Below are 55,162 nucleotides of genomic sequence, written 5' to 3' on the forward strand. Positions count from 1 at the left end.
CGTCCGGCGACGACAGCCGGCGTGCCGCCGACCCGCTGAGTACGCTCGGGCCATGCAGCGCACGGTGGGCGGAGTCGTCATCGAGGTCGTCCACGCGAGGACCGGTGACGCGACCCGGACGCCCGGCGGTCGTATCCAGCTGTGGACGATCACCCTGTCCGGAGCGGGCATCGATCACACCGCGACGGTCGGCGTCGTCGGCACGTCGACGGAGCCGGACGACGACGTGTTCGCCACCGTTCTCGACGTGGCTGTCGTGGAGTACGTCCCCGCGTCCGAGGACCCGCGCGAGACTCCTGCGTTCCGCGCGTGGAAGCGGGACCACGCGGCCGGACTGCAGCAGCTCGTGACGGCGCTCCGAGCGACGGGCAGCTGACTCCTGCCGGCCCCTCCGCCGCCGCCCTGCTCACGGCAGCAGGATCACCTTGCCGTCGAGGGTCCGGGACTCGGCCAGCTCCATCGCCTCGACGATCCCGGTGAGCGGGAAGCGGGCGGCGATGTTGGCCGTGAGCGTGCCGTCGGCGAGGAGTCCGAGCACGCGGCCGAGGTCCTCCTCGAGTTGCGCCCGGAAGCGCGCGGGCCGCAGCGAGTGGCCGGCCCAGAGGTCGTAGAAGACCGCGCGCCGTCCGTTGGGGGCGAGCTGGTAGGCCTGGATCCGCGCGAGCTGGCGGAGGAACGGGGGCCAGATGCTGCCGGTGCTCGCACTGACGATCGCGTAGGCGACGAGGGTGCCGCCGGGCGCGAGCAGCGACCACGCCAGCCGGGTCGTCGCTCCGCCGACGTTGTCGAAGACGGCCTGGACCCCGCCGGGTGCGAGCTCGCGGACGCGGGCAGCAAGGTCCGGATCGGCGTAGTCGACGGGCTCCACTCCGGACGCACGGAGGGCCTCGTGGTGGCGGGGCGAGGCGGCGCCGATCACGCGGATCCCCTCGAGGCGGGCGAGGCGGTGCACGAGGCCGCCGACTCCGCCGTTCGCGCCGAACAGGAGGATCGTGTCGCCGCGGGAGACCCGGGCCGAGCGGTGCAGCATCTGCCACGCCGTCACTCCGTTGACCACGACGGCCTCGGCGTCCTCCGCCGCGACGTCCTCGGGGACGACGACGCAGTCGCGGGCGGCGACGCGGGCGTGGCCGGTCCAGCCGCCGGTCTTGGTGAGGGCGGCGACGCGGCGGCCCTCGAGCGACGCATCGCCGCCGGGGCCGACCGCGAGGACCCGGCCGACGAGGTCGTAACCGGGCGTGAAGGGGAAGGGCGGCTGGGCGAAGTAGCGGCCTCGGCGCATCGATTGCTCGGCGAACGAGATGCCGGTGGCCTCGACGGCGACGAGCAGCTCGCCGGCCGTCGGCGGCTCGACCGGTGCCTGCTCGAGGAGCAGTCCGGACGGCTCGACGATCCCGGGGAGGACGACGCGGGTAGTGATGCGGGGAAGGGTGGTGGACACGAGGGCTCCTGGAGGTGGTGGTGAGTGACTGGACAGTCACATCTGCGGGCATGAAGAGAGGAGGTGGCGAAGAGGAGGAGAGAGGGGAGGACCGCGGACTCAGTCGCGGTGCCGGATGCCCTCGGAGACGATGCGAGCCCACTCGGAGTCGACGCCGCCGAGGTCGGTCTGCACGATCAGGTGGCAGAGCTGCCCGTAGGCGATGAAGCGCTGCACGGCCGGGCCGTCGGCTCCGGACACGACGGTGACGGTCCGGACGACCGAGGAGATCCCGCGACGCACCGCCTCGCGGATCTCGGGGACCTCGCACGCGCTCTGCGCCTGCGACTGCAGCATGATCAGGTCGCGGTCGGCGATCAGGTCGATGTAGGCGACGGTCATCGCCTCGAGCCGGTCGGCCGGGTCCGAGGAGGGCGAGGCCTCCCCCGCCGCCGCGAGCGTCGACGCCACCTGCTCGTAGCAGCGGTCGACCGCGGCGACGAAGACGCCGAGCTTGCCCGGGAACAGGCGGAAGACGTAGGCGGGCGAGACCCCGGCCTCGGCAGCGACGTCGGTGATCGGGGTCGCGGCGTACCCGGTGCGCGCGAAGACGTGGAGCGCGGCCTCGGTGATCCGCTCGCGCTGCGCTTCAGCGGTGGAGCGGGAGGAGGGGGAAGGCATGTGACTGATCGAACACTTACATCACAGTCGTGTCAAGAGGAGCGGCCGGATGACACGAGGCGCGGGTCCGGATAGGAGCGCCTTTCGCGCCGTCAGCAGCACCGACTCATGTCTCCCCCGCCAGGAGGGAGGCGCGCCGATCCGAAGCACGTGCGCGCCTCCTCCCCACTGCCGAGATCGGGTCGACTACGGTCCGTGGCGGGCCGAGATCCTCGGTCCGCCACCCGAGGAGGGATCGCCCATGCACGACTCGACCGAGGCTGCCGTCGTCAAGAGGGTCCTGGAGGACGAGATCCTCGAGAACTACGCCTCCATAGTGGACGTAGTCCGGACCTGGATCGAGAGCCCGAACAGCGTCTGCATCGTCTACCGGCGCCGTCTCGACGGCGACCAGCTGATCGGTCAGCGCTTCCGCTTCCCGCCGCACGCCGCGAACGACGACCCCGTCTCGACGGGAGTCGACGCGGCTCTGAACACGGCCGAGCCCCTCGGCGCGCTCCTGGAGAGCGCGCGGCTCGCTGACGGGGTCCTCTGGGTCGCGATACCGCCGGCCGACGCACTGCCCTTGATCCCGGACAGGCCGTCGGCGCCGAGCCGGGACTGAGCGACGCCGGCGAGGCCGACCGAGCACCCCCTACCCCGCACCCCCACCCCGCCCCTAGGTTGGGGGGACTCGCATCGCCGACCGCGCACCACTGAGTTCCGATGGAGGAACGCCATGGCCACGACACCCGTGCTCCGCAGGATCGCGATCGCGCTGGTCGCGGTCGTCTCGGTGGGAGTGGCGGGTGCCGCACCGGCGTCCGCTCTCGACAGGCCGATCTCCGGGTACCTCAAGGACAAAGGGGTGACACCCGAGAGGATCGTCGACTACCTCGGCGGGCCGATCGTCTCGCCGTCGACCTCGGTCGGCTACGGCGGAGCGGTCTCGTCGGTCGACGCGAACGCGAGCCGGGCGGGCCTGGAAGTGCTGAAGCGCGGCGGCAACGCTGCCGACGCCGCGGTCGCCACGGCCGCCGCCCTCGGCGTGAGCGAGCCCTACAGCGCCGGTGTCGGCGGCGGCGGGTACTTCGTCTACTTCGACAAGGCGTCCGGCGAGGTCAGCACCATCGACGGGCGCGAGACCGCGCCGGCCGGCATCACCTCGGACGCCTTCCTGGACCCCGCGACGGGCGCCCCCTACCCGTTCACGCCCGACCTCGTCTCGTCCGGGGTCGCGGTCGGCGTGCCCGGCACCGTGGCGACCTGGGACACCGCGGTCGACCGCTTCGGAACCCTGCCGCTCCCGGTCGTGCTGGCGCCGTCCATCGCGCTCGCGGCGAAGGGCTTCCGGGTGGACGAGACGTTCCGCAACCAGACTCTCGACAACCTCGAGCGGTTCCAGGCGTTCCCCGACACCGCGAAGCTCTTCCTCCCCGGCGGGGACGCGCCGAAGGTGGGCAGCACGTTCCGCAACCTCGACCTCGCGAAGACTCTGACCTCCATCGCCGTCCACGGGCCGGACGCGTTCTACGAGGGCGCGCTGGCCGCCGAGATCGCCGACACGGTCCAGCACCCGAAGCTCGCGGACGGCGCGGATCTCCCCGCTCCGGCCGGCACGATGACCGCCGCGGACCTCGCGGCCTACTCGGTCGCCGAGCAGGCGCCCACCCGCCTCTCCTACCGCGGACTCGACGTCTACGGCATGGCCCCCTCCTCCTCCGGAGGGATCGCGGTCGGCGAGGCGCTGAACATCCTCGAGAACCACGACCTCGCGGCCGAGGACACCGGCAGCGCCCTGCACCTCTACCTCGAGGCGTCCGCCCGTGCCTTCGCCGACCGCGGCGCCTACGTCGGCGACCCGGCCTTCGTCGACGTGCCCACCGAGACGCTCCTCAACCAGGAGTTCGCGGACTCGCGCGACTGCACGATCGACCCGACGACCGCCTCCTTCCGCCCGGTCGCGCCCGGCGCTCTCGACGGCTCCGGATGCTCGACCGCCCCCGCCGTGGAGGAGTCGGACACCGAGAACATCTCCACGACGCACCTCTCCGTCGTGGACAAGTGGGGCAACGCCGCCTCCTACACGCTGACGATCGAGCAGACCGGCGGCTCGGCGATGACCGTCCCCGGCCGCGGCTTCCTCCTCAACAACGAGATGACCGACTTCTCCCCCACCTTCGTCGACGGGGACCCGAACCGGATCGAGCCGGGCAAGCGCCCGCGCTCGTCGATGTCGCCCACGATCGTGCTCGACGGCGGGGACGTGCGGTTCGTCGTCGGCTCGCCGGGCGGATCGACGATCATCACGACGGTCCTGCAGACCCTGGTCAACCGCATCGACCTCGGCATGACGCTGCCGGAGGCGGTGGCCGCTCCCCGCGCCTCCCAGCGCAACGGGGCGACCACCTCGGCCGAGCCGGAGTTCATCGAGGCGTACGCCGACGACCTCGCGCCCTTCGGCCAGCAGCTGGTCCCCTCCGGCGACACCTTCACGTCGGCCGCGCAGATCGGCGCGGTGGCGGCCATCGAGGTCGAGCCCTCGGGCCGGATGACCGCGGTGGCCGAACCGGTGCGGCGCGGCGGCGGCGTCGGGCTGGTGGTGCGGCCGGAGAAGTGACGCCCCGGAGCCTCCGCGGCCCGCTGAGAGGAGCAGTCGGCCTGCCGCTCCTCTCGGCCGGGAGCGGTCCTCCGCGGGAAGGAGGCGTCTGCGACACTGGGGGCATGACGTCGTCGCGGCCGCTGCGCACCCTCCGGGGTGTCGTCGCGGCGACGGTGGCGACGGTGGTCGCCCTGTTCTCGCATGTCGCCGGCGGCGGCCAGATCCCAGGTCCGCTCGGTGTGGCGATGCCGCTCGTGCTGTCGGTCCTGGTGTGCGTGGCGCTCGCCGGGCGCAGGCTCAACCTGTTCCGCCTGGCGGTGTCCGTGGGAGTCAGCCAGTTCCTGTTCCACACGCTCTTCACGATCGGGACCTTCACGGGGCCGGTCGATGCGCCGACGGTGCACGCGCACCACGGCGCCGTGATCGACGTCAGTGCGGCGATGACGCACAGCGGGATGACCGGCTCCTCGATGTGGGCGGCTCACGTCCTCGCCGCTGTCGTGACGACCGCGGCGCTCCACCGCGGCGAGTCGCTCCTCGTCCGGGTCGCCGCGACGACGAGCCACCTCGTCACCCGCCTGGTGCGAGTCCTGCCGACTCCGGTGGCCGCCCCTCGGCCGGCGCGACGCTCGTCCTTCGAGCTGCGCGATGTGCTCCCCCTCGCGTCAGGCGTCTTCCCCCAGGCGGCGCTGCGGCGCGGGCCCCCTCTGCAGCCCGCTTCCTGATCATCGACGCGAGCCGCGGCGAGGACCTCTCCGGAGGTCCCCGCGGCATCTGACCGACCCGTCTCCTCCCCGCAGGGGTCTCCGAGGGACGTCGGCCGGTCGGCGTCTCGGCGACTCCTCCCGGACGGATCGTCCTGGCCCGGCGCTCGTGCGCGCCGGCGGAGGGGTCTGTGGAGCGTCCCCTCGGGGACGTTCCTGAAGGGAGCCACGCCTGTGGCACAACCATCGACATCGGTCGACGACGACGTCCTCCCGACTCAGCGGCCGCTCACTGGTCCGGTCCGCGCGGCGGAGGCGTCCCTCCTGCTCGCGGTACCGGCGGCGGTCGCCGTCACCCTGCTGGGCCTGTCGTACACCGGGGCGTTCTCGGTGGAGACGCGGCTGATCGACCCCGGCGACCTTGTCACGCGGGGCCTGCCGGTCGCGCGGGTCGTGCACGACTCCGCCGCATCGCTGACCATCGGCCTGCTCACCGCGGCCACCTTCCTGCTGCCCGGGCAGCGCATCGCGCCGGGCGTCGTCTCGTACTCGCAGAACCGCGCCCTGCGCTGGGCGACCTGGTCGGCCGCGGTCTGGGTGGCGTCCGCGATCGCGGTCCTCGTGTTCACGGCGGCGAACACGATCGGGCAGCCGCTGGACGCGCCGGGCTTCCGGATGCAGCTCGTCTTCTACGCCACGCAGATCGAGCTGGGGCAGACGCTCGTGGCATCGACGGCGTGCGCGACGGCCGTCCTCCTCCTCACCCTGTTCTCGCGGCGGCTGGCCTGGGTGGCGGCGGCGACCGCGATCGCGGTGCTGGCGCTGCTCCCCCTCTCGCTCTCCGGGCACGCCGCCGGCGCCGACGAGCACGCGAACGCGGTGAACAGCCTCGCCGTGCACCTGATCGGAGTGACGGCCTGGGCCGGCGGGTTGGCCGCGGTGATCCTGCTCCGGCGGACCGTCGGCGCACAGCTCGGCGTGGTCGTCGCGCGCTACTCCGTCCTGGCCGGCTGGGCGTTCGGGGCGGTCGCCTTCTCCGGTCTGGTGAACGCGTCGCTCCGGATCGAGGACCTCGGCGACCTGGGCACGCCCTACGGGCAGCTGCTGATCGTCAAGGCCGTCGCGCTGCTCGCCCTCGGCGGCGCGGGCCTCCGGCACCGGCTGCGGCTGATCCCGCGGCTGCGCGCCGACCCGGCCGACCGGCGCGCGTTCGTCGCCGTCGCGGTCGGCGAGGTGGTGGTGATGGCACTGACCATCGGCGTCTCGGTGGCACTCTCGAACAGCGCGCCGCCGGTCTCGCAGGACCCGATCAGCGGAGACGTCCGGCGCAGTCTGCTCGGCTTCCGCTACCCGCCCGAGGTCACGCCCGAGCGGATGCTCGACCAGTGGCACCTCGACGCCGTGTGGCTCGGGATCGCGGTCGTCGGCGCCGCCCTCTACGTGTCGGCGGTCCTGAGGCTGCGGCGACGCGGCGACGCCTGGCCGCTCGGGCGCACCGTCGCCTGGGTGGCCGGCTGCGCGGCCCTCGCCTACACGACCAGCGGCGGCCCGGCCGTGTACGGGCAGGTGCACTTCAGCACCCACATGATCCAGCACATGCTGCTGATGATGGTCGTGCCGCCGCTGCTCGTGCTCGGCGGGCCGGTGCTGCTCGCTCTGCGGGTGCTGCCGGTGCGCCGCGACGGCGGGCGCGGACTGCGCGAGTGGATCCTCGCCGTCGTGCACTCGCGCTACCTCGCCGTGCTGTCGAGGGCGCCCGTCGCCGCGGTGCTCTTCGCCGGCAGCCTGGTCGTCTTCTACTACACCGGCTGGTTCGAGTGGGCGATGTTCAGCCACCAGGGCCACGTTGTGATGACCCTGCACTTCCTCGCGACGGGCTACCTCTTCTTCTGGGTCCTGATCGGCGTCGACCCCGGCCCGAACCGGCCGGGCCACGTGCTGAGGCTGCTGGTGATGCTCGCCACGCTGGCGTTTCACGCCTTCTTCGGCCTGGCGATCATGTCGCAGACGACCGTCCTGGCCGCGTCCTGGTGGACGGCGCTCGGGTACACCGACACGGAGGCGCTGCTCGCCGACCAGGGCGTCGGCGGAGGGATCGCCTGGTCGGCGGGCGAGATCCCGATGGTGCTGATCGCCCTGGTCGTGGTCGCGCAGTGGGTGCGCTCGGAGGAGCGGACCGCGAAGCGCTACGACCGGCGCGCCGACCGCGACGGCGAGGCCGAGCTCACCGCCTACAACGACCGCCTGAACCGGCTCGACAGCCGGAGCACTTCCCGTCCGACGACCACGAAGGAGACCGACCGATGACCTCTCGACCCCTGCGACGGCTGCCCGCCGCGCTGGCAGCCCTCGCCCTGGCAGGCGTCCTGATCGGGACGGCCGGGCCCGTCCAGGCGCACGACCAGCTGATCAGCAGCACTCCCGGCTCCGGTGAGCACTTCACGAACTCGCCCGCGGAGGTGACGCTGACGTACTCCGAGGACGTCCTCACGATCGGCGCGCTCGTCCTCGTCACCGACAGGGACGGCGTCGATCACGTCTCCGGCCCGGTCGAGCTGACCGACTCGACGGTCACCGCTCCGCTCGAGCCGGCGCTTCCCGGCGGCTCCTACGACCTCAAGTGGCGGGTGGTCTCCGCCGACGGCCATCCGATCGCGGGCGTCGTCCCCTTCACCGTCGGCGACGGCGCCTCCGCGCAGGCCGCGGCGGTCGCGGAATCCACCCCGACCGTCGAGCCGACCGTCGTCGCAGCCGCCTCCTCCTCCCCGGCCGCGCCGGACGTCCTCCGACCGGTTCTCCTCGGTCTGGCCGGCGCGATCCTCGCCGTCGCGGCCTTCCTCCTGATCACCCGCCGTCGCGGGCGGCCCTCGACCACCACCGAAGACCGGCCGTCGCCGTGACCGCCGACGTCCTCCACCCACCGCACCACCTCACAGGAAGGCGCCACAGCATGCGCACTCGACACGTCCTCACCCTCTCCGCCCTCTCGGCCGCGGCCCTGCTCGCCCTGACCGGCTGCAGCACCGGAGCCTCCGGTACCACCGCCGAGGTCACGCCCGCCGCGACCGAGGTGAGCATCACCGACGGCTGGGTGAAGGCCGCCGACTCCGGCATGTCCGCCGCATTCGGTGAACTGGAGAACTCCGGCACCGAGGACGTCACGGTCGTGTCCGCGACCTCCGCCGCGTCCTCCGAGCTCGAGCTGCACGAGACCGTGGCGAACGAGTCGGGGGAGATGGTGATGCGCGCCAAGGAGAGCGGCTTCACGATCCCCGCGGGCGGCAGCCTCGAGCTCGCCCCCGGCGGGAACCACATCATGCTGATGGACCTCACCGCGCCGATCGTCGCCGGGGACGAGGTCACCATCACCCTCACCTTCTCGGACGACTCCACGACGGAGTTCACCGTCCCCGCGCGCGACTACGCCGGCGCGAACGAGAACTACGAGGGCGGCGACATGGACATGGACATGGGCGGAGAGGGCTGATGGGCGAGGACCGCGAGACCGGCCACGGCGCCGACGAGCGCCCGAGCAGCGCCGTCAGCCGGCGGCGACTGCTCCTCGGCGGAGCAGTCGCCGGCATCGGCGCAGCGGGTGCGATCGGAGCGGACCAGCTGCTCGGCCGCGGCGGTGCTGCGCCGGCAGCGGCCGCGGCGCTGAACGGCGACGAGACGATCGCCTTCCACGGTGCGCACCAGGCGGGGATCGCCGCGACGCCGCAGGCGCACGCGACCTTCGTCGCCCTCGATCTGCGCGAGAGCACCGACCGGGACGGGCTGCGGCGGATGCTGCGCATCCTGTCCGACGACGCCGCGCGCCTCACCCGGGGGCAGCCGGCCCTGGCCGACTCCGAGCCCGAGCTCGGCGTGGTCCCCGCCCGACTCACCGTGACCTTCGGGTTCGGACCGAGGCTCGTGTCTCTGGCGGCCGGCGACGCGGCGAAGCCGGCCTGGCTGGCACCCCTGCCCGCGTTCGGGATCGACCGGCTCGAGGAGCAGTGGAACGACGGGGACCTGCTGCTGCAGTTCCACGCCGACGACGCGTTCACGATCGCGCACTCGCTGCGGATGCTGCTGAAGAACACCCGCACCTTCGCGACCGTCCGCTGGACCCAGACAGGGTTCCGGCGGGCGCACGGCTCCGAGAAGGCCGGCACCACGATGCGGAACCTGTTCGGCCAGGTCGACGGGACCGTCAATCCGCGCCCCGAGGACGTCGACTTCGACGAGCTCGTCTGGGTCCGCGACGGCTGGCTCGCCGGCGGCACCGGGCTGGTGCTGCGGCGCATCCGGATGGACCTCGACAAGTGGGACCGGCTGGATCGCAGCGGCCGAGAGCAGTCCGTCGGCCGGACCCTCGCGAACGGCGCGCCCCTCACCGGGACGGCGGAGACCGACGAGCCCGACTTCGAGGCGACGACGGCCATCGGCTTCCCGGTGATCCCGGAGTTCTCGCACATGAGGCGCGCGCGCTCGGAGAACACGGCCGAGCGCTTCCACCGCCGCGCCTACAACTACGACGACACCCCGACCGGCGAGGAGATCTCGAACTCCGGGCTGATCTTCGCGGCGTACCAGGCCGACGTCACCGCGCAGTTCGTGCCGATCCAGAAGCGCCTGGACGAGCTGGACCTGCTCAACGAGTGGACGACGCCGATCGGCTCCGCCGTGTTCGCGATCCCGCCGGGGTGCGCCGAGGGCGGCTACGTCGGCGACACCCTCCTCTGACCCGCACCGGCACCCGCCACAGCACCGAAGGACCAGAAGCATGACCACCACCGCCTCTCCGCCCCGCGAAACGGCCGACACCCCACCCCCGCCCAGCAGGCGGGGGTGGCTCGGACAGCTGCTGCTCCGCCTGCACTTCTCCGCCGCCCTGTTCGTCGGGCCGTTCATCCTCGTCGCCGCGACCAGCGGAGCGCTCTACGCACTCACCCCGCAGCTCGAGCAGGTCGTCTACGCGCAGGAGCTGCACGCCCCGGAAGCGGACACCTACCTGCCCCTGGCCGACCAGATCGACGCCGCCGACGCGTACACCGGAGGCGGGCAGAGCATCGTCGCCGTCCGCCCCGCCCCGAATCCCGGCGACACCACCCGGGTGATGTACGCGGATCCGTCGCTCGGCGCGAGCGAGACCCGGGCGGTCTTCATCGACCCGGGCACCGCCGACGTCCGCGGCGACCTCACCGCCTACGGCACGAGCGGCGCCCTGCCGCTGCGGACCTGGGTCAGCGACCTGCACCGGACGCTGCACCTCGGGGACGTGGGCCGCTACTACAGCGAGCTCGCCGCCTCCTGGCTGGGGGTCGTCGCCCTCGCCGGCCTGGGCCTCTGGATCATCCGCCTCCGCCGCGCCCGCGTGAAGAAGGACCTGCTGCGCCCCGCGCCGAGGACCACCGGCTACAAGCGCCTGTTCTCCTGGCACGCCTCCACCGGCGTCTGGCTGCTCGTCGGCGCCCTGTTCCTCTCGACCACCGGGATCACCTGGTCGCTCTACGGGGGCGGGAACTTCGAGACCCTCCGCTCCGCTGTCGGCTGGACCACGCCCTCGCTGGGGACGACGCTCGGCGACCGGACCGGCGAGGTGGCCGACGAGCACGCCGGACACGCCGGGCACGGTGCGGCCACCGGTGACGCCGTCGAGTCGACAGTGGGCTACTCGCCGGCCGCCTACGACTCGGTGCTCTCGGTCGCCCGGGAGGTCAACGTGAACACGGGACTGGTCGAGATCCGGCCGCCCGCGGAGGAGGGCTCCGCCTGGGTCGTGCAGGAGATCCAGCGCAGCTTCCCGACCGAGGTCGACGGCGTCGCGATCGACGGGAGCACGATGCAGGTCGTCGACCGGGTCGACTTCGCCGACTTCGGCCTCGTCGCCAAGCTCTCCCGCTGGGGCATCGACACGCACATGGGCTCGATGTTCGGGCTGCCCAACCAGCTGCTGCTGTTCGTCACCGCCGTCGGCATCGCCACGATGGTCGTGCTCGGCTACCTGATGTGGTGGAAGCGCCGCCCCACCCGCGGCCCCCGTCGGCTCGGCGGCGCCCCGCCGGCGCGGGGAGCGCTCCGGTGCGCGCCGTGGTGGGGAGTCGCGTCCGTCCTGGTCGTCGCCGCCGCAGTCGGCCTGTTCCTCCCGCTTCTGGGTGCGAGCCTCGCGGCCTTCGTGATCATCGACACGCTGCTGGGGCTCCGACCCGCGCACCGCTGAGCGCACGGACGCCGGCCCGGTGACGCCCACCGGGCCGGCGTCAGAGCCCCTTCGGGAAGCCGTGGGAGCGCAGCACCGGGGCGAGGCGCTCCCACTGGTGACGCCGCTCCGCGTCCCGATCGGCGTCGCTCCCCCGGAGTCCGACCGCCTTCGCGGCGTACGCGGCGGCGTGCGAGCAGTGGTCCGCCATGTGCGCGACGGCCGCGGCCTGTCCGGCCGCCCGCGCTGCAGCGGTGGCGGCGGGCTCGCCCGCCTGCGTCGCGGCGCGGGCTGCGGCGTGCGTCGCGAAGGCCGCCGTGCGGCACTCCGTCATCGGAGCCTCGCCCCGCTCCCACGCGCGGAGGACGTCGAGCGCCCGCCGGGGTCGGTGATCGTCCGGATCCCACTCCTCGAACGCGGGGAGGGCGCGCTCCGCACACTCCGCCGCCCACCGCGCGAGCGCCCGGTGCACCTCCGGCTCCGGATTCGCCCAGGCCGGCCTCTCCGCCGCGCTCACAGGTCTCCGCTCACCTCCGCCGGCTCAGCTCAGGCGCTCGGACAGGTGGACGGTGACGACGTCGCCGAGGTCCTTGCCGATCGCCCTCCGCAGCGTCGCGCTGATCGACAGCATGTGGCCGCCGGTACCGGTCGGCAGCAGGCCCGCGGTCACCGGCTCACCGTCGACGGTGGCGACCACCTTCACCGTCCTCCCCGTGCCGAGCATCTCGACAGAGCCGGGCACCTCGACGCAGGACCACAGGTCCCCCTTCACGGCGACGCCGATCGGAGCGGTGAAGGTGAGATCGAGGGGGCCGGCGCTCATGCGCTCTCCTCCGGGAACGCCACTCTCTCGCCGGAGGAGACCCGCTCGATGTACCGGTCGAGGATCTCGTCGTACATCGCGTCGTCGAGCAGGCCATCGGACAGGGCCCGGCGGACCTCCTCGAACCCGCCCGGGTCCAGGGTCGTCCAGTCGAAGCCGTCGCTCGGCGACCCGGGCCGATAGCGCCAGCGGCCGAGCTCGTCGACGGCCTGCTCCCGCGTCAGCTCTCCCGCGGCGAAGCGCTGAGCGATCTCGTACGGCGTCCCGCCGGAGAAGCCGGAGCGGACGTCCGGCACCGCGGCGGCCTCCCGGAGGTCGCCCTCGACGACGGTCTGCGCGACGCGGAGCAGACGGGCGAGCTCCGTCGGCGTCCGGTCCTCCGCCGCGCGGCGGAGCTCCCGCTGGTAGGACTGCCTCGCGACGAGCATCCGGCTCCGCAGCCGCCGGAGCTCGATCCCGTCGGTCGCCTCGTCGATCGCCATGCGGACCCCTCCCGTCCGAGGACCCGCCGGCCCTCCCGTCGACCCTACGACGACACCGGGTCGGCGGAACGGGCCGGTCCGCCGGAGAGCTCCGACCCGGAAGGTGGGCCTGGAAGGGCCACGCTTCGGAAGGGGTCCCTCCGCGAGGATCACGGCATGGCCCCTCACACGGATCTCCGCCGATGACTCTGCAGGACCTCGCCGACGAGCTCGCCGAGGCACTCGACCGCCCGGTGAGGATCGAGGACGCCTCGACCCGCGCGCTGGCCGCGACGCGTGCGCGCGCGGAGACGCCCCTGGACGGCGTGTTCCCCGTCCAGGATCCTCGGGGCCGGCTCGCGACCCTCCTCCTCCCCCGGGAGCGGCCCGCGCCGCTCACTCCGGCGCAGTACTCGCTCATCGACGCCGCCGTCGGGGCGATCCGCCGCCTGCTCGGCCCCTCGACGCGAGCGGGCGGCAGCTCCCGGCGCGCGGATGTCCTCGCGGCGCTGCTGGCGGCCGACGGAGGCATCAGGCGCGCCTCCTTCGCCGAGGCGATCGAGCGCCGCTGGCTGCGCCGGGACGCCCAGACCGTGGTCCGCGCGGTGCGCCTCGCCGACCCGACCGGCTCCCTCCAGCGGACGGCGCTGGCGCGGCGGATCGACGCGAGCGCCGCCTCCGGCCTGACGTTCCTCGGAGACCAGGAGGGCTTGCTGTTCTTCGTGAGCGTAGAGGCGCCCGAGGCCGCCGCGGAAGCGGACCACATCCTGCGGGCGGAGGCGCGCGACCGCGGCACGGCCGTCGAGGCGATCGGCTCGGCCCGCTTCGACGTCCGCGACGACGACCTCCTGCCGACCGCCGAGCGGGCCGCCCTCGCGGCGACCATCGTCGGCTCTCTGCCCGACGGCCGCGGCCGGGCCGACATCGCCGAGCTGGGGGCGTGGGTGCTCCTCGCCTCGATCGGGGCGGACAGCTCGCAGCTCGCCCTGCTCTCGCCGGCCGCGGCGACGCTGCTCGAACGGGGCGACGAGGTGCAGCGGCGGACCGTGGAGGCCTACCTCGACGTGCGCGGCAGCGTGCGGGAGGCGTGCGGGCTCCTCCACATCCACCGCACCACGCTCTACTACCGCCTCGACAACCTGCCCGAGGCGGTCCGGGAGGCGCTCGACGACGGCCTCGCCCGCAGCACGCTGCACCTCTGCCTCAAGCTGATGCGCTTCCGCGACGGGCTCGAGCGGCGGCGGGCCTCGTGACCGTGCCCGCCGACGTGCCGCAGGTGCGCCTCTACGGGCGGCGCGAGAGCCGCGACGCGTGGGAGATCCGCGACCTCCTCTCGCGCAGCGTCGTCTCCTTCTCGTGGACGCCGATCGACACGGACGAGGAGTGCCTCGCCGTCGCCGGGCGCCCGCTCGCGACCGCGTCCCTCCCCCTCGTGGTGTTCCCGGACGGCAGCCGCGCCTCCGACCCGACGCTCGCCGAGGTGGCGTCCCGGCTCGGCTGGGTCGGCGCGCCGCGGCTGGCGGAGTACGACCTCTCCATCTACGGAGCCGGTCCGGCCGGGCTCTCGGCCGCCGTCTACGCCGCGTCCGAAGGGCTGAAGGTCGTGGTCCTCGAGCGCTCGGCGATCGGCGGGCAGGCCGGCTCCAGCAGCCTGATCGAGAACTACCTCGGCTTCCCGCACGGGATCGCGGGAGCCGACCTGGCCGAGCGCGCGCGGCAGCAGGCCGTCTCGTTCGGCGCCGAGCTGCTGAGGATGCGCGAGGGGATCCGCGGGCGCTTCGCCGACGACCGGATCCACGCGCTGCTCGCCGACGGGACGACCGTCGTCGCCCGCACCAACATCTGCGCCACGGGCATCCAGTGGCGCCGGCTCGGCCTCGAGCGCGAGGACGAGCTGCTCGGAGTCGGCGTGTACTACGGAGCCGGCACGAGCGAGGCGCCGCTCTGCGAGGGCGAGGACGTCGTGGTCGTCGGAGGCGGCAACTCGGCCGGGCAGGCCGTGATGAACCTCTCGGCGCACGCGCGGCACGTGACCATGCTGGTCCGCGGCCCGGATCTGGCCGACAGCCTCTCCTCCTACCTCGCGGAGCGCGTCGTCCGGCAGCCGAACGTGACGATCCTGCTCGACTCCCGCGTCACCCGCCTGCACGGCGCCGACGCCCTCGAGTCGATCGAGGTCGAGAACTCGGCGACCGGCGCGCACGGGGCGCTGGCCACCTCCCACCTGTTCGTCTGCATCGGCGGCGAGCCCGACACGACCTGGGCGGCGGAGACCGCGATCGTCCGCGACTCCGGCGGCTACCTCGTGACCGGCCCGGACCTCGTGGGCGAGCACGCCGCGCCCGGCTGGCCCCTCGAGCGGGCGCCGTTCTACCTCGAGACCAGCGTCCCCGGCTCCTTCGCCGCGGGGGACGTGCGCCGCAGCTCGGTCAAGCGCGTCGCCTCCGCCGTCGGCGAGGGCGCGATGGCCGTGACCTTCGCCCACCGCCACCTGCAGGAGACCTCGTGAGCCGCCGGCTGCCGACGGTGCGCCACGGCGTCGGCTTCTGGATCGTCGCCGCGACCTTCCTGCTCGTGATGGCGTACTCGACGGTGCCGACTCCGCTCTACCCGCTCTACCAGCAGCTCGACGGCTTCCCGCCGTTCGTGATCACCGTCGTCTTCGCCGCCTACGCGGTCGGAGTGATCGTGAGCCTGTACCTCGCCGGTCACGTCAGCGACTGGCTCGGCCGCCGCCGGGTGCTGCTGATCGCGGTGCTCGTCTCGGCGATCTCGGCCGTGCTCTTCTCGCTGACGACGGAGGTACCGGGGCTGATCGTCGCGCGCTTCGTCAACGGCGTCAGCATCGGGATGCTCACCGCCACCGCGACCGCCCACCTGGGCGAGCTGCGCGCCCGCGCCCGGCCGGACGAGAACACGATCGTCGCCGCGTCGATCTCGGGTGCGGTGAACCTCGGCGGGCTCTCGCTGGGCCCGCTGCTCGGAGGGGTCTTCGCCGAGTTCCTGCCCGATCCGCTCCTCCTGCCGCACCAGGTGTTCCTGGTCGCGTTGCTCGTGGCGGGCCTGGCGCTGCTCCTCGTGCCCGAGACGGTCGACGTGCCGGAGACGGCCCCCGCCTACCGGCCTCAGCGGCTCTCGGTGCCGGCGGACGCGCGCCGGGCGTTCCTGCTCGCGGCGTTCGGTGCGTTCTCGGCCTTCTCCGTCCTCGGCCTCTTCACCTCGCTCGCACCGACGTTCCTGGTGCAGACCTTCCAGGTGCGCGACCACCTGCTGGCCGGGGCGACGTCGTTCGCCGTGTTCGCCTCCGCGGCCCTGGGCCAGCTGCTGCTCGTGAAGGTGGGGGCGCGCCTGCAGCTCTCGATCGCGGTGGCGGGCTGCGCGGTCGGGCTGGCGGCGGTCGCGGCCGGGGCGATCGCTCCGCAGCTGGGGGTGTTCCTCGCCGGGGCCGTCGTCTCGGGCTTCGGGGTGGGGCTGCTCTTCAAGGGGTCGATCGGCACGGCGGTCGCGCTCGCGGATCCGGCCCGCCGGGGCGAGACCCTGGCGGTGGTCTTCCTGGTCGCCTACACGGGGCTCGCGGTGCCCGCGCTGGCGGCGGGAGCCGCGCTGAACCTCGTCGCCGCGACGACCGTTCTCACGGTGTTCGCGGCGCTGGTGCTGGCGGCGACCGCGACGGCCGGCGTGCTGCTGCGCGCCCGCAGCGCGGCGGCCGGGCGGTGAGCAGCGGATCGGGGCGGCGCTGCGCGGGGCTCGGGCGGCGGGGCGGCGGCCGTCCGGATGCCGGCCGTGTGCACCCCGGACGGCCGCCCGCCGCGTCAGAAGTCCTCGCGGCGCTCCTGCTCGGCCTCGGCGGCGGGCTCGAGCGCGGCGAGATCCCCGAGCGCGAGGCGGAGCTGGCGGAGGAGCCACTCCTCGGTCAGCGCACCCGCGTCGAGCGCGTCCAGACGGCGGAGGCGCTCCGCGGCCGACCCGGTGAGGTCGGCGGGCGTCCCGGCGCTCATGCGCCGTACCCCGCTCCGCGGAGCAGGCGGCGCAGGTCGACGAGCTGCTGCTCGTCCACGTCCTTGTGGTGCGGGCGGCGGAGGGTCTCGGTGGTCGAGCCGACCGTCACCGAGAAGGCGCCGTCGTGCTTCTCGTGGACGGTGCCGACGGCCTCGAGCAGCGTCAGCACGTCCGCCCAGAGGACGTTGTGGCTGGGCGAGTCCTCGAGCAGCCGCTCGAGCGTGTCGCGCTGGTTCGAGTGGAGGTGGCGGGTGTCGGTCATGAACGGCCCTTCGGTGTCTGCGCACGCGCCCCGGTGGCGGTGCTCGGCGTCGCGTCCGACGGTAGGCGTGCGGGTGGAGCCGGTGCGCGAGTCGGATGACTCGAAGAGCGGACCTCCCGGGGCGTCCCCGCGAGAGGTGCGGTCGTGAATCCGGAGCCGGGCGACCGCCTCGACGAGGAGGAGCCTCCCCGCACGCCCGCGCTGCCCGAGGCCGCCGTCTCCGCCGCGTCGCTCCCCGACCGGCCGGCGGCGTTCCTCAACGCCCTGCTGACCGAGCACTTCGTCCTGGAGTCGGCGCGCGGCATCACCGTGACGGAGTCGAGCAGCCGCGCCTCGCTCTACCTGACGATGCTCTCCAGCTCGCTCGTGGCCTTCGGCTTCCTCGCCCCGACCCGGTACGCGATGGGGTTCCTCGCGGTGATCATCCCGGTCGTCGTGCTGCTGGGGGTCTTCACCTACGAGCGGCTGGTGCAGACCTCGATGGAGGACATCGCCGCACTGACGGCCATCCAGCGCATCCGCCGCTACTACGGCACGCTGCTGCCGGGCGCGGGCGCCTACTTCGCGGTGCCGCGCGGCCGCCACGCGCCGAACGAGCTGCTCGAGATCGGCCGGCGGCAGAGCTGGCGGGGCATCTTCTTCACGATGTCCTCCGCGATCGCGGTGGTCAACTCGATCGTGGCGGGGGCCGGTGTCGCGCTCGCGCTGACGCAGAGCGGCGCGGACGAGGTCCCCGCGATCGCGTGCGGCATGGCGGCCGCGGTCGTCCTCGCCGTGCTGCACGGGGTGTACCAGTTCCACCGGTACCGGCAGATGCGGCTGCGGATCGCCGAGGCGGAGGCGCTGGACGGGGTCGACAGGGGCTGACGGTCGGGCGGCCGCGACTGTCCCAGAGTTGTCGCAGTCGGCGCCGAGCGCGACGACTTCTGGACTCTCGCGGCGCTCGCTCCCCGGTGGCACTGCGACTGCTCAAGAGTTGTCGCACTCGACGCCGAGCGCGACGACTCCTGGACTCTCGCGGCGCTCGCTCCTCGGCGGGTCGCCGCGAACATCCAGAAGTCGCCGTAGTCGGTCGCGAGTACGGCGACTTCTGGCTTCTCGCGGTCTGCGGACGTGCGCTGGGCGCCGACGGCTCCGGCGGCCGCGACTGTCCGGGAATTGTCGCAGTGGGCGCCGAGTGCGACAACTCCTGGACTCTCGCTGAAGTCCCGGACTCTCGCTGACGTCCTGGACCGCCGCGGAGGCGCGCGGCTCAGGCCGGCTCAGCCGCGCTCGGCGCGCTCGGCGAGGAGGTACTGCCAGTCGCGCGGCACGCGGTCCGCGGGCCCCGGCGTGGTCTGGCTCGCGGGGTGGCTCTGCGGGTCGGCCAGGGCCGGGCCGTCGGCGTAGTCGTCGGTCCGGTAGTCCCAGAACCAGTCCTCGCCGGGCTCGAAGCTGCGGATGACCGCGTGGCCGGTCGAGTGGTAGTGGGCCGTCGCGTGGCGGTTGAGCGAGTCGTCGCAGCAGCCGATGTGCCCGCAGAGCGCGCAGCGGCGCAGGTGCAGCCACCACGAGCCGGACTGCTCGCACTCGACGCAGCCGGGGCCGCTCGGCGGGACGGAGGGGTCGATCATCTGCTGCGACGTCATGCGCTCAGCATGCGCCTCCCGCGGCGGACGCCACCAGGTCGGATGACTCGATCCCGTGGCTCCGTCACGCGCTCTGCGCGCCCTCGAGGCTGAGGAGCGCGTCGCGGAGCCCGGCGCGCGAGGTCACCCCGAGCTTGGGAAAGATCCGGTACAGATGCCCGCTGACGGTGCGGGGCGAGACGAAGAGCTGCTGGGCGATCTGCTTGTTCGACAAGCCCGCGGCGGCGAGGGAGACCACGCGCCGCTCCTGCTCGCTGAGGTCGGCGGCGACCGGCGCCTCCCCCGCTCCGCCCGCCGCCCGCAGCTCGTGCTGAGCGCGTGCGAGCCAGAGCTCGGCGCCCACCGCGGCGAACCCCGCGGCGGCCTGGCGGAACCGGGTGCGCGCCTCCAGCGGGCGCATCCGGCGGCGCAGCCACTCGCCGTGGCAGAGCTGGACGCGCGCCCGCTCGAACGGCCACTCCTCGGAGCCCGGGTCGAGGGAGCGCTCGAAGAGGGCGCCCGCGCCGCCGGACGGATCGAGGACCGCGGTCGCCGCGAGGGCGAGCATCCGCCCGCGGGGAGCGAGAGGCCGCGCGGCGAGCTCTGCCGCGGCCGCCGCCAGCTCGGCGCAGTGCTCGGGCAGGCGGAGGCGCGAGGCGGCCTCCGCGGCGTCGAGGAGCTCCATCGGGTCGCCGCCGGCGCGGGAGGTGGAGCGGGCGTGCGCCTCCTCGAAGCGGCCGCCGCCGAGGTCGAGCGAGCACAGGGCGTGATCCGCAGCGCGCGCGATCGACGCCGCTCCGTGCCGCAGCGCCCACGCCGTCGCGCGCTCGGCGCACTCGAGGGTGCGGACCCGGTCGCCCCGCACGGCGTGGACGCGGGCTCGGGTCGCGTCGACCAGTGCGCGCACGGCGGGCAGGTCGTCGGCGCGGGCGGATGCGCGGTCGAGGTCGGCCGAGGCGTCGTCGAGGCGACCGCGGTCGAGGGCGGTGGTGCCGCGGCGGAGGAGGGCGAGGGCACCGGGCAGGCCGTCCGCCTCCTCCCCGCCGTCGAGGAGCCCGGCGAGGCGGTCGCGGCGCTCGTCCGAGACCTCGAGCAGCGACCAGGCGAGGTGCAGAGCGACCGCCTTCCACGGGTCGCCCGTGACCGCGGAGTCCTCGGCGAGCAGCAGGCGACGCTCCCACTCCTCGGCCGGGACCGGCCGCACGCAGGCCTCCACGAGGCGTAGGACGGGATCGAGGTGGTGCTCCTCGCCGACGGCGAGCGCCGCCCGCCACCACGCCGGATCGCCTCGGAGCACGCAGGCGGTGTGGAGGACGGTCGCCAGCAGGTCGGCGGTGACGTCGTGCGGGGCGATGCGGTCGGCAGGGGTGCCGCTGCCGTCCTCGCAGGCGGCGTCGGCAGGAGACTCACCGCGTCCGGCCGGAGCGGCGAGCGCCCGGAGTGCCGCGCGGCGGATCCCGGCCACGTCCCCCGCGCGGAGCAGCGCGTCGGCGAGCCGGGCCGCCTCGACGGCGGACCCGGGAACGCGGCCGTCCTCCTGCGAGCGCTCGACCACCCGCTCGAGGGCCGTCGCGTCGCCGGTGAAGGCCGCGACGGCGGCCACGCGCGCCTCGAGCTCCTCCCGCAGAGCAGCATCGCGGGCGCTCGAGCGCGCCTCGGCGAGGAGGAGCAGCGCCTCCTGCGGCCTGCCCGCGCGGAGGCGTTCCTCCGCCGCGTCCCTGAGGAGCCGCGCCCGCTCCTCCGGCCCGGCGGCGTCGTCCGCCGCGAGCAGCAGGCGGAGGTGCGGGGCCGACTCCGGGAGCTCGGCGAGCCGTCTCCGTGCCGCCCGGAGCGCTCGGGGCGACGCCGTCGAGAGCACCACGGCGCGGACCACCGGGTCGCGGAACGCGCGGCCGCCCGCCGTCAGGATCCCCGCCTGCACCAGGGCGCGGTCCCCGTCGCCCGAGGACGACCCGGTCGCCTCCGGGAACTCGGCGCCCGCCACCGCCGCGAGCAGGAGCGCCTCCCGGCACTCCTCCGACAGCGGAGCCAGCAGTTCGAGCACCCTGGTCTCGGCCTGCTCGAGGCGCGGATAGACCGGGAAGGGCGAGGGAGCGTCCTCGTCGGCCCAGGCCCGCCCGAGGACGTCGAGGAGCAGCGGATTCCCCTCCGCGATCCGCAGCAGGCGCGCTTCGACCGCGAGCGGCCGCCGGCCGCCGTGGGCGCGCAGGAAGCCGCGGGCCGCCTCCGCGTCGAGGGGCTCCGTACGCCGGTGGCGGAGGCCCTCCCGGCCCGCGAGGACGCGGCGGTCTCCGGTGGCGAGGAGGCAGGCGGCGCCGACCTCGTCGACCAGCCGGGTCACCAGGGCCTGGAGGGTCTCGCGGGCGGCGACGTCGAACCGCTCCCAGTCGTCGACGACGATCAGGAAGCCGGGGTCGCAGGGCGAGGCGGAGGAGTCGCGCACGCGCTGCAGACGGCCGATCAGCGTGGTGAACAGCGCGAGCGAGGACGCGCCGATCACGGCGTCGCCCCGGTCCGGCCGCACCTCCACGACCTCGCACCCGGCGGCCCGAGCGGTGGCCGCGGCGGAGCGCAGCATGTGCGTCCGGCCCGAGCCGATCCCGCCCTCGACCACCAGCAGCCGCTCCCGCGCGGGCGACGCCGAGCTCAGCATCCGGACCACCACGTCCTCGGGGGCGCTCGGGTGCGCGGGCGGCGAGGAGAGTGCACTGATCGTCATCGCGACTCCTGGAGGACGGGTTCCGAGGACCCCATGCTGTCCGCCGGGCGCGGCCGCGCTCTCCTCCCTCTGTCGGAACCCTCCGGAGCGCCGCGGGGCCCCGATCGGCGTCGGGCAGGAGGGCGGTGCAGGGCAGTGGGCCCGGCGGTCGCCCGACGGTACTCTGTGTCCCACCGGACGACCGGTACGGCCCCACCCCCGCACGACCGCCGCTCCACCCGGCGGCTGACCCGATGGAGTCGCACGATGACCTCACGCAGCCCCCTCGCGGAGTTCCTCCGCGCTCGCCGGGCGGCGCTGCGGCCGGAGCAGGTCGGCGTGTCGACCGCCGGCACCCGGCGGCGGGTCCCGGGCCTGCGCCGCGAGGAGGTCGCCGACCGCGCGCGGATCAGCCGCGACTACTACCTCCGCGTCGAGCAGGGGCACGCCGTCGCTCCGTCCGACCAGGTGCTGAACGCCCTCGCCGAGGCGCTCGCCTTCGACGAGTTCGAGCGCGCGTACCTCTTCCGGCTGGCCCGGCTGCGCCCCGGCCCGCGCGATCCCGACTCCCCTCCGCCCGGCCAGGGCGTGGAGTCGCTGCTCGCCCACTGGCCGAGGACGCCGGCGTACGCGTTCGACCGCAACCTCGACGTCCTCGGCGCGAACGACCTGATGAGCCGTCTCGCCCCCGACAAGGGCGTGCCCGGCGCCAACATGCTGCTCTCCACGTCCCGCGGCTTCGCCCGCGCCGTGGCGAACGGCGACCCGCCGGACCAGCTGCAGGCGTGGGGCCAGGTCTTCCGCGAGCTGATCGCCGCGCTGCGGTTCTACAGCGACCCCGACGATCCGCGGCTGCACGAGATCGTCGGCGAGTGCTCGGTCGAGCATCCGCTGTTCCGGTCGATCTGGGCCGAGTACCAGGTCCGCCCCTTCACGCACCGGTGGATCCGCGTCCACGTCGAGCCGTTCGGCTGGCTCGACCTCGCGATGCAGACCCTGGAGCTCGCGGGCGCTCCGGGCCGGTACGTCGTGACCTACCTCGCCGGAGCGGGGACTCCGGCGGCCGCGGCCGTCGACTACCTCGCCTCGCTGCGGCCCGCTCCGGAGTCGGGCACCGAGCTGGCCGCCGCAGCCGGCGCCTGACGAGCGGCGAGCCGGGCGAGCCCCTCGCGACCCGCCGCGTCGCCCGCCTCGAACAGGAGCAGGAGGCGCGTGCCGTCCCGGACCAGGCGGTAGTCCATCGGCACGGAGCCGACCGCGGTGTCGAGGAACACGACCGAGCCGCGCGCCCCGGCCTCCGCCCCGGCCGCCCACGAGTCCGCGAACCGCGGGCTCCTCGCCGAGAGCTCCCCGACGACCGTCAGGAACTCCCGGTCCCCCCTGTGCCGGTCGAGCGAGTCCCGGAGCATCGCCGCGACCTGGTCGGCGGCGGCTCCCCAGCAGGGCAGGTCCTCGACCTCGGACGAGTCCAGGAAGGTGAAGCGGGCGATGCTCACTCCTGCGGCGAAGGCGGGCGAGAGCGCCCGCGCGAGCGGAGTCGCAGCCAGCACGCGCAGGTGCCGGTCCAGCAGCACCGCCGCCCTCCCCGCCCACGGCGCCGGCGCCGCCTCGTGATCCTCGGCCATGTCCCCCTCCGTCCGACCCGCCCGTTCCCCCGTCAGCGCAGCGGAGTGATCCCCTGCGTCCCGGGCGGGAAGGTCGCCAGCACCTCCTCCGGGATGTTCAGGTGCTGCGCGACCAGCGACGGCGGCAGGTGGCTCAGCCACTGGGCGAGCGACACCTCCTCGTAGCGGGAGCTCTTGAAGGTCTCGATGTAGACGAGGGTGTCGTCGCCGGTGTTCTCGACGTAGTGGCCGAAGTTGCGGCGCACGACTCCCACGTCGCCGGCGTGGAAGTCGGTCGTGTTGGCGTGCGGGCCGGTGTTGAAGACGGTCATCCGGGCGGATCCGCGGAGGTAGTACTGCCACTCGTCGGCGTTGGGGTGCCAGTGCAGCTCGCGCATCGAGCCGGGCTCGACGGTCGTCAGCGCGGCCGAGACCGTGCGCGAGGCCGGGAAGTTCGTGCTGTCGGCGATCTGGATCCGACCGCCGCTGTTCTGGTGCACCGGCTCGGAGCGGGAGAGCCGGAAGATCACCGCCTCGTCGCCGTCCTGCACCCCGGCCGCGGCCCGGTCGGCCTGGAGGTCGCCGGGCACGTCGCCCGGGAAGATCCAGAGGTCGTGCAGCGGGATGTCGCGGAAGACCTCCTGCGCGACGCCGAAGTTCTTCGCCAGCACGTCGGGCGGCGTGTGCGCGAACCAGTCGGTGAGCAGGAGAGTGTTGCTCTCGGACTGCTCGCCGTCGTCGAAGGCGAGCACGAACTCCGCCCCGTCCGGGCCGAGGCCCTGCAGGGAGTGCGGCAGGCCGGGCGGGAAGTACCAGAGGTCCCCCTCCTGCACGTCGTCGACGCTGGGCCGGCCGGTGCGGCTGAGCGTGGTGATGCGGCAGTTCCCCTTCGTCATCAGCGCCCACTCGGCGCTCTGGTGCCAGTGCAGCTCGCGGATCCCGCCGGCCTCGAGGTACATGTTCACGCCGGCGATCTCGTTCGAGATCGCGAAGTCGGCCTGCGTGAGCTCGCGCGCCCAGCCTCCCCGCTGCACCCGCCGCGGCGAGATGTTGAAGGAGGACCAGAAGAACGGCTGCGTGCTGATGTCGGTCGCGGGCGCGGCGATCTGGTTCGGGAACAGCCCCTCCAGCACGCGGTTCTGCGGGCCGGTCATCGTGTTCGCCGAGGGATCGCCCTCGGTGTTCACGATCCCCTCCTGGGGGAGGTCCGGATCTCCGAAACCGGGGGTCTCGTGGTGCGGAGCGGTGCTGTCGGTGGGTTCCACGGCGTTCTCCCTGCTGATCGTCCTGCGCGCCTGCGCTGCTGTCGATCCCACCGCTCCGCCCCCGGCCGCACCACGGTCATCCGACTCGATCCGGCGCTTCCGACGGCCGGCCCGGTTCAGCCGCCCAGGCCCTCGAGCACGTCCCGCGAGGGCACGAAGTAGACCCCGCCGGTCGTCGCGGTCGAGAAGTCGAGGAGGCGGTCGTGCCGACCCGCGGGCACGCCGACGAACATCCGCGTCAGCATCGTCTCGATCACCGAGAGGTCGGCGGCCAGGCCGAGGAAGTACGTGCCGAACTCCCCCCTCCCGGGCCTGCCGAAGGGCATGTTGTCGCGGAGGATGTCGTGCTCCGTCCCGTCGGCGTCGACCACGGTCGCCAAGCCCTTGTGCGAGAGCTGCGCCGGATCGTCCTCGCGCTCGACGTTGTCTGCCCTGCTCCGGCCGATGACCCGCTCCTGCTGCTCGGTGGTGAGCGCATGCCAGGCCGTCAGGTCGTGCAGGTACTTCTGCACGACGAGGTAGCTGCCGCCCGCGAACGCCGCGTCCTCCGCGCCGATCAGCGCGACGCGGGGCAGCGCCTCCCCGGTCGGGTTCTCGGTGCCGTCGACGAAGCCCAGCAGGTCGCGGTTGTCGAAGTAGCGGAAGCCGACCACCTCGTCGCGGACGACGACGTCCTCGCCGAGTGCGTCGAGCAGGAGGCGCTCGAACTCGAAGCAGGCGTCGTCCCGCTCCGCCCGGATGTGGAACAGGAGGTCGGTCTGGGTCGAGACCGCCGTGTGCGTGGCCCCGACCACCTCGCGGAACGGGTGCAGCTGCGCGGGGCGCCCCTCCCCGCCGAAGCGGTCCCAGGCGTCGCTCCCGATGCCGACCAGGCACGAGAGGCGCAGGCCCAGGTCGCGGAAGCCGACCGCTCGGAGGATCCCTCCCACGTCGGCGACGACGTCCCGCACGCGGTCCGCGGCGTCCTGCCCGCCGACGATGTCGAGCGAGAGGAAGACGGCGGACCGGCTGAGCGGAGCGACGACCGCCTGCGGCTCGATCGGGACGCGGTCCTCGACGGTCACCGGAGCACCGCCGGCCGGGGCGTCGTCGACGGGGGCGTCGTCGGCAAAGGCGTCGTCAGGGGCATCGTCGCGGGCATCGCGACCTCCGATCCGCGCGCCGCGGGAGGGCGCGTCCGCCGCGATCCTGCCAGCGCCCGCGGTGCCGGGCACGAGTCATCCGACCCCACTCGGCCGGCCCGTCCGGCGGCCTCGACACCGCCCGGGCGACCAGGTCTGGACGATCGTCGGAACATCTCCCCGCCCTCTTCAGGGAGCGCTCCCACGCGCCTATCGTGGAGCCGCTCCCCACCCTCATCCGGGGAGGCACCACCTTGGACACGACCCGGGCCGGGCTCGGGATCGACGCGAGCACGGAGGTTCGACGATGCCGTTCATCACCACGGACGATGGTGTGGAGATCTACTACAAGGACTGGGGCAGCACCGACGCGCAGCCCATCGTCTTCCACCACGGCTGGCCGCTGTCGTCCGACGACTGGGACGCGCAGATGCTGTTCTTCCACGCGCACGGCTACCGCGTCATCGCGACCGATCGCCGCGGGCACGGACGCTCGACGCAGGTCGGCACCGGACACGACATGGACCACTACGCCAGCGACGTGAACGCGGTCGTCGAGCACCTCGACCTGCAGAACGCCGTCCACATCGGCCACTCCACCGGAGGCGGCCAGGTCGCGCGCTACGTCGCGAAGTACGGCGAGCCCCAGGGCCGCGTGGCCAAGGCCGTCCTCGTCTCGTCGGTCCCGCCGCTGATGGTGCAGACCGAGGCGAACCCCGAGGGCACGCCGATCTCGGTGTTCGACGGCTTCCGCGACGCTCTCGCGGCGAACCGCGCCGAGTTCTACCAGGCCGTCGCGGCGGGTCCGTTCTACGGCTTCAACCGCGAGGGCGTCGAGCTCTCGCAGCCGGTGGTCGACAACTGGTGGCGCCAGGGCATGACCGGATCCGCGCTCGCGCATTACGAGGGCATCAAGGCCTTCTCGGAGACGGACCAGACCGAGGACCTGAAGGCGATCACCGTCCCCGTGCTCGTCACCCAGGGCGACGACGACCAGGTCGTCCCCTACAAGGACGCCGCGCTCAAGCAGCACGAGCTGCTGCAGAACTCGACGCTCAAGATCTACGAGGGCTACCCGCACGGCATGCTGACCGTCCACGCCGACGTCATCAACCCCGACCTGCTGGCCTTCATCCAGGAGTAGCGCGGCCCGCTCGCAGGCGCGTCCCGGCTGGTCCGGGGCGCGTCTGCAACGGGATCAGGCGTCGGCGCCCGCGCCCCTGCCGAGCACCGCGGCGAGCTCTCCCCGCCCGCCGATCCCGAGCTTGCGGTACGCCGAGTACAGGTGCGCGCCGACCGTGCGCGGGGAGAGGAAGAGATTCTGGGCGATCGCGCGGTTCGAGAGCCCCGTGCTCGCGAGAGCGCAGATGCGCAGCTCCTGCGGGGTCAGCGTGGCCGCGGCCGGCGACGGCGCGTCCGCGATCCTCCCTCCCGCGGCCCGGAGCGCGTCGCGGGCCCGGTCGGCCCAGGCGTGGATCGGCAGCTCCTCGAGCATCGCCAGCGACTCGCGGAGGAGGGGCCGCGCCTCCGCCTCCCGACCGGCCCGGTGCAGCCCGGCGCCCACGAGCAGCAGCGCCCGCGCCCGGAAGTACGGGAGCGGCGGAGGAGTCCGGCGGAGCAGACCGGCCGCGGCGTCCTGCGCCCCGTCGGCGAGCGCCACCGCGACCTGCGCGTAGCGGACCGCCGCCTCGATCATCGGCTGGTGCCAGCGCTCGAAGAGCGATTCCAGCCTCCCGGCGTGCAGGCGCACGACTCCGACGTCTCCGGTCGCGAGAGCCGCATCGACGAGGTCGGGCGTGGTCAGGATCGCGAAGCCGGGGTTCAGGGAGTCGTCGTCCGTGTCGAGGAGGGGGAGGAGCTCCGGCACGGCGTCGCCCGGCCGCGACTCGAGGACCGCCACTGCCGCTCTCGATCCGCGGAGCGTCGCCCGCATCGCGCTGGAGCAGAGGACGGCCGCGCCGATCGCGCTCCCCGCGCTGATCGCCTCGGGATCGGGCGCGACGCCCTCCATCGCGTCGAACCAGGCCAGGCAGGCCCGAGACGCGGTCTCGAAGCCGACGTCCCCCAGGTCGCTGCCGAGGACGAGCGCCTCCTCGGCGAAGGAGCGGGCGCGCGAGATGCGGCCGGCGAGCGAGGTGGTCATCGAGGCCGCCAGGAGCGCCTGCGGGAGGATCCGGATGTCGCCGCGGGCCCGGAGCCCGGTGATCGCCTCCTCCAGGAGCTCCCGGGCGACCTCGACCTCGCCCGCCGTGTTCAGCGCGTAGCCGAGCCACCACGCCTCCTCCGGAGCGCTCGCCCCGGATGCCGCCGCGAGCGCCCGGCGGACGACCTCGTCGCCGCGGGCGACCGGCTCGGTGACCGCCGCGAGCAGGACGGCGCGCGGATCGGAGTCGTCGAGGGCGAGCGCGCGCACCGCCTGGATCATCGGCTCCCCCGGCGAGGCCTCGCGGTTGTGGTCCCAGGCGATGGCGGCGAGGTGCAGGAGCGAGGCGGTCGCGGCGTCGACGGCTCCGTGGCTCTGCAGCGCGGTCACGGCGGCGAGCGCGGGCGAGAGGTCGCCCCGCGAGAGGGCCGTCCGCCCGGTCGGCAGCGTCTCGCGCGTCCAGGCGGCGCGGGCGGTGAGCACCGGATCGACGGTCTCGCCCGCCGCGCGGTGCACGAGCAGGGCAGCCTCCGCGGTCCGGCCGGCGAGCCCGGAGTACTCGGCCGCGTCGATCAGGCGCGAGACGCGCAGCGGCCCGGCTGGGGTCAGCTCCGCCGCACGTTCCATCGCCTGAGCCGCGAGGACCACGTCGCCGGTCGCCAGGCCCGACGCCGCGAGACCGGCGAGCTCCTCGCCCACCGGCCCGTCCGAGCCGGTCGCGAGCTCCGACCGCCACCACAGCGTCCGGCTCGGATCGTCGCGGTGCTCCTGCACGAGCGTGCGGAGCACCGCCGCGCGCTCGGAGGGGCGGCTCACGCTCGTCACCGCGGACTGCACGAGGGGGTGCCGGAAGCGGAGGCCGCTCCCCGGCGTCCAGCTGAGCAGCGACGCGGCGACGGCCCTGTCGATCCAGGACGGATCGGGGTGGCGGCCGAGCGCCAGGTTCGCCAGCCGGCTCGCCTCCTCCGCGGTCGCGACGTCGCCCAGCGCCACGGCCAGGACGGCGAGCCGCGAGGGCTGATCGAGCTCCGCGAAGCGCTCGGCGAAAGCCGACTCGAGGCGTCCGGCCACCGCGCGGTCCTCCGCCTCCTCGGCCGACGGGTCGCGCCCGGTCAGCTCCACCAGGGCGAGCGGGTTCCCGCGGGCGAGGTCGAGCAGAGCGCGCCGAGCGGCGCCGCGAGGAGGATGCGGGAGGGTGTCGAGGAGAGCGGCCGAGTCGGTGGCCGACAGCGGCCCGAGGTGCAGGTGCTCGAGACCGGAGTCCTCCTCGGGCCGGTCCCTCGTGGTCATGACGACGACGACCCGGTCCTCGCCGATGCGCCGGGCGAGCATCCGCAGCGCCCACGCCGACTCCGGGTCGATCCGGTGCAGGTCCTCGACGACGACCAGCAGGGGCCGATCGGCGGCGGCGTCGCTGAGGAGCGTCAGGGCCGAGAGGCCGGCCAGGAGCGGCGTCGGCTGCACTCCCTCCGCCAGATGGAAGGCGACGCGGAGCGCGTCCCGCTGCGGCAGGGGCAGGCCGTCGAGGCCGGGGCGGAGCGGGTGCAGGAGGAGCTGCAGCGCCGCGTACTGGTCGCCCGACTCCGCTGCGGAGCCCGCGGTGCGCAGCACCCGCACGTCGCGCGTGCGGGCGTAGGCGACGACCTCCTCGACCAGGGTGGTCTTGCCGACCCCCGCGTCCCCGTCGATCACGAGCGCCGACCCGTGGGCGGCGATGCGGTCGACCATCAGACGGAGCCGCGCGAGCTCCGATCCCCGACCGACGACGAGCGCGTCCCGCTTCACGCGTCGAGTATCGCACCCTCGCGCAGACTCTCCTCGACCCGGTGACGGGCTCGGATGAAGTCGATCGCTGCGGCCGCGGTGCTGCCGGGGGCGCCGAAGAAGGAGGTCAGGAAGTGGTCGCCTCCGTGCACCTCCAGGGTCTGCCAGCGGAAGGCGAGGAAGCCGAAGGGGTCGACGCGCACCGGCGACGAGCCCTCCCGGAGCGGATACGCCTCCTGGCTCTCCCAGACGCGGCGGAAGACCCGCGAGCGGCCCCCGAGCGAGGCGACCAGCACCCGCAGCCGCGGGTCCGCCGGGTCGGAGTGGAAGCGGAGGGCCGCGGTCATCACGGCGATCGTGCGGTCCCAGTCCTCGTGCCGGGCGGCATCGGTCTCGAGCGCCGCGGCGTCGACGACGGCCTCGATCATGTTGGTCCCCTGCTCGCAGGCCAGGGGCAGGAACAGACGGCCGAGCTCGTTCACGGCGACGAGATCCTGGTAGCGGTCCACCACGTAGGCGGGCGTCGTGGTCCAGGACGAGACCATGCTCGTGAGGCTGCCGACCTGCGTCGGCGCCGGCTCGGCCTGCGCCCAGCCCGGCGAGCGGCGCGGGGCGGCGTGCCCGCCGAGCCGGAAGAGGTAGTCGCGCCCGTCCGCGTCGAGGCGGAACGCGCGGGCCAGGGCGTCCAGGACCTGCGCCGAGGGGCGGCGGTCCTTGCCCTGCTCGAGCCGCAGGTAGTAGTCCGGGCTGATCCCCGCGAGCACGGCGACCTCCTGCCGGCGCAGCCCGCTGACGCGGCGTCGTCCGTCGGTCCCCAGGCCGACCTCGTCGGGGCGCAGCCGGTCGCGGTGCTTCCGCAGGTAGGCGCCGAGCTGCGCGGTGTCCGTGTCCACGATCCCGCCCTTCTCTCCCCTCGAGGCTAGGGAGGCGGCGGGCCCGGCTCCACGCGACGCCGACCTAGATCCGCGGCAGGAGTACCTAGATCGGTCCGGGAGCTGCGGAGCACCGCCACCACGGCGCTCCGCAGTGGTCAGGAGAGCTCTGCGGCGGCGTCGGAGACGACCTTCGCGACCTCGGCGGGGTGCGAGCGCATCACCAGGTGCGGCGCATCGAGCTCGATCACCGAGCGCATGCCCGCTCGCTGATAGCCGAACCGCTCGACGTCCGGGTTGATGGTGCGGTCCGCGGCCGAGACGATGCCCCAGCTCGGCCGGGTCCTCCACGCGGCGACCGGGGCCGCCTCGCCGAAGGCCAGAGCGGCGAGCGGGCGCTGACCGACCGCGAGCACCTCCGCCTCGGCCGGATCGATCCCGGCCGCGAACACCTGCGGGAAGGCCGACACGACGACCGACACGTCCGTGCCCGGCTCGGCTCCGTCGATCGGGAAGGGGGTGTAGACGAGGTTCGCGGCGAGGTCGGAGTCGGGGAATCCGCCCTGCAGCTGCCCGAGGCTCTCGCCCTCCTCGAGCGCGTAGGCCGCGATGTAGACGAGGCCGACGACGTTCTCCGCAGCGCCCGCGACGGTGATCACGGCGCCGCCGTAGGAGTGGCCGGCCAGCAGGACCGGTCCGTCGAGCTGCTCGACGTAGGAGCGGAGGTACTCCGCGTCGCCGAGAAGGCTGCGGTTCGGCACGGCCGGGACGCGCACGGTGTGGCCGGCGTCGAGCAGGATCCGCGTGACGGGGGCGAAGCTCGCGGCGTCGGCGAACGCTCCGTGGACGAGGACGATGGTGGGTGCGGTCATGGGGCTGTCCTTCCGGTTCGGATGCGGTCCGGCCGCCGGGTGCACGGTGCTCCCGGTCCGGACTCGGCCCGAACCTAGGACGACCGGCGGCGCGCGTCGTGGCCCCGCGACTCCCCCCGCGAGTCGCGCAGCCGGCCGTCCCGCGTCCGAGGACACCCTCCCGCGCTCCTTCCGCCCTCGCTCAGCGGGGACGGATCGCCGCACGGTCCACGTCCTGGTACCGGCGGGGTCACGGTGAGGGGCCCGATCGGGCCGAGCAGCGCCGCTCAGCCCGCGAACTCCTCCGGCCAGCCCAGCGCGGCCAGCGACCGGCGCACGCGCTCGATGTCCTCCTCCGAGGGCAGCTCCGACGTCACTCCGGCGATCGCGGTGCCGACGTCGGCGCGGGAGGCGGGCGCGTCCGCGGCGAGACCGGCGGCCACCTCGGCGACCTCTTCGTCGCTCAGGCGGCGGCGGAGGAGCGCCAGCAGCGGCACGAAGTCCTGCTCGGGCAGGCCGGCCGGGTATCCGGCACGCAGCCAGCGGACGATGCGCGTGACCAGGCCCTCGCGGGTGTCCGGCTCGGCCAGCGACTCCGGGCCCGCCAAGGGCCAGCCCGCGCTCGCGAGCCGCGAGGAGACGCGGGCGACGTCCTCGGGCATCGCCGGCCCGAGCAGCAGCTGCTCGATCCGCTCGCGCACGACCGCACGCGAGACGACCGTCTCGGCGCGCTCCGACTCCGACAGGAGCCGCGCGACGACCTGCTCGACCTCGTCCGTCGTGAGGCTGCGGCGCAGCAGGCCCAGCAGCGGCAGGTAGTCCTGCTCCGGCACGCCGGACGGGTAGCCCGCGCGCAGCCAGCCGACCACGCGGGCGACGATCCCCTCCCGCGCCGCGATCGGATCGGTCGAGGCCATGCTCAGCCCTTGGGCACGAAGGTCGGGATCACGTGCTCGAAGCTCACCGACTGGCCCAGGCCCGTCGCGATGATGACGCTCAGGCCGATCACGACGGAGCCCACGACGAGCGCGAAGCAGAGCACGCCGATCCCGCGCAGCAGGGGGGCGGGCAGGCCGCTCCGGACCGCGGGGGCGGCGGAGCCCGAGGCGGGGACGGCGGAGCCCGAGGCGGGGACCCCGGCGGCCACGGCGAACGAGCGGACGCCGACGGCGAAGAGCACGGGGAGGCCTGCTCCGAGGAGCACGGCGACGAGGGCCACCTGGCCGGCGGCGGAGAGGAAGAGGGAGAGCACGGTGCGGATCCTTTCGCTCAGACGCCGGCGGTCTCGGGCGCGGGGCGGGCCGCCGCGTCCTGCCACTCGTCGTTGACGTTGTGCGCGCCGATGCTGTCGCGGCGCGAGCGGATGTAGATGAAGGAGGCGACGGCGACGAGGACCGCGGCCATCAGGAGGCCGCCGGCCGCGCCTCCGACGAGGTGGCCGATCCACCACATCACGGCGCCGACGAGGGCGGCGGCCGGGAGCGTGATGACCCACGCGATCACCATGCGCAGCGCCACGCGCCAGCGCACCTGCGCGCCGGGGCGGCCGACTCCGGAGCCGAGGATCGAGCCGGTCGCGACGTGGGTGGTCGAGAGGGCGAAGCCGAGGTGGCTGGAGGCGAGGATCACGGCGGCCGAGGAGCTCTCCGCGGCCATGCCCTGCGGGGTGTCGATCTCGACGAGGCCCTTGCCGACGGTGCGGATGATCCGCCAGCCGCCGATGTAGGTGCCGAGCGAGATGGCCAGCGCGCAGCTCAGCTTGACCCAGAACGGGACCGACTCGGTGTCGCTCCAGCCGCCGGCCGCGATCAGCGCGAGCGTGATCACTCCCATGGTCTTCTGCGCGTCGTTGGTGCCGTGCGCGAGCGAGACGAGGGACGCGCTGCCGATCTGGCCGATGCGGAAGCCGCGGTGCAGGCTCTTCTCGGCGAGGTTCCCGATCACCCGGAAGACGAGCCAGGTGCCGATCGCCGCGACCGCTCCGGCGAGCACGGGCGACATCAGCGCCGGGAGGATCACCTTGCCGACGACGCCGTCGAGCTTCGTGCCGTCGCCGGCCCAGTTCACGCCGTTGAGGCCGAGGCCCGCGAGAGCGGAGCCGATGAGGCCGCCGAAGAGGGCGTGCGACGAGCTCGAGGGCAGGCCGAGCAGCCAGGTCAGCAGGTTCCAGACGATGCCGCCGATGAGGCCGGCCAGCACGATCAGCAGCAGTGCGGATCCGCCGCCCTCGAGCAGCGCCGGATCGGGCGCGCCCGAGGAGTCCTGGATCTTCACGACCGCGTTGGTGACGGTCAGCGCCACCTCGATGCTGAGGAACGCGCCGACGAGGTTCAGCGACGCCGAGAGGGCGACGGCGGTGCGGGGCTTCAGGGCACCGGTCGCGATGGACGTGGCCATCGCGTTCGCCGTGTCATGGAAGCCGTTGGTGAAGTCGAAGGCGAGGGCCGTGACGACGACGAGCGCGAGCAGGATGAAGGGATCCACGCAGACATGATGCTCCCGCGGCGGGAGGCGTTCCGGCGTGGTCGCGAGGCTTCACCTGCTGTTCACCTCGCGGGGTACGCCCGCCCGAGTACCCTGTGCGGATTCTCAGGCGGGCTCCGCGGGGACGGACCGCGTCGGGCGCGCACTCCGGAGGGCGGCTCTCCAGCCGCCGGCTATCCGGCCGATCCGCTCGGGCCTGTATCGCCTCTTCGGCGGGCGGCCCTCCGGCTGGAGCGCTCGGGCCGGCGCAGCGTCGGCGGGCGACGATTCGCCTGAGCGCACGCTGACGGGCGGCGCTCCGGAAGCCGAGCTCAGGAGGCCGAGCGGGGCAGCGGCGGGGTGAGGTCCGGGGTGTGCGCGGGGTCGGAGTCGGGGGTCGGCTCCTGCTGGGCGGCGGACTCGGCCGCGGAGTCCTCGGCGGGCTCCTGCTCCTCGGCGGACTCCTGCGAGCCGGGCAGCGGCGGGGTGAGGTCGAGGGCGCCGATCGCCGGCTCCGCGGCGTGCTTCGGCGCGGACGGGCGGCTCTCGACCGCGGCCGCCTTCTTCGCCGCCTTCTCCTGGGTGCGCTTGAGCTTCTCGGTCTGCTCGGCCAGCTTGCGGGCCTTCTTGCGCAGCTTCTTGCTGGAGTCGCGGACCGCCTCGTGCGCCGCGCGCACCGACTTCTCGGCCTTCTTCAGCGCCTTCTTCGCGCGCTTCTGCGCCGCCTTGTCGCGTGCGTCCTTGTCCTTGCCGGTCCCGGCCATGTCCGCTCCTCCGCTCGTCGACCACTCCGGCCGACGCCCCCACGCTACCGAGCGGCGCCCGCCCCGCGAACCCGCTGGCGAGCGCGCCCGGGTCGCGCTAGGCGCGCAGCCGGCCCCGCGAGATGCCACTCCCCGTGCCGCGAGATGCCACTTGTGCGGGCGACACGCCGAGCCGAGCGGACCCAAGTGGCATCTCGCGTGGAGCCGGGTGGCATCTCGCGGGAAGCCGGGTGGCATCTCGCGGGGAGCCGGGTGGCATCTCGCGGGGAGAAGCGCGCACCGGAGGGGGCAGCGCCGTGGAGGGGGCGGCGCCAATCGCGGCTGGGAGTCGCGGGCGAGTCGGCCCCGAGAGGAGCGCGGGTTCGGCAGGCTGGGCGGATGGTCTTCCAGCACGATCCCGGCGGCTACCAGGGCCGCGCCGGCCTCCGGCGTCCCATGCGCGGACCCAGGCGCGACAAGTGGATGTGGTGGCGCCTGGGCTCCGGAGTCGCGGCGACGGTCGCCGGCGTGATCGCCCTGCTCGTCTTCACCGCCAACCGCTGAGCACGCCTACCGCTGAGCACGCCCACCGCCGATCCCGCTCACTCCCGTCGCCGCTCGTCGAGCGCTCCCGCCTCGCCCGCGCCGAAGCACCGCCGAACGCACCGAGACGCCGGCGAGAGGGCGGCGTCTCGGCGGCCGGCGGCGTCTCGAGCGGCAACCGTTGCGCCTCCCGTGGCCGCTCGCTCCTGACGCGCGGGGTCGAGATCCGATCGTTCGCGCGCACCCGGAAACGGCGACGCCGAAGTACCGCCGAACGCACCGGGACACCTGCGAGTGGGCGGCGTCTCGACACCTCAAGGGCGTCTCGTCGGCAGCCGAAACGTCGCCTCGCGCGACCACCCCGCACCGCACCTGCACCGCCGCGCCGACCCGGCCACTCCGGATCGAGAGCCGATCGATGCGCTCAACCGCTTGACTCCGGAGGTTTCTCTCAGGTCGGATCCGGCGGAACGCGGGTAGTTTAGAGGGTCGCACCGGCTCAGCCGTGCGATCAGCCCCACTGCCCCACCCGGCGCTCACCTCCCCCTCGAGCGTCGGCAGACCTGGAACCTCCTCTGCATGCACCGTTCGTCACGCGCCTCGACTCCCACCCCCGCAGGAGCCGAGACCGGCAGTCCGTCCGCCCTCCCGACCCGTCGCTCGCTCCGTGACCAGGAGTCCCGCAGCCGCCGCTCCACCCGCGGCCCGTCGCGCCCCCGCGTCTCCGCCGTCGCCGCGATGACCCTCGTGGCCGGCATCGCGATCACCTCGACGATGCCCGCGTTCGCCGTGGGCGGCACCGCCGACTCCCAGCTGACCCGCGACACGGCCACCGCCGTCGCCGCGGCCCGCCCGCAGAGCTTCGTGGCGGCCGGAGTCGTGCAGCAGAGCGTCACCCGCGACGCCTTCGCCGCCGAGGCCAAGCCCGAGGTCCTCGTCCCCACCGCGTCCCTCGACGCGATCACGGCGACCTCCGGCGAGTCGACCGCGGCCGCCGCCGGAGCGTCCGGAGCGTGGGTCGTCCCGATCTCCGGTCACATCAGCAGCAGCTACGGCCCCCGCCCCGACGCGCCGGTCGCCGGCGTGAACCTGTTCCACAAGGGCACCGACCTCGCCGGCGCCTGCGGCACGCCCGTCCTCGCCGCCTCCAGCGGAACCGTCGAGGAGGCGTCGTACCAGGGCAGCTACGGCAACTGGATCCTGCTCGACAACGGCGGCGGCATCGAGACCGGCTACGCCCACAACAGCGAGCTGATGGTGTCGGTCGGCGAGACCGTCACCGTCGGCCAGGTCATCGCGCTGCGCGGCTCGACCGGCGCCTCCACCGGCTGCCACCTGCACTTCGAGACGCGGGTCGACGGCGAGGCGGTCGACGCCGTGCCGTTCATGGCCGAGCTCGGCGTCCCGATCGGCTGACGCCCCCGTCGACTCGAGAACGCAGAAGTCGCGGTGATCGCTCTCGACCACCGCGACTTCTGCGTTCTCGTGCGCCCTCCGGCAGGCGTCAGGGCCCGGGGACGGTCCGCGCTCCGGTGGAGACGGCGGCCGACCAGTGGGCGTCGTCCGGCACCGTGGTCACCCTGATCTCGGCGTCCTGCTCGACGGCGATCTGCATGGTGCCCGTGTTGCCGCCCCCGGTGCCGGAGCGGGTCGTGCCCGGGCTGTAGACGCACGACGATCCGCTGGTCATCAGGCCGACGACCTCGATCGTCACCTCGGCGTCCGCGGTGTCGCAGGCGACCGAGACGGTGATGTGCAGCGGCTCCCCGCTGAGGTCCACGGTCTGCGGATCGACGGGGCCGACCTGGTCGGTCCACCGCACGGCGGCGGTCGCTCCCTCGGGCAGCGTCACGGGCCCGAGCGGAGCGTCGGCGGGCGTCGCGGTCGGAGCGGTCGTCGTCGGGGCGGCGGTGCCGGGAGCGGCGGGCGTCGTCTCCTCCGCCTGGTCGGCGCCGCTCGTGCAGCCGCTCAGAGCGAGCGCCGCGAGCAGTGCCGAGGCGCCCAGCGCGGTCGCGCGCCGTCCGGCCCGGAGTCCCGTCGCCCGGCGCGGAGCGGTCGTTCTCGTGGTGTCCATGGTGGTTCCCCCCGTCCACTGGCGTCCCTCCGGTCTACCCGAGCCCGCGCGGCCGCGGACCGCACTCTGCGGCGGTTGCCAGGGTCGGGAGCCGTGCTGCGGATCGACGTGGAGCTCCTCCGAACCGGCGCGGCGGCCCGTCGATCCGCTCGGGTGCCGCGGATGATCGGCACCGGGCGGATCCGCCGCCCGCCGCTCCCGGCGCACCCCGCCGAGCCGCCCCTCTGGACCCGGAAGGCACCGCCATGATCGCCTCGAACACCTACCCCTTCGCCGGACGCACCGTCCTGGTCACCGGAGCCGGCTCCGGCATCGGCCGCTCCATCGCGCGCGCCTTCCTCGAGCAGGGCGCGAGCGTCGCGGTCGCCGGGCGCACCCCCGCCACGCTCGAGGAGACCGTCGCCGGCTTCCCGGCCGAGCGCGTCCTGATCGTCCCCACCGACGTCTCGGTCCGAGCCGAGGTCGACGCGCTCGTCGAGGGCACCGTCGCGAGGTTCGGCGGGATCGACGTCCTCGTGAACAACGCGGCCGGTCACCTCGGCGGCCCGATCGAGGAGGTGGCCGACGACGCCTGGCACTCCCTCTTCGCCACGAACGTCGACGCCCTCTTCTACGCCGTGAAGGCGGCGCTCCCGCACCTGAAGGCGAGCCGCGGCAACATCGTCGTCGTCTCCTCCGTGTCGGGCATCCGCGGCGACTGGGGCCAGGCCGCCTACAACGCGACCAAGGGCGCGATCACGACCTTCGTGCAGTCGCTGGCCCTCGACTTCGGCGAGCATGGGGTGCGGGTCAACGCCGTCGCTCCCGCCTTCACGCAGACGCCGCTGACCGAGTCGATGGCCTCGACCCCCGAGGAGCTGGCGCCCTTCATCGACCGCATCGCCCTCGGGCGTCCCGGGCAGCCGGACGACATCGCCCCGCCGGTGCTCTTCCTCGCCAGCGCGGACGCGGCGTACATCACCGGCGCGATCCTCGCCGTGGACGGCGGGACGAGCGCCTCGACGGGGCAGCCGCACCTCTGAGTCGGCGGCTCCGCTCCCCAGGGCTCGCGACTCCTCTCCCGGGGAGGTCGCGCCTCCCTGACCGTGCACCCAGACTCAGCCGACACCTGTGGCGTATCGTGGAGTCGATTGCATGCAGACGCATGGATACGGACTCGCCGACCGCACGGCCTCCGAGCCCATCCCTCTTCGAGCAGGAGTCGTCATGACCACCACCAGTACCCGCTTCACCGACCGCGTCGTCCTCATCACCGGAGGCGGATCCGGCCTGGGCCGCGCCGCCGCCGTCCGCCTCGCCCAGGAGGGCGCGAAGCTCGCCCTCGTCGACATCTCCGAGCAGGGCCTCGCCGCCACGGTCGACGTCCTGCCCGAGGGCACCGAGTCGATCACTGTCCTCGCGGACGTGTCGAAGGAGGTGGACGTCGACGCCTACGTCGCGCGCACCCTCGAGGCGTTCGGCCGGATCGACGGCTTCTTCAACAACGCCGGCATCGAGGGCCGCCAGAACCTCACCGAGGACTTCACAGCCGACGAGTTCGACAAGGTCGTCGCGATCAACCTCCGCGGCGTGTTCCTCGGCCTCGAGAAGGTGCTGAAGGTGATGCGCGAGCAGGGCTCGGGCATGGTCGTCAACACCGCGAGCGTCGGCGGCATCACCGCGATCGGCAACCAGTCAGGCTACGCGGCCGCCAAGCACGGCGTCGTCGGCCTCACCCGCAACTCCGCGATCGAGTATGGCCGGTTCGGCATCCGCATCAACGCGATCGCGCCCGGGGCCATCTGGACCCCGATGGTCGAGAACTCGATGAAGCAGCTCGACCCCGAGAACCCGCGCAAGGCGGCCGAGGAGTTCATCCAGGTCAACCCGACCAAGCGCTACGGCGAGGCCGACGAGATCGCCTCGGTCGTGGCCTTCCTCCTCTCGGACGACGCCTCCTACGTGAACGCGACCGTCCTCCCGATCGACGGCGGGCAGTCCATCAAGTACTGAGGCCTGCTCCGCGGAGGGAGCGCCTGCCCCGGCGGGCGGCCCCCTCCGCTCCCGCTGCCTCTCCCGTGGGACCCGGCCCGACGGCTCCTCCACAGGGCGCTTCCCGCTCGGGGGTCTCCTCGAGCGGCTCGCGCCGCGCATCGCCCGTCCCGCGGCGGGAGCAGAATGGGGTCGGTCCCGCCAGCGGCCGGACCTCGACCGCTACGGAGACATGCATGAACCCCACCGGGAGCTTCCGCGCCGCCCGCGACACCCTCCTGCAGCACCGCACCGATGCGGTCGCCGCGAACGAGGCCTTCCAGTGGCCGGACGTCGGGCCCCGCTTCAACTGGGCGGTGGACTGGTTCGACGCGATCGCGATCGGCAACGAGCGCCCCGCCCTCTGGATCGTGGAGGAGGACGGCTCCGAGGAGCAGTACTCCTTCGACCGGATGCGCTGGCGCTCCGACGAGGTCGCCGCCTGGCTCCACTCGGTCGGCGTCGAGCAGGGCGATCACGTGATGCTCATGCTCGGCAACCGCCTCGAGCTGTGGGAGTCGATGCTCGCGATCATGAAGCTCGGCGCGGTCATCCTCCCGACGACGACCCTGCTCTCTCCCGCCGACCTGGCCGACCGCCTGGAGCGCGGCGAGGTCGCGCACGTCATCGCGGACGCCTCCGAGACCGCCAAGTTCGACGAGATGGAGGGGGACTTCGGCCGCATCGCGGTCGGCGGCGCGGTCGAGGGCTGGCTCGACTACGCCGACTCGCTCGAGCCCTTCGGCATCAGCCCGACGGTGGTCGTCGAGAGCTCCGATCCGTGCCTGATCTACTTCACCTCCGGCACCACCTCGAAGCCCAAGATGGTCGTGCACACCCACGAGTCGTATCCCGTGGGGCACCTCAGCACGATGTACTGGCTCGGCGTCCAGCCGGGCGACGTGCACATGGCGATCAGCTCGCCGGGCTGGGGCAAGCACGCGTGGAGCTGCTTCTTCGCGCCGTGGAACGCCGAGGCGACGGTGTTCGTCTACAACTACAGCCGCTTCTCCCCCACCGCCCTGCACGAGCAGCTCGACCGGGCCGAGGTCACCACGTTCTGCGCGCCGCCGACCGTGTGGCGGATGCTGATCCAGTCGGCGCTGGGAGCGAAGCCGCGCGCGCTGACCGAGATCCTCTCGGCGGGCGAGCCGCTCAACCCCGAGGTCATCGCGACCGTCGAGCGGGAGTGGGGTCTCACCATCCGCGACGGCTACGGCCAGACCGAGACCACGGCGATCATCGCGAACCCGCCCGGCGCCCCCGTGGTCCCCGGCGCGATGGGCCGCGCGCTGCCCGGCGTCGCCATCGCCCTCGTCGATCCGCTGACCGGCGAGCCCGCCTCCACCGGCGAGATCTGCCTCGACCTCTCCGTCGAGCCCGTCAACCTGATGTCCGGCTACCTCGGCGACGAGGACCGCACCGAGCGCGCCCGCGCCGACGGCTACTTCCACACCGGCGACGTGGCGGTCCGCGCGGTCGACGGCACGATCACCTTCGTCGGCCGCACCGACGACATCTTCAAGTCCTCCGACTTCAAGATCTCACCGTTCGAGGTCGAGAGCGTGCTGCTGCAGCACCCCGCCGTCGCCGAGTCCGCGGTGGTCCCGGCTCCGGACGAGGTGCGCCACAGCGTGGTGAAGGCCTACGTCACCCTCGCGGAGGGCTGGGAGCCGACCGCCGAGACGGCGAGCGCGATCTTCGCCCACACCCGGGAGCTGCTCTCCTCCTTTGAGCGGGTGCGGCGCCTCGAGTTTCACCCCCTGCCCAAGACGATCTCGGGCAAGATCCGCCGCGTCGAGCTGCGCGAGCGCGAGGAGGAGGCCTTCCGCCGCGGCGAGGAGATCCCCACGGAGTGGCGCGCCGACCGCCTCTAGGCGCGGCGCACGGCCCTCCTCCGCCGAGACACCGCCACAACCGCCGAAGCACCGCTGAGACGGCGGCGTCTCGACGGGAGGGGGCGGGCCGGGAAGCCGGCCGCCGGTGACCTGCGACGACGGCGATCAGCGCGGCGTCAGCGGGGGCGCACGGCGATCAGCTCGCCGTGGTCGCGGACGCCGGGGGCGCTGCGGCGGAGGGAGTGGGTCGCCTCGAGGCCCGCCTGCTCGGCGAGCGTGCGCATCTCGGCGAGCGGATGGAACCAGGCCGGCGCGACGGCGTGCGCGAACGCCTCCGTGCGCGGCCCCTCGAAGAAGCCGATCAGCACGCTTCCGCCCGGTCGGAGGTGCGCGGCGAGCGCCGCGACCGCGCCGGGCAGCTCCGCCGGCGGGAGGTGGATGAGCGAGTACCACGCGAGAACGCCCCCGAGCCCGTCGACATCGAGCTCGAGCGCCGAGCCGAGCCGGAACGGGACGTCCGGGAACCGCGCTCGCGCCAGCGCGACGAACTCCGGCACCGGGTCGACGCCGATCGCGGCGGCTCCGCGGCGCCGGAGGAACTCCGTCCAGTGCCCGGGCCCGCAGCCCACGTCGGCGACCGTCCCCTCCAGACCGTCGGCCCACGACCCGATCAGCTCGCGATCGGCTGCGGGCCCCGCGTCGACCGATCCGAGCAGCGCCGCGTACTCCTCCGCCCGCGCGCCGTACGCGTCCCGCACCTCGTCCATCCGGCGAGCGTAGGCCTCCCTGGAGCGGCGCGCAGTCAGCACTCGGAGGCCCGTGGCACATTCCGCAGCGCCTTTGGCACGGCTCTGCGGCAGGGTCCGGTGGCGCGTTCTGACGTCCGGCGCGCCTGCCACGTGAGCGTTCGCGCCCGCCGTCCCGAAGGGCGCGGGGAGGACGGATCATCGAGGTGCCGCGCGCCCCGTCCCCGCCCCGAAGGAGACCCGATGACCCCTGCCGACGCCGCCCCCGCCCTGCCCGCCGCCGCCCTCGTCTTCCCCCTGCTCGTCGGCGTCGCGCTGCTCGCCGCGGGCGCGCCCGCGCTCGTCCGCGCCGCCGGTCCACGCAGGGTGCGGAGGCGGCTCGAGGCGTCCCGCGCCCTCTCCGCGGCCCTCGGCGGAGGCCCGGGCACGCGTGAGTGCAGCGCTCCGGGGGTCCTCCCCGCCGGCCTGCGGGTCGCCGTCGGCGCTCTCCTCCTGCTCGCCGCCGGCCCGGCCTACACCGCGGCCGCCCTCGTCGCCGCAGCCCTCTGCGCACTCTCCCTCGCGCGCGCCGTCCGCCGCTTCGCCCAGGACTCGGACGGTGACCCGCCGACCCCGGCCGCGGTCGCCGCCACGGCCGCGCTGCTCGCCTTCGCCACCGTCGCCGCGGCCCAGGGGATCCTCGGTTTCTCGGGCGTCCCGGCGCACCTCCGGGAATTCGACCAGCAGGACCTGAGCTGGGCGGCCGCCCTCGTCGGAGTGGTCGCCGCGTGCGGCCTCCTGCAGCTGGCGGGGCGCGCACCGGGACCCGTGGCCGCACCGGTGGCGGGCGTCAGGCGGCGCAGCTGATGCCCGGAGCTCCGGCGCTCGACGCGCCCCCGCACCTCGTCCTCGACGGCAGCGCGGTGCGCCTCGCGCCCGCCCGCGGCTCCGTCGCCGTGATCACCTTCTGGATGCAGTTCCACAACTCCGGCACCGCCGCCCTGCACGACCTCGCCCTGCTCTGCGGCTCCTTCACCGACGGCTCGGGCGTCGAGCTCGACTACGACGAGGCCCCGGTCACCGTCGTCGGCCGCCCCGAGCGCGTCGCGCCGGGCGCGGGATTCGTGGCCGTCGCGCACTACACGATCGCGCCGCTGCGGGCGCCCCGGACGCTCCGCCACTCCATCGTGCTGCGGGGCCGCACGAGCGACGGACGGCCCTTCACCGACGTCGCCGCGCTCGAGGTCCAGGTCGATCCGCGGCGCACCCCGGAGGTCCGGTTCCGACCCCCGTTGGCGGGATCCGACACATTGCGGTGGAGGTGAGCGACGGATGCGATCGCATGAAGACTTCTCACCACCGGGCCGCATCGGCCAGGCTAGAGGGACCGCGTCGCACGGAGGACGCGCCAGAGGAAAGGACTCCGCCGTGAGGGGAATCGCAGAAGGCAGCCGACCGATCGTCGACCGCGGGGTGTCCCGCCGGGACACCGCGGCGGCCGCGTGGCTGGCCCAGAGCGGGGTCGACGTCCGCGCGAACGGCGCGTTCCGGATCGTGGCCGACACCCTCTGCAGCGACGGCGTCGAGGTCCTCCGGATCTGGCACTCGCCGGCCCGCCTGCACCGCGCCTCCGCCATCGGCCCCGGCGTCCGCCTGATCATCCCGCTCGAGGGCGTGCTCGTGATCCAGCCGGACGACCCGGCGGCGCTCGAGGTCCCGGTCGAGCCGGGCGACATCGCCTTCCTCCACTGCGACTCCCCGTTCACGATCGTGACAGACACCCCGAGCGCCCGCACCGAGATCGCCCTCGACCGACCGCTGCTGGGCCTGGTCGACTCGGCCGACCGCGGCGCCGTCGTCACCGAGGCCGACGCCGCCAGCCGCGGCATCCTGCTCTCGACCGTCAACGCGACGTTCGGCTCCACCCTCGACGCCGACTCCCCCGCCTTCCCCCTGGTGCGGGCGGCCGTCGAGCAGCTGGCGGGCGCCGTGCTGGCGACCTCGCTGCCGCGCGAGAGCAGCGAGGACGTCTACACGCGCGCGCTCGCCCTGATCGCCGCGATGTCCACCGACCCCCGCCTCTCGGTGCAGGAGATCTGCGAGCGCCTCGGCGTGCCGAAGCGGACGCTGCAGCGCACGTTCGCACGGAACGGCACCACGGTGTTCGACGAGATCCGCCGGGCACGCCTGACGACCGCGCGCGCCCTCCTCGGCGGGAGCGACTCCCCGCCCTCGCCCGAGCACGTGCTGAGCAGCTACGTCCGCTCGCAGCGCCTGCGCCGCGACCTGCTCCACCTCGAGACGGTGCCCGCCTCACAGCTGGGCTGACCCCGGACCGCAGCGCCCCGGGGTCGGTGGCGCCGCGCGGCGGCCGGAGGTCACGACGCGGGCACGCCGCCGGTCGGGACGCTCCGGACCGGGGGCTCCGCCCGCCGCAGCCGTCCGCCGTTCAGCCCGCCGCAGCCGCCCCGCGCTCAGCCCGGGTACGGCACCGACGCCGCCGGCCAGCCCGAGGCGGCCAGCTCCGCGCGCAGGCGGTGGTGGTGCTGCACCGCGCCGAGGGAGTCCGTGCGGAAGGCGATCGCGAGGGCCGCGTCGGCCCAGTAGGCGTCCCAGCCGGCGTAGCGCTCGAAGACGCGGTCGCCGACCGCGGCCAGCAGCTCCCACGCGCGCGCCGCGGGGAGGTAGCCGGCGACGTAGGCGTAGCGGATCGCGCCGATCGTGCGCTCGGCGTCGCCCGCGAGCAGGAGCAGCGGCGGACGCCCGTCGACCGCCTGGGCGAGCTCGAGGAGGTGGAACTCGCTGCCGCCGGTGAGCGCGGCGACGCGGGAGCGCATCCGCTCGGCGTCGTCGGAGGCCGAGACCTCAGCGAAGCGGGTCGAGAGCGGACCGCGGGTGAGCACGTCGGCGACCAGCAGCTCGACGTCGTCCGCCGAGGCGATGCGGAAGTCGCGGTCGAGCGCGACCCGGTGCTCGACGAGCGGATGCAGCGGCAGCTGCTGCCACGGCGCTCCCTTCGCTCCGTCGGCGTACCGGCGCCGCAGCTCCTCCGGGAGCTCGGCCCACGAGGGCTGGAACGCGAGGGAGGAGTTCCAGCCGGCGAACGAGAAGTCGCTGACCGCGTCGAGCGCGAGCAGCTGCTGCTGGCGGAGGGACGGGGTCGGCGAGCCGGCCGCGGCGAGGTACGCGAGCTGCTCGCGGCGCGGCGTGCGCGCATCCCACTGCTGGAAGCCGACCGTGGCGGCGAGCAGCCCGAAGGCCAGAGCGAACGCGAACGCCGTGAACGCGACGACGCTCTCTCCGCCGCCGAGCGCGAGCCCCCACGCGAAGCCGACCAGGCCCACCGGAGCCGCGAAGGCCGTCACCAGGAGGGCGCGCCGCCCAGCGCCCTGACCGCGCCGGTGCGCATCGGCCGCCCGCGCGTAGCGCAGCCGGGGGCGGACGGGGAACTCGACGTCTCCGGGATGGTTCTGCAGCGGCACGGTCGCAGCCTAGGGGCGCGGGTCGCGTCGATGTGTGCTTGCCTGGTCGCATGACTCTCGCCGAAGCACTCCTCGAGCGGGCCGACCTGCAGAAGCGGATCGAGGCCCTCCAGTCGCGGATCGTCGCGAACGCCTCCTACCAGGAGGGAGAGGAGCCGACCGAGGACCCGGCCGAGCTGCTCGCCGACTGCACGCGCGCACTGGCCGAGCTCGAGCGGCTGGTCACGGCGATCAACCTCACCAATGCGACGGCGACCACTCCCACCGGAGAGGTGCTGACCGCGGCGCTCGCCCGGCGCGAGGCCCTGCGCGCGCGGCACAGCCTCCTGACCCGCGCGGCCGACGCGGCCGCCGGCGAGCGCGGCTACCGCCAGCTCCGGAGCGAGCTGCGCCGCCTGCCCGCGCTGCCGGTGCGGGAGCTGCGCGAGCAGGCGGACGCCGTGGCGCGGGAGCTCCGCGGGCTCGACGCCGACGTCCAGAGGACGAACTGGGGGGTCGAGCTGCAGAGCTGACAGAAGACGCGGTGAGTCGGTAGGCGCACCGGAGCGAGCACGCACCGTCGGGCCGGCGGTTCATCCGGCCCTCTGTCACGCGGTGGGCAGCGTCCCGGCTCCGGCCGTCACTCACAGCCCAGCACCGAGGACCGGTGACCGCGCAGACAGGACACCTCATCACCATGTGCTGGCCGGTGCGCCGAGGGCGGGTTCGGGGACCTCACCGCGTCTCGAGCGGACGCGGACGCACGCCGGGTCGGGGCGGCCGTGCAGCCGGCCGCGCCCGCCCCGCCGCTCAGTACTCGATGCGCCCTCGCCGGTCGTGGAACTCGCCCGTCGGCCCGTCGGAGCCGAGCAGGGCGAGCGCGACGGTCGCGTCCGTGCCCTCGGTGACGGTCTGGTGCCCGCCGTGGCCGTTGAAGTCGGTCGCGGTGTAGCCGGGGTCGCTCGCGTTGATCCGCATCGCCGGCAGGTTCTTGGCGTACTGCACGGTGAGCGCGACGACCGCCGCCTTCGAGGCCGCGTACGGGATCGCGGTGACGGGGAACTCGTCGTGGCCCTCGGTGCTCAGCCAGCGCGGCCAGCCGACTCCGGACGCCACGTTCACGACGACCGGGGCCGCGGAGGCCCGCAGCAGCGGGAGCGCGGCCTGGGTGACGCGGACGATGCCGACGACGTTCGTCTCGAGGACGCCCGCCATCGCCTCCGGGGTGAGGTCGTCGACGCCGAACGAGGTGCCGAGCACGCCGGCGTTGTTGACGAGCACGTCGAGCCCGGGCAGGGAGGCGATCGCGGAGTCGACGCTCGCCTGATCGGTGACGTCGAGGCGGACGGGGTGGGCGCCGAGCGCGCGGGCGGCGTCGCCGTCGGCGGTGTCGCGCATGCCGGCGTAGACGGTGTGGCCCGCCTCGAGGAGTCGGCGGGCGGTCTCGAGGCCGAGGGAGCGGTTCGCTCCGGTGATGAGTGTCGTGGTCATGGGCCCATCCTGCGCGGGTCGTCGAGCCTCGACCAGGCCGCGCTCGACGGGGGGACCGGCAGTACCTGGCTCGGCGACGGCGGGCGGAGGAGGATGGACGGCATGGAGGAGTTCGCCACGGTGCTGCGCTCGTGGCGCGACCGCATCCGTCCCGCCGACGTCGGCCTGCCCGCGGGCTCAGGCCGTCGCGCCGCGGGCCTGCGCCGGGAGGAGCTGGCGGCGCTCTCGGGCGTGAGCGTCGATTACCTCGTGCGGCTCGAGCAGGGACGGGCGCGGAACCCGTCGCCGTCGATGCTCCGCTCGCTCGCGGTCGCGCTCCGGCTCACGGACAGCGAGCGCGACCACCTCTACCGGGTCGCCGGTGCCGCCGTCCCCTCGCCGGGAGTCGTGCCGCAGCACGTGAGCCCGGGCGTGCAGCGGATCGTCGACCGCCTGGGCGACGTCCCGCTCGCGGTGTTCACGGCAGCTCACGACATCCTGCTGTGGAACCCGCTCTGGGCCGCCCTCAACGGCGACCCGTCGGTGTTCACCGGGCTGGAGCGGAACCTCGTCTGGCGGCACTTCACCTCCGGCCACGCGGGCACCGAGTTCGACGCGCAGCACGAGGAGGACTTCGCGAGCGACCTCGCGGCCGACCTGCGTGCGGCGACAGGGCGCTATCCGCGCGATCCCGCGCTCGCCGCCCTCGTCGCCCGGCTGCGCGAGGAGTCCCCCGAGTTCGAGCGGCGCTGGGCGGAGGCGCGCATCGCCGAGCATCGGGCGAGCCGGAAGACGGTGACGCGGACTCCCGTCGGGCCGATCACGATCGACTGCGACGTGCTCACGGCTCCGGGAACCGACCTGCGGATCGTCGTCTACACGGTGGCGCCGGGCAGCGAGGACGAGGCACGGCTCGACCTGCTGCGGGTGACGGGGCTGCAGGCGCTGAGCACGGCGCCGGCGTGAGCGGAGCGGGCGCGGCGGAGCGGGGCGCGCGGAGCTGAGCGGGGTCGGTGGACGCGTCGGCCGCTGCGGCAGGAGTGCGGTGCCGCTCGTTCCCGCTCAGGACGCGCAGTACGCGGTGATGAACGCGTAGAGCTCGCCCTTCTGCTCGGGGGTCGCGGCGACGACGACGGTGCCCTGCTGCCCCGCGGTCTCGACGGTGACCGGGAGGCGCGTGCCGACCTTGTCCTCGGCGAGCGCGTGGGTGTCGCAGCGGGTGGGGACGGCGTCCAGGACCACGGAGTCGGCGGTCCCGGCGGGCACGGAGCGGTCGAGGGTCCAGGCGTCGGCGGTGTCGGGCGGCTGCAGGAGGATCGTGGCGTCGACGCTGCGGAGCACGATCGGGGTGCCGCGGACGTCGGCGGTGATCGTGAGGCGCGCGGGCTCGTGCGCGGCGCCTCCGGACGTGTCGATCCGCAGGGCGAGGTCGGCGTCGACGGTGCGGGCGAAGCAGCCGGACCGGGCGAGAGCGTCGACGAACGAGAACGGGTCGTCGGCGGGGTACGCGTGCTCGCCGTGGCCGTCGATGGCGAGGACGACCTCGAGCGCGGCGGGCGCCTCCGCGGCCGGGCAGGCGGGCTCGGGCACGTCGACGCGGAGGTCTCGCGAGGTCCCGTCGGGGACGCCTGTGCCGCCGGTCCAGGTGAGCGGGGCGGCCAGGCGCGGGTCGGTGAGGCCGGCGGCGGTGACCTCGATCGGGGCGCCGCTCCCGTTGTGCACCTCGAAGGCCATGGTGCCGCCGGCGATGTCGGAGCGGTTCTGCTGGACGGAGACGGAGACCCCGGGAGCCGGACCGGCCGCAACGGAGGAGCGGGCCGGGTCGGGTGCGGCCTGAGCCGGGGTGGTGGCCGCGGTACCGCTCGTCGGGGTGTCTGCCGCGCCTCCCGGGGCGCAGGCCGCGAGAGCGGGCAGGAGGAGCAGCCCGGCGGCGAGGGCGCGGAGGCGTCGCATCGTGCCTCCCTCCGCTCGCCGTCATTCTGGCGCCCAGGGCCCCTGTCCGCGACCGCCGCCGCCGGACTCTCGACGCGAGTCGCCCGAGAAGGCTCGTTCCCGGCCGTGAGAACGAGCCCTCTCGGGCGACTCAGCACGGCATGCCGGTGCGAGCGGGCGCTCCGGCACCCGCAGGCCGATCGATGCGTCACGAACGGTCGCCACGGCGGCTGCATGACGACCGTTCGTGACGCATCGCCTGAACGGCACGGGGACGACGCGGAGACGCGCACCCATCCGGGTGTGCGTCCGCTCCGAAGAAGGGCGGGGACTTCAGGAGGAGACAGATGGCACGCGGCAGATGGCACGTCGGCACGATCGTCGCGCGAGTGCGCGCATCCGCAGCGATCGGGGCCTCCGGGCTCGACGCGGCGGAGCGGGCGGAGCGCCGGGCCGAGGTCCTGCGCATCGCCGGAGGAGTCGACTCCGGTCGTCTCGGCGACGACCAGGCGATCGCGGCGTTCGGCCGGATCGTCGACGGCCTGCAGAGCGACCTGCCCGGCTCGGCGCTCGGCGCGTAGACGCGCCGGGCCGACATCCCGAGCACCCGCTCGGCGCGGAGACCCGCTAGCCCAGCGTCCCGAGCACCCGCTCGGCGCCCAGACCCGCGCCAGCCCAGTGCCCCGAGCACCCGCTCGACGCGGAGCCCCGCTACCCCAGCGTCCCGAGCGCGATCCGCGGCAGCAGCCGCTGGATCGCGACGGCCGCGGCACCGCGCGCCCACTCCACGAGCCCGCCGTCGTCGACGAGCAGCGCCAGGGGCGGAGCGTCCGGGTCGCGCGTGGCCGCGATCGCCGCGTCGACCACCGCGGCCTGCTCCGTGTAGAGGGCGACACCCTCCCCGGCCAGGATCACCGTGCCGGACATCGAGAGGTTGCCGATCGCGGCGATCATCGTCCCGAGCGCGCGGGCGGAGTCGGCGAGGATGCGCTCGGCACCGGGGTCGCCCGCGCGAGCGGCGGCGAAGCCCTCGGCCAGGGTCAGCTCGCGGCCGGTGGCGACGAAGAGCTGGCGGAGGAGCGAGGGCAGGCTGAGCATCGCGGTCGAGCAGCCGCGGTGGCCGGCCTCGCAGACGGGGCCGGTGGGATCCAGCGGGTAGTGGCCGCCCAGGCCGAGCCCCGCCTCCGGGGGCGCGACCACCCGGTCGTGCACCACCAGTCCGTAGCCCACGCCCGCACCGACCGTGAGCACCGCGAAGTGCGGGATGCCGCGGCCCCGCCCGAACCAGTGCTCGGCCCCCGTGAGCGCGACCACGTCGTTCTCGAGGGCGACCGGCAGCCCGAGGGCGGCCGAGAGCGGAGCAGCGAGGTCGACGTCGCGCCAGCCGAGGAACGGCGCGCGGCTCACCCGGCCGTCGGCGGCGATGCTCCCGCCGAGCGTCACGCCCAGGCCGGCGAAGGCGGAGGGGCCGCCGAGCTCGTCGACGACCGAGACGATCGCGGCGACCACGTCGGCGGGCTCCGTACTCGGCAGCGGGCGGACCAGCTCCCGCTCGGTCCGCGCGCGCAGGTCGGTACGGACGGCGAGGACCTCGGTGCCGGTGATCTTCGCGCCCGCAAAGCTGAGCGCGTCGGCGCGGATGTCGAGCGGGCGGGCGGGACGGCCGACTCCGGTGCTCTGCTCGGGGCCCTCGACGACCAGGCCGCCGTCGAGGAACGGGCGCGCGAGCCGGGTCAGGCTGGCGGGCGAGAGGCCGAGTCGGCGGCCGAGCTCGGCCCGCGAGACGGGACCGTGGATCAGGACCTCGCGCGCCAGGAGCTCCGACGAGCTCCCGGAGGCGTCCTCGGCGACGATGGTGTCGGTCACGGGGCTCCTTCTTTCCGGCCTGGTAGAAAGCTACCGGCACCGCGCCGCTCCAGGAACGGATCCGGCCACCCGCATCGCTCTTGACACCCCTATTACTTCTGCTCTAGAAATAAGCCATGCACCGCAGCATCGCCCCCACGAACGACTCCGTGACCCTCTCCGGCCGGGAATCGCGCCTCTTCCACCTGCAGGACGGGGGCACCAGCGTCGTCGTCGACGCCCGCCTCGTCACCTTCCCCACGATCGTGCACTGGGGCGCCGCGCTCGGAGATCTTTCCGCCGCCGAACTATCCGCCCTCGCCGACGCCGCCCTCCCCCAGCGCGTCTCGGGCGGGCTCGACGCCTTCGCGCCGTTCGGGCTCGTCGCCGTCGAGGCCGACGGCTGGCAGCACGCCCCCACCTTCGAGGGCACCCACGAGCGCGCGGCCGCGTCGGAGCGGTTCGAGGTCGAGAGCATCGAGGCGCTCGGCTCCGCCCTCCGGACCGTCGCCACCGGTGCGGGCGTGCGCCTGACCGTTGACCTCGAGGTCGACGCGGCCGGCCTGCTCACCCAGCGCGCCCGGGTCGAGAACCTCGACGCCCGCCCGTTCCGCCTCGAGCGCTTCGAGCTCGGCTTCCCCCTCCCCGCGACCGCGCGCGAGATCCTCGACACCACCGGGCACCACCTCCGCGAGCGCCACCCCCAGCGCCGCCCGCTGACCATCGGCGAGCACACCCGCCGCACCCGCCGCGGCCGCCCCGGCGCCGACGCGACCCTCCTCCTCGCCGCGGGCACGCCCGGCTTCGGCTGGGAGCGCGGGCTCGTGCACGGCGTCCACCTCGGCTGGAGCGGCGACAGCTCGCTCCGCGCCGAGCGCACCGTCGAGGGCGTCTCGCTCCTCGCGGCCGGCGAGCTGCTGCGGCCCGCCGAGATCGAGCTCGCGCAGGGCGAGAGCTACGAGACCCCGGTCGCCTACGGCTCCTGGGGCGACGGGCTCAGCGCTCTGCAGGCCCGGTTCCACGCGTCGCTCCGCGCCCGCCCGCAGCACCCCGTCGCTCCGCGGCCCGTCACCCTCAACACCTGGGAGGCCGTCTACTTCGACCACGACCTCGCTCGCCTCACCGCCCTCGCCGAGCGGGCCGCGCGGATCGGGGTCGAGCGCTTCGTGCTCGACGACGGCTGGTTCCTCGGCCGCCGCGACGACACCGCGGCGCTCGGCGACTGGACCGTCGACCCTTCGGTCTGGCCGGAGGGCCTCACTCCGCTGACGGACGTCGTCACCGGCCTGGGCATGCAGTTCGGCCTCTGGGTGGAGCCCGAGATGATCAGCCCCGACTCCGACCTGGCCCGCGCGCACCCGGAGTGGATCCTCGGCCCGGCCGGCCATCTCCCGGCCTCGGGGCGGCAGCAGCAGGTGCTCGACCTCTCGCAGCGCGGCGCGTTCGAGCACGTGCTCGACGCCCTCGACGCGCTGCTGACCGAGTACCCGATCGCGTACCTCAAGTGGGACCACAACCGCGACGTGATCGAGGCGGTCTCGCCCGCCACCGGCCGCTCCGCCGTCCACGAGAACGTCCTCGCGCTCTACCGCCTGCTCGACGAGCTGCGGTCCCGGCATCCCGGCGTCGAGATCGAGTCGTGCGCCTCCGGGGGCGCCCGCGTCGACCTCGGGATCCTCGCCCGCACCGACCGCATCTGGACGAGCGACTGCATCGACCCGCTCGAGCGGCAGACCATCCAGCCCTTCACCCAGCTGGTGGTGCCGCCCGAGCTGATGGGGCAGCACATCGGAGGGCCGCGGTCGCACTCGACGCAGCGCACCCACTCGCTCGCCTTCCGCGCCGGCACCGCGCTGCCCGGCCACCTCGGCATCGAGTGGGACGTCTCGGATCTCGCCCCCGCCGTCGAGGGGGAGCTGACCGCCTGGGTCGCCTTCCACCGCGAGCACCGGGCGCTGCTGCACACCGGGACGGTCGTGCGCGCCGACCTCGCCGACGACGCCGCCTCGCTCTCCGGAGTCGTCGCCGCCGACCGCTCCGCCGCCCTCTTCACCTTCACCCAGCTGCGCACCGGCGAGACCTACCCGCCCGGACGGATCACGCTCCCGGGCCTGGACCCGGAGCGCACCTACTCCGTAGCGCTCGCCCCGGTCACGTCGCCGCTCGGCGGCCCCGGGCAGTCGCCGCTCGGCTGGGCCGAGCACGGGACCGCGCTCCGCGGCCGCGTGCTGGGCACTGTCGGGCTCCAGGCCCCCGTCCTCGATCCGGAGCAGCTCGTCGTGCTCGTGCTCACCGCCCTCTGACCCGCCCTCCCGGCTCCGGAGCCGACCCGCTCCCCCGCCGCCGCACCTGCTCTCGCACCGCCCTCCGCGGTCGAGCGCGCCCTGAGACCTGTCCCCACGCGCAAGGAGGCGCCGCATGTCCGCTCATCCGCATCCCCCCGGGTTCTCCCGGCGGCTGTTCCTCTCGGTGCCGCTCGCCGCGGCGTCCGCCGCCGCCCTCGCCTCCTGCGCCTCCCCGGGCGCCGGCGACGGAGTGACCACGCTCGACTTCTTCCAGTTCAAGGCGGAGGCGGTGGAGGACTTCGCGCGGATCATCCGCGAGTTCGAGGCCGCCAACCCGGACATCCGGGTCATCGCCAACAACGTGCCCGACCCCGACACGGCCATCCGCACCCTGCTCGTCAAGGACAAGGTGCCGGACGTGCTGACCCTGAACGGCAGCGGCTACTACGCCGACCTCGCGAAGGCCGGCGTGTTCCACGACTTCACCGGCGACGAGCTGGTCGAGCGGGTGAACCCGGCGGCCCTCGACATCCTCGCCGCCCTCGGCAGCTTCGAGGGGAAGGAGGTGAACGCGCTCGCCTTCGCGAACAACGCGGACGGGATCCTCTACAACCGCACGATCTTCGCCGAGAACGGGATCGAGGTGCCGACCACCTGGGACGAGCTGATCGCCGTCTGCGAGACGCTCACCGCCGCAGGGATCACTCCCTTCTACGGCGCCCTGCTCGACAACTGGACCGGCGCCCCCGCCTTCAACGCGCTCGGCGGGCAGCTGCAGCCGGACGGCTTCTTCGACGCGATGCGCGAGGAGGGAGCGGCACTCGGCCCCGACTCCCCCGTCTCGTTCACGAAGGACTACGCCACGACGATGGAGCGGCTCGGGCAGCTCTTCTCGTACACGCAGGAGGGCTCGTTCGGCCGCGGCTACGACGACGGCAACCAGGCCTTCGCCGCGGGCGAGGCGGCCATGTACCCGCAGGGCATCTGGGCGATCAACCCGGTGCGCACGAACAACCCCGACATCGATCTCGGCGTCTTCCCCTACCCGGTGCTCGACGACCCCGCGGACACGCGGGTCACCTCGGGCGTCGACGTGGCCGTCGCCATCGGCCGCGGCACTCCGAAGCTCGACGCGGCCCGCCGCTTCGTCGACTTCCTGCTGACCCCCGGAGTCGTCGAGCCGTACGTCGCGAGCCAGGCCGCCTTCTCGCCGCTGGTCGGCGCCGCACCCAACTCGGACCCCACGCTGGCCGAGCTGCAGCCCTACTTCGAGCAGGGACGGCTGATCGGCTTCGTCGACCACCAGATCCCCGCGAGCATCCCGCTCAACCCCACGCTCCAGGCGTTCCTCGCCAGCGGGGACGCCGACGCGGCGCTCCGGACCCTCGACAGTGAGTGGCGCAAAGTCGCGGCACGCACGACCAGGAAGTGACCCCATGACCACGACCACGACGGCCGCCGCGCAGGCGGTGGCGACCACTCCTCCGCCGCCCGCGCGCCGCAAGCGCACCATCGGGCGCACCTCGAAGACCTTCTACTGGATGACGGTCCCCGCCGTCCTGCTCTTCTTCGTGCTCCACACGGTCCCGGTCCTCACCGGAATATTCTTCAGCTTCACGGATTACGCGGGCTACGGCTCCTGGGACCTGATCGGCGCCTCGAACTACCTCGCGCTCCTCCAGGACGACCGCGTCTGGAAGGCCTACGGGTTCACCTTCGGCTTCGCGATCGTGGCGACCGTGCTCGTGAACATGATCTCGCTCGCCATCGCCGTCGCCCTCAACGCGCGGATCAAGTTCCAGACGGCGTTCCGCGGGATCTACTTCATCCCCTACGTGCTCTCGACCCTGGTCATCGGCTACGTGTTCCAGTACCTCTTCGCGAACTCGCTGCCGCAGATCCTCGGCGCGATCCCGGTGATCGGCGAGAACATCCTCGCGAACGCCGACTGGGCGTGGGTGGCGATCGTGGTGCTGGCGGTCTGGCAGGCCTCGGCCTTCTCGATCATCATCTACCTCGCCGGACTCCAGACCATCCCGGGCGAGCTCTACGAGGCGACCTCGCTCGACGGAGCGGGGAGGTGGCGGCAGTTCACCTCGATCACGTTCCCGCTGATCGCCTCCTTCTTCACGATCAACATGGTCATCTCGATGAAGAACTTCCTCCAGGTGTTCGACCACATCATCGCCCTCACCAACGGCGGTCCCGGCACCTCGACGGAGTCGATCACGCTGCTGATCTACCGCGGCGGCTTCCAGGGCGGCGAGTACGCCTATCAGACGGCCAACGCCGTCCTCTACTTCCTCATCATCATCGTGGTCTCGCTGATCCAGTTCCGAGTCCTCAGCCGCAGAGAGGCGTCGTTCTGATGACATCGACCATCACCCCCACGACCGCGATCGCCCTCGGCGAGCCCGAGGGGCGGCGCCGGCCCTCCCGCGACACCTACCGGATCAACTGGTGGGCGACCGCGCTCATCGCGGTCTGCTCGCTGACGATCCTCCTGCCGCTCTACTTCGCCGTCGTGACCGCGCTGAAGACGCCCGACCAGCTCGGCGGCACCGGGTTCGAGCTGCCGACCTCGATCTCGTGGGGCAACTTCGCCGAGGCGTGGACGGCGACCCGCTTCCCGCAGGCCTTCGTGAACACCGCGCTGATCACGGTCGGAGCCGTCGTGCTGACGCTGTTCTCGAACTCGATGGTCGCCTACGCGGTCGCCCGGAACATGCACAG

55 protein-coding genes (1 of these 55 running past the window's edge) are annotated in these 55,162 nt (G+C 74.0%); 30 read left to right on the top strand and 25 right to left on the bottom strand.

Going from position 1 to position 55,162, the window contains the following annotated elements; all coding sequences use genetic code 11:
• The first annotated feature begins 52 nt into the window (after positions 1-52).
• A complete protein-coding gene (locus tag GSU45_RS15505; protein WP_159916281.1) occupies positions 53-376 on the top strand; it encodes a hypothetical protein in 324 nt (107 codons plus the stop codon).
• Positions 377-406: 30 nt separating this feature from the next.
• On the opposite strand, the gene GSU45_RS15510 is transcribed toward GSU45_RS15505, so the two are convergent.
• Together GSU45_RS15510 and GSU45_RS15515 are read right to left on the bottom strand one after the other, a co-directional pair.
• Positions 407-1,441: a medium chain dehydrogenase/reductase family protein gene (locus tag GSU45_RS15510; RefSeq protein WP_208543455.1), complete on the bottom strand. Its 1,035-nt coding sequence runs from the start codon at positions 1,439-1,441 to the stop codon at positions 407-409.
• Between the two features lie 99 nt (positions 1,442-1,540).
• The gene (locus GSU45_RS15515) at positions 1,541-2,101 is read right to left on the bottom strand and encodes a TetR/AcrR family transcriptional regulator (protein WP_159916283.1); all 561 of its coding nucleotides are present in this window, start codon (positions 2,099-2,101) and stop codon (positions 1,541-1,543) included.
• A gap of 241 nt (positions 2,102-2,342) precedes the next feature.
• On the opposite strand from GSU45_RS15515, the gene GSU45_RS15520 reads away from it, so the two are divergent.
• From GSU45_RS15520 to GSU45_RS15555, 8 genes are all read left to right on the top strand, one after another.
• On the top strand, positions 2,343-2,705 hold the full coding sequence (locus tag GSU45_RS15520; RefSeq protein WP_159916285.1) for a hypothetical protein: 363 nt from the start codon (positions 2,343-2,345) through the stop codon (positions 2,703-2,705).
• 114 nt (positions 2,706-2,819) lie between these two features.
• Positions 2,820-4,700, top strand: coding sequence for a gamma-glutamyltransferase (ggt, locus tag GSU45_RS15525; RefSeq protein ID WP_159916287.1), 1,881 nt, complete (start codon positions 2,820-2,822; stop codon positions 4,698-4,700).
• A 104-nt stretch (positions 4,701-4,804) separates the two neighbouring features.
• Positions 4,805-5,407: a hypothetical protein gene (locus GSU45_RS15530; RefSeq protein WP_159916289.1), complete on the top strand. Its 603-nt coding sequence runs from the start codon at positions 4,805-4,807 to the stop codon at positions 5,405-5,407.
• Between the two features lie 213 nt (positions 5,408-5,620).
• Complete coding sequence (locus GSU45_RS15535; protein WP_167302058.1) at positions 5,621-7,693, top strand: cytochrome c oxidase assembly protein; 2,073 nt, start codon at positions 5,621-5,623, stop codon at positions 7,691-7,693.
• Positions 7,690-8,286 carry a copper resistance protein CopC gene (locus GSU45_RS15540; protein ID WP_159916291.1) on the top strand — a complete coding sequence of 199 codons (597 nt, stop codon included), beginning with the start codon at positions 7,690-7,692 and terminating at the stop codon, positions 8,284-8,286. The genes GSU45_RS15535 and GSU45_RS15540 overlap by 4 nt, the downstream gene beginning before the upstream one ends.
• 50 nt (positions 8,287-8,336) lie before the next feature.
• Positions 8,337-8,873 carry a copper chaperone PCu(A)C gene (locus GSU45_RS15545; RefSeq protein WP_159916293.1) on the top strand — a complete coding sequence of 179 codons (537 nt, stop codon included), beginning with the start codon at positions 8,337-8,339 and terminating at the stop codon, positions 8,871-8,873.
• Positions 8,873-10,114, top strand: a complete 1,242-nt coding sequence (locus tag GSU45_RS15550; RefSeq protein WP_159916295.1) for a Dyp-type peroxidase — start codon at positions 8,873-8,875, stop codon at positions 10,112-10,114. The genes GSU45_RS15545 and GSU45_RS15550 overlap by 1 nt, the downstream gene beginning before the upstream one ends.
• Before the next feature lie 40 nt (positions 10,115-10,154).
• On the top strand, positions 10,155-11,591 hold the full coding sequence (locus GSU45_RS15555; protein ID WP_159916297.1) for a PepSY domain-containing protein: 1,437 nt from the start codon (positions 10,155-10,157) through the stop codon (positions 11,589-11,591).
• Between the two features lie 40 nt (positions 11,592-11,631).
• On the opposite strand, the gene GSU45_RS15560 is transcribed toward GSU45_RS15555, so the two are convergent.
• The 3 genes from GSU45_RS15560 to GSU45_RS15570 are packed head-to-tail and all read right to left on the bottom strand — an operon-like array spanning position 11,632 to position 12,875.
• Positions 11,632-12,087 (bottom strand): putative immunity protein, encoded by a 456-nt coding sequence (locus GSU45_RS15560; RefSeq protein WP_159916299.1) that lies wholly within the window; start codon positions 12,085-12,087, stop codon positions 11,632-11,634.
• Between the two features lie 24 nt (positions 12,088-12,111).
• On the bottom strand, positions 12,112-12,393 hold the full coding sequence (locus tag GSU45_RS15565; RefSeq protein WP_159916301.1) for a DUF1905 domain-containing protein: 282 nt from the start codon (positions 12,391-12,393) through the stop codon (positions 12,112-12,114).
• A complete protein-coding gene (locus GSU45_RS15570; RefSeq protein ID WP_159916303.1) occupies positions 12,390-12,875 on the bottom strand; it encodes a hypothetical protein in 486 nt (161 codons plus the stop codon). Before GSU45_RS15570 ends, GSU45_RS15565 begins: the two co-directional genes overlap by 4 nt.
• A 182-nt stretch (positions 12,876-13,057) precedes the next feature.
• On the opposite strand from GSU45_RS15570, the gene GSU45_RS15575 reads away from it, so the two are divergent.
• The 3 genes from GSU45_RS15575 to GSU45_RS15585 are packed head-to-tail and all read left to right on the top strand — an operon-like array spanning position 13,058 to position 16,571.
• A complete protein-coding gene (locus GSU45_RS15575; RefSeq protein ID WP_159916305.1) occupies positions 13,058-14,107 on the top strand; it encodes a helix-turn-helix domain-containing protein in 1,050 nt (349 codons plus the stop codon).
• Positions 14,104-15,363, top strand: coding sequence for an FAD-dependent oxidoreductase (locus tag GSU45_RS15580; protein ID WP_208543456.1), 1,260 nt, complete (start codon positions 14,104-14,106; stop codon positions 15,361-15,363). The genes GSU45_RS15575 and GSU45_RS15580 overlap by 4 nt, the downstream gene beginning before the upstream one ends.
• A complete protein-coding gene (locus GSU45_RS15585) occupies positions 15,360-16,571 on the top strand; it encodes an MFS transporter (protein ID WP_244248140.1) in 1,212 nt (403 codons plus the stop codon). Before GSU45_RS15580 ends, GSU45_RS15585 begins: the two co-directional genes overlap by 4 nt.
• A gap of 95 nt (positions 16,572-16,666) precedes the next feature.
• On the opposite strand, the gene GSU45_RS15590 is transcribed toward GSU45_RS15585, so the two are convergent.
• Both GSU45_RS15590 and GSU45_RS15595 read right to left on the bottom strand, forming a co-directional pair.
• Positions 16,667-16,852 (bottom strand): hypothetical protein, encoded by a 186-nt coding sequence (locus tag GSU45_RS15590; RefSeq protein ID WP_104224778.1) that lies wholly within the window; start codon positions 16,850-16,852, stop codon positions 16,667-16,669.
• Entirely contained in the window at positions 16,849-17,115 is a 267-nt protein-coding gene (locus GSU45_RS15595) for a hypothetical protein (RefSeq protein ID WP_159916307.1), read from the bottom strand. The genes GSU45_RS15590 and GSU45_RS15595 overlap by 4 nt, the downstream gene beginning before the upstream one ends.
• 144 nt (positions 17,116-17,259) lie before the next feature.
• Here GSU45_RS15595 and GSU45_RS15600 point away from each other — a divergent pair, with 144 nt between their 5' ends.
• Complete coding sequence (locus tag GSU45_RS15600) at positions 17,260-17,982, top strand: hypothetical protein (protein WP_159916309.1); 723 nt, start codon at positions 17,260-17,262, stop codon at positions 17,980-17,982.
• A gap of 395 nt (positions 17,983-18,377) precedes the next feature.
• Here the strand turns inward: GSU45_RS15600 and GSU45_RS15605 are convergent, their stop codons facing one another.
• On the bottom strand, positions 18,378-18,743 hold the full coding sequence (locus GSU45_RS15605) for a UBP-type zinc finger domain-containing protein (protein ID WP_159916311.1): 366 nt from the start codon (positions 18,741-18,743) through the stop codon (positions 18,378-18,380).
• Positions 18,744-18,807: 64 nt separating this feature from the next.
• Positions 18,808-21,441 (bottom strand): LuxR C-terminal-related transcriptional regulator, encoded by a 2,634-nt coding sequence (locus GSU45_RS15610; protein WP_159916313.1) that lies wholly within the window; start codon positions 21,439-21,441, stop codon positions 18,808-18,810.
• 246 nt (positions 21,442-21,687) lie between these two features.
• Here GSU45_RS15610 and GSU45_RS15615 point away from each other — a divergent pair, with 246 nt between their 5' ends.
• A complete protein-coding gene (locus GSU45_RS15615; RefSeq protein WP_159916315.1) occupies positions 21,688-22,563 on the top strand; it encodes a helix-turn-helix transcriptional regulator in 876 nt (291 codons plus the stop codon).
• Here GSU45_RS15615 and GSU45_RS15620 read toward each other — a convergent pair.
• The 3 genes from GSU45_RS15620 to GSU45_RS15630 all read right to left on the bottom strand — a co-directional run bounded on the left by GSU45_RS15620 (position 22,497) and on the right by GSU45_RS15630 (position 25,353).
• Positions 22,497-23,045, bottom strand: coding sequence for a hypothetical protein (locus GSU45_RS15620; RefSeq protein ID WP_159916317.1), 549 nt, complete (start codon positions 23,043-23,045; stop codon positions 22,497-22,499). The genes GSU45_RS15615 and GSU45_RS15620 overlap by 67 nt on opposite strands.
• A gap of 32 nt (positions 23,046-23,077) precedes the next feature.
• Positions 23,078-24,289, bottom strand: a complete 1,212-nt coding sequence (locus tag GSU45_RS15625) for a cupin domain-containing protein (RefSeq protein WP_244248141.1) — start codon at positions 24,287-24,289, stop codon at positions 23,078-23,080.
• Positions 24,290-24,405: 116 nt separating this feature from the next.
• Positions 24,406-25,353, bottom strand: a complete 948-nt coding sequence (locus GSU45_RS15630) for a Dyp-type peroxidase (protein ID WP_159916319.1) — start codon at positions 25,351-25,353, stop codon at positions 24,406-24,408.
• A gap of 364 nt (positions 25,354-25,717) precedes the next feature.
• Between GSU45_RS15630 and GSU45_RS15635 the strand changes: the two genes are divergently transcribed.
• On the top strand, positions 25,718-26,554 hold the full coding sequence (locus GSU45_RS15635; protein WP_159916321.1) for an alpha/beta hydrolase: 837 nt from the start codon (positions 25,718-25,720) through the stop codon (positions 26,552-26,554).
• Between the two features lie 54 nt (positions 26,555-26,608).
• On the opposite strand, the gene GSU45_RS15640 is transcribed toward GSU45_RS15635, so the two are convergent.
• The 7 genes from GSU45_RS15640 to GSU45_RS15670 all read right to left on the bottom strand — a co-directional run bounded on the left by GSU45_RS15640 (position 26,609) and on the right by GSU45_RS15670 (position 34,267).
• Positions 26,609-29,338, bottom strand: coding sequence for a LuxR family transcriptional regulator (locus tag GSU45_RS15640; protein WP_159916323.1), 2,730 nt, complete (start codon positions 29,336-29,338; stop codon positions 26,609-26,611).
• Positions 29,335-30,210 carry a helix-turn-helix transcriptional regulator gene (locus GSU45_RS15645; RefSeq protein WP_159916325.1) on the bottom strand — a complete coding sequence of 292 codons (876 nt, stop codon included), beginning with the start codon at positions 30,208-30,210 and terminating at the stop codon, positions 29,335-29,337. The genes GSU45_RS15640 and GSU45_RS15645 overlap by 4 nt, the downstream gene beginning before the upstream one ends.
• A 137-nt stretch (positions 30,211-30,347) precedes the next feature.
• Entirely contained in the window at positions 30,348-31,061 is a 714-nt protein-coding gene (locus GSU45_RS15650; RefSeq protein ID WP_159916327.1) for an alpha/beta hydrolase, read from the bottom strand.
• A gap of 266 nt (positions 31,062-31,327) precedes the next feature.
• The gene (locus tag GSU45_RS15655) at positions 31,328-31,957 is read right to left on the bottom strand and encodes a DUF3349 domain-containing protein (RefSeq protein ID WP_159916329.1); all 630 of its coding nucleotides are present in this window, start codon (positions 31,955-31,957) and stop codon (positions 31,328-31,330) included.
• 2 nt (positions 31,958-31,959) lie between these two features.
• Positions 31,960-32,292 (bottom strand): hypothetical protein, encoded by a 333-nt coding sequence (locus GSU45_RS15660; RefSeq protein WP_159916331.1) that lies wholly within the window; start codon positions 32,290-32,292, stop codon positions 31,960-31,962.
• A 17-nt stretch (positions 32,293-32,309) separates the two neighbouring features.
• Positions 32,310-33,524: an inorganic phosphate transporter gene (locus GSU45_RS15665; RefSeq protein WP_159916333.1), complete on the bottom strand. Its 1,215-nt coding sequence runs from the start codon at positions 33,522-33,524 to the stop codon at positions 32,310-32,312.
• 311 nt (positions 33,525-33,835) lie between these two features.
• On the bottom strand, positions 33,836-34,267 hold the full coding sequence (locus tag GSU45_RS15670) for a histone (RefSeq protein WP_159916335.1): 432 nt from the start codon (positions 34,265-34,267) through the stop codon (positions 33,836-33,838).
• 378 nt (positions 34,268-34,645) lie between these two features.
• Between GSU45_RS15670 and GSU45_RS15675 the strand changes: the two genes are divergently transcribed.
• Positions 34,646-34,810, top strand: a complete 165-nt coding sequence (locus tag GSU45_RS15675) for a hypothetical protein (protein WP_159916337.1) — start codon at positions 34,646-34,648, stop codon at positions 34,808-34,810.
• Between the two features lie 558 nt (positions 34,811-35,368).
• A complete protein-coding gene (locus GSU45_RS15680; RefSeq protein WP_159916339.1) occupies positions 35,369-36,205 on the top strand; it encodes a M23 family metallopeptidase in 837 nt (278 codons plus the stop codon).
• Between the two features lie 88 nt (positions 36,206-36,293).
• Here GSU45_RS15680 and GSU45_RS15685 read toward each other — a convergent pair whose 3' ends face one another.
• The gene (locus GSU45_RS15685; protein ID WP_159916341.1) at positions 36,294-36,863 is read right to left on the bottom strand and encodes a hypothetical protein; all 570 of its coding nucleotides are present in this window, start codon (positions 36,861-36,863) and stop codon (positions 36,294-36,296) included.
• Positions 36,864-37,108: 245 nt separating this feature from the next.
• Between GSU45_RS15685 and GSU45_RS15690 the strand changes: the two genes are divergently transcribed.
• The 3 genes from GSU45_RS15690 to GSU45_RS15700 all read left to right on the top strand — a co-directional run bounded on the left by GSU45_RS15690 (position 37,109) and on the right by GSU45_RS15700 (position 40,750).
• Positions 37,109-37,885 (top strand): SDR family NAD(P)-dependent oxidoreductase, encoded by a 777-nt coding sequence (locus GSU45_RS15690; RefSeq protein WP_244248142.1) that lies wholly within the window; start codon positions 37,109-37,111, stop codon positions 37,883-37,885.
• A gap of 184 nt (positions 37,886-38,069) precedes the next feature.
• A complete protein-coding gene (locus GSU45_RS15695) occupies positions 38,070-38,855 on the top strand; it encodes a glucose 1-dehydrogenase (RefSeq protein WP_167302060.1) in 786 nt (261 codons plus the stop codon).
• A 215-nt stretch (positions 38,856-39,070) separates the two neighbouring features.
• A complete protein-coding gene (locus tag GSU45_RS15700) occupies positions 39,071-40,750 on the top strand; it encodes an AMP-binding protein (RefSeq protein ID WP_159916345.1) in 1,680 nt (559 codons plus the stop codon).
• A 137-nt stretch (positions 40,751-40,887) separates the two neighbouring features.
• On the opposite strand, the gene GSU45_RS15705 is transcribed toward GSU45_RS15700, so the two are convergent.
• A complete protein-coding gene (locus GSU45_RS15705; RefSeq protein WP_159916347.1) occupies positions 40,888-41,478 on the bottom strand; it encodes a class I SAM-dependent methyltransferase in 591 nt (196 codons plus the stop codon).
• Between the two features lie 222 nt (positions 41,479-41,700).
• On the opposite strand from GSU45_RS15705, the gene GSU45_RS15710 reads away from it, so the two are divergent.
• From GSU45_RS15710 to GSU45_RS15720, 3 genes are all read left to right on the top strand, one after another.
• Entirely contained in the window at positions 41,701-42,303 is a 603-nt protein-coding gene (locus GSU45_RS15710; RefSeq protein ID WP_159916349.1) for a hypothetical protein, read from the top strand.
• The gene (locus GSU45_RS15715) at positions 42,303-42,761 is read left to right on the top strand and encodes a hypothetical protein (protein ID WP_159916351.1); all 459 of its coding nucleotides are present in this window, start codon (positions 42,303-42,305) and stop codon (positions 42,759-42,761) included. The genes GSU45_RS15710 and GSU45_RS15715 overlap by 1 nt, the downstream gene beginning before the upstream one ends.
• Before the next feature lie 103 nt (positions 42,762-42,864).
• On the top strand, positions 42,865-43,764 hold the full coding sequence (locus GSU45_RS15720; protein ID WP_159916353.1) for a helix-turn-helix domain-containing protein: 900 nt from the start codon (positions 42,865-42,867) through the stop codon (positions 43,762-43,764).
• A 146-nt stretch (positions 43,765-43,910) separates the two neighbouring features.
• Here GSU45_RS15720 and GSU45_RS15725 read toward each other — a convergent pair whose 3' ends face one another.
• Positions 43,911-44,918 carry a DUF1266 domain-containing protein gene (locus GSU45_RS15725; RefSeq protein WP_159916355.1) on the bottom strand — a complete coding sequence of 336 codons (1,008 nt, stop codon included), beginning with the start codon at positions 44,916-44,918 and terminating at the stop codon, positions 43,911-43,913.
• 50 nt (positions 44,919-44,968) lie between these two features.
• Between GSU45_RS15725 and GSU45_RS15730 the strand changes: the two genes are divergently transcribed.
• Positions 44,969-45,430, top strand: a complete 462-nt coding sequence (locus GSU45_RS15730) for a DIP1984 family protein (RefSeq protein ID WP_159916357.1) — start codon at positions 44,969-44,971, stop codon at positions 45,428-45,430.
• 277 nt (positions 45,431-45,707) lie between these two features.
• Here the strand turns inward: GSU45_RS15730 and GSU45_RS15735 are convergent, their stop codons facing one another.
• Positions 45,708-46,388: an SDR family NAD(P)-dependent oxidoreductase gene (locus GSU45_RS15735; RefSeq protein ID WP_104227483.1), complete on the bottom strand. Its 681-nt coding sequence runs from the start codon at positions 46,386-46,388 to the stop codon at positions 45,708-45,710.
• Positions 46,389-46,490: 102 nt separating this feature from the next.
• Here GSU45_RS15735 and GSU45_RS15740 point away from each other — a divergent pair, with 102 nt between their 5' ends.
• Positions 46,491-47,333: a helix-turn-helix transcriptional regulator gene (locus tag GSU45_RS15740; RefSeq protein ID WP_159916359.1), complete on the top strand. Its 843-nt coding sequence runs from the start codon at positions 46,491-46,493 to the stop codon at positions 47,331-47,333.
• Between the two features lie 96 nt (positions 47,334-47,429).
• On the opposite strand, the gene GSU45_RS15745 is transcribed toward GSU45_RS15740, so the two are convergent.
• Positions 47,430-48,320 carry a hypothetical protein gene (locus tag GSU45_RS15745; RefSeq protein WP_159916361.1) on the bottom strand — a complete coding sequence of 297 codons (891 nt, stop codon included), beginning with the start codon at positions 48,318-48,320 and terminating at the stop codon, positions 47,430-47,432.
• 326 nt (positions 48,321-48,646) lie between these two features.
• Between GSU45_RS15745 and GSU45_RS15750 the strand changes: the two genes are divergently transcribed.
• Entirely contained in the window at positions 48,647-48,880 is a 234-nt protein-coding gene (locus GSU45_RS15750) for a hypothetical protein (protein WP_159916363.1), read from the top strand.
• 130 nt (positions 48,881-49,010) lie between these two features.
• On the opposite strand, the gene GSU45_RS15755 is transcribed toward GSU45_RS15750, so the two are convergent.
• Entirely contained in the window at positions 49,011-50,165 is a 1,155-nt protein-coding gene (locus GSU45_RS15755) for an ROK family transcriptional regulator (RefSeq protein WP_159916365.1), read from the bottom strand.
• Between the two features lie 116 nt (positions 50,166-50,281).
• On the opposite strand from GSU45_RS15755, the gene GSU45_RS15760 reads away from it, so the two are divergent.
• The 4 genes from GSU45_RS15760 to GSU45_RS15775 all read left to right on the top strand — a co-directional run.
• Positions 50,282-52,447, top strand: a complete 2,166-nt coding sequence (locus GSU45_RS15760; protein WP_159916367.1) for an alpha-galactosidase — start codon at positions 50,282-50,284, stop codon at positions 52,445-52,447.
• A 115-nt stretch (positions 52,448-52,562) separates the two neighbouring features.
• Positions 52,563-53,861, top strand: coding sequence for an extracellular solute-binding protein (locus GSU45_RS15765; protein WP_159916369.1), 1,299 nt, complete (start codon positions 52,563-52,565; stop codon positions 53,859-53,861).
• A 4-nt stretch (positions 53,862-53,865) separates the two neighbouring features.
• Positions 53,866-54,798 (top strand): sugar ABC transporter permease, encoded by a 933-nt coding sequence (locus tag GSU45_RS15770; protein ID WP_159916371.1) that lies wholly within the window; start codon positions 53,866-53,868, stop codon positions 54,796-54,798.
• On the top strand, positions 54,798-55,162 hold the 5' portion of the coding sequence (locus GSU45_RS15775; RefSeq protein ID WP_347877594.1) for a carbohydrate ABC transporter permease. Its footprint extends 526 nt past the window's final position; 365 of the gene's 891 nt are visible here — the first part of the coding sequence; the start codon lies at positions 54,798-54,800; its stop codon lies beyond the right edge, outside the window. Before GSU45_RS15770 ends, GSU45_RS15775 begins: the two co-directional genes overlap by 1 nt.

The sequence above is a fragment of the Rathayibacter sp. VKM Ac-2801 genome (assembly GCF_009834245.1).
Classification (GTDB): Bacteria; Actinomycetota; Actinomycetes; order Actinomycetales; family Microbacteriaceae; genus Rathayibacter.

Coding starts and splice junctions, on each gene's coding strand:
- GSU45_RS15505 (WP_159916281.1), top strand. CDS start 53: ATGCAGCGCACGGTGGGCGGAGTCGTCATCGAGGTCGTCCACGCGAGG.
- GSU45_RS15515 (WP_159916283.1), bottom strand. CDS start 2,101: ATGCCTTCCCCCTCCTCCCGCTCCACCGCTGAAGCGCAGCGCGAGCGG.
- GSU45_RS15520 (WP_159916285.1), top strand. CDS start 2,343: ATGCACGACTCGACCGAGGCTGCCGTCGTCAAGAGGGTCCTGGAGGAC.
- ggt (WP_159916287.1), top strand. CDS start 2,820: ATGGCCACGACACCCGTGCTCCGCAGGATCGCGATCGCGCTGGTCGCG.
- GSU45_RS15530 (WP_159916289.1), top strand. CDS start 4,805: ATGACGTCGTCGCGGCCGCTGCGCACCCTCCGGGGTGTCGTCGCGGCG.
- GSU45_RS15540 (WP_159916291.1), top strand. CDS start 7,690: ATGACCTCTCGACCCCTGCGACGGCTGCCCGCCGCGCTGGCAGCCCTC.
- GSU45_RS15545 (WP_159916293.1), top strand. CDS start 8,337: ATGCGCACTCGACACGTCCTCACCCTCTCCGCCCTCTCGGCCGCGGCC.
- GSU45_RS15550 (WP_159916295.1), top strand. CDS start 8,873: ATGGGCGAGGACCGCGAGACCGGCCACGGCGCCGACGAGCGCCCGAGC.
- GSU45_RS15555 (WP_159916297.1), top strand. CDS start 10,155: ATGACCACCACCGCCTCTCCGCCCCGCGAAACGGCCGACACCCCACCC.
- GSU45_RS15565 (WP_159916301.1), bottom strand. CDS start 12,393: ATGAGCGCCGGCCCCCTCGATCTCACCTTCACCGCTCCGATCGGCGTC.
- GSU45_RS15570 (WP_159916303.1), bottom strand. CDS start 12,875: ATGGCGATCGACGAGGCGACCGACGGGATCGAGCTCCGGCGGCTGCGG.
- GSU45_RS15575 (WP_159916305.1), top strand. CDS start 13,058: ATGACTCTGCAGGACCTCGCCGACGAGCTCGCCGAGGCACTCGACCGC.
- GSU45_RS15590 (WP_104224778.1), bottom strand. CDS start 16,852: ATGAGCGCCGGGACGCCCGCCGACCTCACCGGGTCGGCCGCGGAGCGC.
- GSU45_RS15595 (WP_159916307.1), bottom strand. CDS start 17,115: ATGACCGACACCCGCCACCTCCACTCGAACCAGCGCGACACGCTCGAG.
- GSU45_RS15605 (WP_159916311.1), bottom strand. CDS start 18,743: ATGACGTCGCAGCAGATGATCGACCCCTCCGTCCCGCCGAGCGGCCCC.
- GSU45_RS15610 (WP_159916313.1), bottom strand. CDS start 21,441: ATGACGATCAGTGCACTCTCCTCGCCGCCCGCGCACCCGAGCGCCCCC.
- GSU45_RS15615 (WP_159916315.1), top strand. CDS start 21,688: ATGACCTCACGCAGCCCCCTCGCGGAGTTCCTCCGCGCTCGCCGGGCG.
- GSU45_RS15620 (WP_159916317.1), bottom strand. CDS start 23,045: ATGGCCGAGGATCACGAGGCGGCGCCGGCGCCGTGGGCGGGGAGGGCG.
- GSU45_RS15635 (WP_159916321.1), top strand. CDS start 25,718: ATGCCGTTCATCACCACGGACGATGGTGTGGAGATCTACTACAAGGAC.
- GSU45_RS15650 (WP_159916327.1), bottom strand. CDS start 31,061: ATGACCGCACCCACCATCGTCCTCGTCCACGGAGCGTTCGCCGACGCC.
- GSU45_RS15655 (WP_159916329.1), bottom strand. CDS start 31,957: ATGGCCTCGACCGATCCGATCGCGGCGCGGGAGGGGATCGTCGCCCGC.
- GSU45_RS15670 (WP_159916335.1), bottom strand. CDS start 34,267: ATGGCCGGGACCGGCAAGGACAAGGACGCACGCGACAAGGCGGCGCAG.
- GSU45_RS15675 (WP_159916337.1), top strand. CDS start 34,646: ATGGTCTTCCAGCACGATCCCGGCGGCTACCAGGGCCGCGCCGGCCTC.
- GSU45_RS15680 (WP_159916339.1), top strand. CDS start 35,369: ATGCACCGTTCGTCACGCGCCTCGACTCCCACCCCCGCAGGAGCCGAG.
- GSU45_RS15685 (WP_159916341.1), bottom strand. CDS start 36,863: ATGGACACCACGAGAACGACCGCTCCGCGCCGGGCGACGGGACTCCGG.
- GSU45_RS15690 (WP_244248142.1), top strand. CDS start 37,109: ATGATCGCCTCGAACACCTACCCCTTCGCCGGACGCACCGTCCTGGTC.
- GSU45_RS15695 (WP_167302060.1), top strand. CDS start 38,070: ATGACCACCACCAGTACCCGCTTCACCGACCGCGTCGTCCTCATCACC.
- GSU45_RS15700 (WP_159916345.1), top strand. CDS start 39,071: ATGAACCCCACCGGGAGCTTCCGCGCCGCCCGCGACACCCTCCTGCAG.
- GSU45_RS15705 (WP_159916347.1), bottom strand. CDS start 41,478: ATGGACGAGGTGCGGGACGCGTACGGCGCGCGGGCGGAGGAGTACGCG.
- GSU45_RS15710 (WP_159916349.1), top strand. CDS start 41,701: ATGACCCCTGCCGACGCCGCCCCCGCCCTGCCCGCCGCCGCCCTCGTC.
- GSU45_RS15715 (WP_159916351.1), top strand. CDS start 42,303: ATGCCCGGAGCTCCGGCGCTCGACGCGCCCCCGCACCTCGTCCTCGAC.
- GSU45_RS15730 (WP_159916357.1), top strand. CDS start 44,969: ATGACTCTCGCCGAAGCACTCCTCGAGCGGGCCGACCTGCAGAAGCGG.
- GSU45_RS15735 (WP_104227483.1), bottom strand. CDS start 46,388: ATGACCACGACACTCATCACCGGAGCGAACCGCTCCCTCGGCCTCGAG.
- GSU45_RS15740 (WP_159916359.1), top strand. CDS start 46,491: ATGGAGGAGTTCGCCACGGTGCTGCGCTCGTGGCGCGACCGCATCCGT.
- GSU45_RS15745 (WP_159916361.1), bottom strand. CDS start 48,320: ATGCGACGCCTCCGCGCCCTCGCCGCCGGGCTGCTCCTCCTGCCCGCT.
- GSU45_RS15750 (WP_159916363.1), top strand. CDS start 48,647: ATGGCACGCGGCAGATGGCACGTCGGCACGATCGTCGCGCGAGTGCGC.
- GSU45_RS15760 (WP_159916367.1), top strand. CDS start 50,282: ATGCACCGCAGCATCGCCCCCACGAACGACTCCGTGACCCTCTCCGGC.
- GSU45_RS15765 (WP_159916369.1), top strand. CDS start 52,563: ATGTCCGCTCATCCGCATCCCCCCGGGTTCTCCCGGCGGCTGTTCCTC.
- GSU45_RS15770 (WP_159916371.1), top strand. CDS start 53,866: ATGACCACGACCACGACGGCCGCCGCGCAGGCGGTGGCGACCACTCCT.